Below are 57,671 nucleotides of genomic sequence, written 5' to 3'. Positions count from 1 at the left end.
GCTGGTATCGGGAGGTGGTAGCGGACTGGGGGCGGCCATCACCCGAGAACTGGTCGACAACGGCGTTCGAGTCGTGGTGGTGGGACGCACGCGAGAAACTCTCGACGCTCTCGTCGCGGAGTACCCCCAACAGGTACACGCTGCGGTGTGCGATGTGTCAGACCCCGAATCGGTCGCAGAACTGCGCCGCGATCTAGCAGCCGAGGACGTGTCCATCCTCATCAACAACGCCGGGATTGCCGGGCCCGTCGCCGATCTCGTCGACGTGGACCCTTCTGCCTGGGACGAAGTCTTCGCGGTTAATGTTCGCGGAACGTATCTGATGTGTCGGCAGTTCCTCCCCGCGATGGTTCGCCGAAAGGCAGGTGACGTGGTCAATATCGCATCGGTCTCCGGCAAACGGCCGCTGCCGGGACGCACTCCCTACTGTGCGTCTAAGATGGCCGTTCTCGGGCTAACGGCCACTCTGAGCACCGAGGTCGGGCCATCGGGGGTCAGTGTGAACAGCCTGTCGCCTGGACCGATCGACAGTGCACGCATGCATCGAAATTTCACACTCGAGGCCGAGCGCACCGGCTCCACTTACGCTGAAGCAGAAGCAATTTTCGTGTCGCGGTCCGCCCTGAAACGCATGGTCACCGAACAAGAGGTAGCGGGCGCGGTGGTGGCAATCCTGTCGATGTCGGGCATGTGTGGCGCGGATGTCGACCTATCCGCAGGGATGGTGGCACGATGAGGGACGGCTCGAACCTCAAGCAGCGCTTGCAGGACGGCGACAAGCTACTCGGAGTACTCGTTCGCATGCCCAGCGAAGAGCTCGTCGAGATGGCAGCGGTGGCGGGCATGGACTATGTACTCATCGATTGCGAGCACGGTCCAGCAGACCAGCTCGCACTGCGTGCCCATGTGACGGCCGCCGAAGCTCAGGGAATCGGAACCATAATCAGGGTGGGCCAAGGAGAACCCGCCATGGTCCAGCGCGCGCTCGACCTAGGCGTCGAGGGAATTGTCATGCCGCACATCGACACAGTCTCCGATGCGCGTGAATTCGTGCGACAGACCCACTATCCACCATTCGGCGAGCGCGGATTCGCGACGTACGGGCGCACCGGACGATTCGGACAGAGGTCTCAGGAAGAGCACCTGGCCAGCGCTCTGGACACAGTGTTGACGATTGCCATGATTGAATCGACTCAAGCGTGTGAAAACGCGCACGACATCCTGGCTGTCGATGGGGTCGACGGCGTGCTGTGCGGACCGGCCGACCTCGCCGCATCCTCCGGCTATGTCGATTCGAGCGACGACCGCGTGAAAACGGCCATTGCACAAGCCCATTCGGCGATAGGCCCTGACAAGTTGCGCATGGATATCGTCGGTGACAGCGACAGGGTGCGCGAATCGTTTGAGGCCGGGGCGTCGATGGTAGTTGTCAACCTCACCCACAGCATCATGCATATGCTCCAAGCTCTTCGACGCAGTAAGCGCTGATGGCGCGTCCCGCGTGAACCGGTCCGGTTGGTTCCAGGGTCCTGATTGCCCTGGTGAAGGCGTGAAGAGACGACGAAGGCACCCGGTTGTCGCTGCGCAACATCGTGGACCGCTCGATCCCCCGGAGTAGCTGATCGAAGAGTTGAAGAAGGTCTTCGTGATCTGGGGTGGCCCGCCGATGGTGTTGCGCATCGACAACGGGCCTGAGTTCATCAGCGACGCCGACGCCTTGCAGGAATCTCGCGGCGATGAGCAGACCTCCCGCGGGCGCAAGTCCCGCCATCAGGCTGGTCAGCCCAAGATCACAACCCGACGGCGACAATCGTTCTCGCGCAGCGTAAATCGGAAAGGCGACCTACGAGGGCAAGAGCGCGGCGAAGGCGATCTCGTAGGACTCTTGCATCCACTGAGCTTGACTCGAATCGATGCCCAGATCGTCGATGATCGACGGCGTGATCACGTTGACGATGGTGGCGTAGACCCCGATGAGCGCCACACACAACGCGATAGCGATGAGGCCGAGCCAGCGACGGGTGTTGCCGGAGAGCGTGACATCAACCTTCCGTTGGAAAACCGTTCTATGATCGACCAGGTTTTTCGACCCACTCGGCGAGCGAATCCAGGAGCGCTGGCGAGCTATTCCGCAGCCAACCTGGACCGATTCACGACGATGCTGGCGACGGTCCAGAAGGTGATGCAGGCGATTCATCGGCTGGTTGACGATACGGATGTCCCGCCTCCACAAGCCCCGCACCATAGGCCGCCGTATGCGGCCGTGTAGACAACGCTGACCGCCCACGACGCCAGTTGGCCACCCAGGGAACCTCACCACGTATTCGCACCTGAACGTCGATGGCTCCGAGAACATCCGATCTAGGCATGGATTATCTGAGATACGACGGAATAGACCTGGAGCATCTGATCTAGACCTGGATCTCACACCTCCTCCCTTGACCCGCGTCGAGCCGCGGTTTATTGTCGAACATACAAACTTGTTCGTCATACAAACACGGAGTCAGGGTGCCACCTCGTTCGCCGTCGCCTCGTGCGACGCAGCGCGCAACACGTACCGCCGGTAAGCAGACCCGCCTCGCGCTGATGCGCGCCGCTGACGAGGTCTTCCGCGAGCAGGGCGAGACCGCATCGGTCGCGCAGATCTGCGAGCGGGCGGGGACATTCCCCAACCAGGTCACCTATTACTTCGGCTCCAAGGAGCAACTCTTCGTCGAGGTCGCGTGCGCTGCGGTTCTACGCGCCGGACGCCATGCAGAGGAAGCAGCCGAAACCACCGAAACCGTGCGTGAGTACGCACAGACACTGGTGACCACGCTGCTCGGGCCGGAACTGCGCGGCGTCGAGATGTTCACCACCGCAATGCTCTTGGTGTCACGCCGAGACGATCTGCGTGAGCTCATCACCACAACGCTTCATACCCTGCACGAACGCGGGGAGGAAGCCCTGATGCAGAAGCTCGTGCGCACCGGTTGGCAACTGCGTGCCTCGATCGACGTCGAGGCCAAGGCGTTCTGGTCGGCGATCTTCGGACTCGCCGTCCAGAAGTCGGCCACCGACGACTCACTGGGGCCGTCACTGACCGACTCCGTCACGGTGATCTTCGCGAACCTCGGCATCCCCGACAGCGTGCTCGACGCCAGTCTCCCCACCACAGACACGTCGTGACCGGTCCGACCACCCCGCACACACCACAACGAAGAGGTCACTCGTGGACATACTCGCCGCATTCGACAGTGCAGCAACCAAATTCCCGACCAAGGACGTGCTCATCACAGGTGAAGGAGATTCATTCACCTACGCCGAGCTCGTGGATCAGAGCCGCCGCGCGGCGACTGTTTTCGCCGGTCACGGGCTGACCTCAGGCGATCGCATCGCCCTCATGTGCTACAACACAACGGGTTTCGTCATCGCCATGCTCGGCGCGTGGCGTGTGGGTGCAACGATCGTCCCGATCAATCACAAGCTGGCCCCACCGGAGGTCGCCCACATCATTGCTCATTCGGGATCGTCGCTCCTGGTGGTCGACGGCTCATTGCACGCAGGAACAGAAGGCATCGATGTCGCCGTCATGACCACCGACACCTCGGTGCCCGACGTCCCGCACCTCGAGGACGCGTTGGCGTCGGCCGCTCCCCTGCCCGCCGCGGAGCAAGCGCAGCTGACCGACGACACGGTCGCCGAGATCCTGTACACCTCGGGCACCACCGGACTTCCGAAGGGCTGTGTGCACACGCACCGCACGGTGACGCTCACCGCGATGACCGCCGTGATCGGCTTGTCGATGACGCGCGATGAACGACTCCTGATGAGCGTGCCCATCTGGCACGCATCGCCGCTGAACAACTGGCTTCTCGGCACCCTGTACGTGGGTGGAACCGTCGTGCTGCAGCGTGAGTATCATCCTGTCGAGTTCCTCAAGACTGCTGCTGCACAACGGATCACACTGTGCTTCGGGCCGCCGGTCATCTACACGACCGCACTCAACTCGGTACCCGACTTCGCCGACTACGATCTGTCCTCTGCGCGCGCGTGGCTGTATGGCGGCGGCCCGATCGGCCCCGAGGTCGCACAGCGACTCGCCGCCGGATACCGCAGCGACAACTTCTTCCAGGTGTACGGCATGACCGAGACCGGCCCGGTCGGCTCGGTTCTCTACCCCGACGAACAGGTGAGCAAAGCGGGCTCGATCGGACGAGTCGGCCTCCCAGGCGTCGACGTGCGAGTCGTCACCGCAAACGGCGGACAGGCACGTGCTGACCAGGTCGGCGAGATATGGATTCGCAGCGCGACCACCATGATCGGTTACCTCGACGACCCGGAGGCCACCCGAGCCGCGATCGATGCCGACGGCTGGTACCACACCGGCGACCTCGCGCGCGTCGACGACGACGGCTACCTCTTCATCGTCGACCGCACCAAGGACATGATCATCACCGGTGGCGAGAACGTGTACTCCAAGGAGGTGGAGGACGCGCTGACCGCCCACCCCGCCATCGCCGAAGCGGCAGTCGTCGGACGTCCGCACCCGGAGTGGGGCCAGACCGTGATCGCGCACATCGTCCGCATCGACGGTGCGGACGATGTGCCCGAGGATCTCACGACGTTCTTGGCCGGTCGTCTCGCCCGCTACAAGATCCCGCGCGAATTCCATGTCGCACAGTCGCTTCCGCGCACGCCGACCGGGAAGATCCAGAAGCACCTGATCAACACACCCGAACTGTCGACCACGGCCTGAACGCACACAGCCCCACCTCATCTGAGAAAGGCACCAATCATGACCTCCACAACCCCCACCACACATCCGCAACCGCACCTGACACACACCGTGTTCAACCAGTCCGCCCCGCGCACCGACGTCAACGAGTACGAGCTGAACACCGTGCTCGTCGAGGCCGTCAACCGTCATGACGCCGGCTGGGCCACAGACGAACTCCGCGAGGTCGGCGCGCTGGTGGGTACCGAGCAGTTCCAACACGACGCCACGCTCGCCAACACGATCACTCCGGAACTGCACACCTTCGACCGCTGGGGCAACCGGATCGACGAGGTCGAGTACCACCCCAGCTACCACCGCATCATCTCTGCGGCGGTCGAACACGGCGCGCACACGCGCTGCTGGGCCGATCCTCAGCCGGGGTCACACGTGGCCCGCGCAGCGATCTTCATGCTGTTCGGACAGATCGAACCGGGACACGCCTGCCCGGTGTCGATGACACACGCCGTGATCCCGTCGTTGGAACTGCAGCCGGACGTGGCCGCACAGTGGGTGCCGAAAGCGTTGTCGCGCAGCTACTCCCCCGACCTTTCCGCTGACAAGTCGTCGGCCATCTTCGGCATGTCGATGACGGAGAAGCAGGGTGGCTCCGACGTTCGCGCCAATACCACCGTCGCCCGACCCGTCGGTGCAGGCGGCCCCGGCGCCGAGTACCTCCTCACCGGACACAAGTGGTTCTGCTCGGCCCCCATGTCCGACGCTTTCCTCGTGCTCGCCCAAGCTGAAGGTGCTGGCGGCGAGGGACTCTCATGCTTTCTGCTGCCACGCATCCTGCCCGACGGTACGCGCAATTCGTTCCGCATCCAGCGCCTCAAGAACAAGCTCGGCAACAAATCCAACGCGTCGAGTGAGATCGAACTCGACGGCACCGTCGCACTGATGGTCGGCGAGCCGGGCCGCGGGGTGCGGACGATCATCGAGATGGTGGCACAGACGCGACTCGACTGCGTGCTCGGCAGCACGGCGGGCATGCGCCAGTCGGTTGCCGAAGCAGTGTGGCATGCCCGCCACCGCGCGGCATTCGGCGCCACACTGGCCGATCAGCCCGCCATGAACGCCGTCCTCGCCGACCTCGCCCTCGAGTCCGAAGCCGCGACGGTGACGGCGATCCGTCTGGCCCGCGCCCATGATGAGGACGCGACCGATCAGGAGCGGGCCTTCCGCCGCCTGGCCACCGCGGTCGCCAAGTACTGGATCTGCAAACGCGGCCCCCACCACTCCTACGAGGCGCTGGAGTGCCTCGGCGGAAACGGTTACACCGAGGACTTCCCGCTGGCGATGCGCTACCGCGAGCAACCGGTCATGGCGGTGTGGGAGGGCTCGGGCAACGTCATCGCGCTCGATGTCCTGCGCGCGATGACGCGCGAGCCTGAATCGCTCGCCGCGTTCGATGCCGAGATCAACCTCGCACGTGGTGCCGATCCGGTTCTCGACGCCCACCTCGACCGCGTGCGCACCGAACTCGGCGAGTTGGTCGGACTCGATCCCTCCGCCGCACAACGCCGCGCACGCCGCGTCGTCGAATCCATGGCACTTGCTCTCGAAGCATCACTGCTGGTTCGCTTCTCGCCGACGCCGGTGTCCGAGGCATTCATCGCTGCACGACTCGGCGCTGACCGTGGAGCGGAGTACGGAACGCTACCCGTGGGCGCAGACCTCACTGCGATTCTGCAGCGGCACTGACCCCGACGGCGTCGAGGATGCGGTTGCGCATCCTCGGCGCCGTGTTCGGCAACCACATCGCCATGACAGGGGTCATCGGCGGGTTGTCGAACGAAATGACGCGAATCTGGTCGTCGTAGAGCCAGCCCGGCTGGTTGGTCACGAACGCGACAGCCTGCGGATGGGCGATCACCGAGGTGTGCGGCGGTGTGCCGCGCAGGTTCGAGACGATGATCTCGGGTTCGAACCCTGCGCGTCGGCAGTACGACACGATCATGTTCGTGTAGTCGGGTTCGAGCTCGGAGATGACGATCTGACAGGATGCGACATCCTTCATCGCACACGTCTCATGTGCGGCGAGCGGGTGGCGCGCGTTGACCGCAAGACGCAGTTCGTGACTGGTCGCGATGGCGCCGGCGAGGTCGGGCGGAGCCTCCACCGTGCGGGCGAGTGCGAGATCGATGCTGCCGGCGAGGAGCTCCTCGCGGATGAACTCCGCGGCGACCGGGCGCACCGTGATCGGCATCGACGCGTCCTGTTGGACCGCGCCCTCTATGACCTGGAACACTTCCGACGGCGCGAGACCCTGTGTGTACCCGATCACATACGGATCGGGATTCTGGGCGTCGACCATCCGCACCTCCGACGCGAGGTGCGTGCCGCCTGCGAGCAGCGGAACCGAACCCTCGTACAGTGCCGTCCCGGCTGCCGTCGGCGTCAGTGATCGGCGCGACCGGGAGAACAGCTGCACACCCAGCTGCCGCTCGAGGTCCTTGATCGCCGATGACAGCGCCTGCTGCGAGATGAACAGACGCTCGGCGGCGACGCGCAGTGATGGCGCCTCGATCACTTCGACGAACATTCTGAGACGCCGAAGGTCCAGGTCACGCTCCGATGAACTGGTCATAGCCCCTATTATCAATCAGAAGTTGACAATTATCCGGATATTCTCGATGGATGGTTGTGCAAAACGTGATTACAGTGTGCTCAGCGGTACGAACTTGGAGTCAGCGCCTTCCATTCTCGAAGACGTCAGCTGTGCTCGATCCCGGTCCGCATGTCGCAGCACAGAGGGGGCGCTGCGACATGCGGACCGGTACCGTTTTCTCTTGGTCCCAGAGGTTGCTGGTCGTCCCAGAAGTCTCTCGTGATCACAGAAGCACTCCCGGGTTGAGCAACCCCTGCGGGTCCAGAGCGGCCTTGATCGTTGCAGTCAGCTCCATGACGTCGGCTCCCAGCTGATCAGGCAGCCACGCCTTTTTCAACCGTCCGACGCCATGCTCGCCGGTGATGGTCCCGCCCAGACCGATGGCCAGATCCATCACCTGGCCGAAGGCCGCCTGGGCGCGGCGACTCTCATCGACGTCCGACGGATCGAACACGATAAGCGGGTGGGTGTTGCCGTCACCGGCGTGCGCGATCACCGAGATCATCACCTCGTTCTCCGTGGCGATGGCCGCCACCCCGTCGATCAGATCGGGTAGTGCAGGCAGCGGCACACCGACGTCTTCGAGCAACAACGACCCGAGCCTCCCCACGGCCGGAATCGCCGCCCTCCGCGCAGCGGTGAACGCCTCACCCTCTGCGGGGTCGGAGGTCGCGAACACCTCGGTGGCGCCGTTGTCGGAGAACGCCTTCTCGATCAACTCCACCTCGGCGACGCCCGCGGGACCCGGGGCGTCTGACTGTGCGACCAGCAGCGCGCCCGCCTGTCGGTCGAGTCCCATCTTGAGCATGTCCTCGACGGCGTTGATCGACACCGAATCCATGAATTCGAGCATCGCCGGTCGGATCTGCGCGGTGATCGCGAGCACAGCCTCGCTCGCGTCGTGCACCGAGGCGAAAGAGCCGACGACCGTGCACGCCGAGGCCTGCGGTGGGAGCAGTCTCAACGTGACCTCCGTGATGATGCCCAGCAGACCCTCACTGCCGACGAACAGCTTCGTCAGCGGCAGCCCTGCCGAATCCTTCAACTGCTTGCCGCCGACCCTGATCGCGCGGCCATCGGCGAGCACCACCTCGAGCCCGAGTACGTAGTCGGTGGTGACGCCGTACTTCACGCAACACAGACCGCCGGCGTTGGTGGCCACGTTGCCGCCGATCGAACAGATCTCGAACGACGACGGATCGGGCGGATACCAGAGGCCGTGAGCTGCCGCAGCCGCCTTGACCTCTGAGTTCAGCAGCCCCGGTTGTGAGACGGCCGTGCGGGTCGCGGTGTCGATCGCCAGATTCCGCATCTTCTCGGTGGAGAGCATCAAAGCTCCGTCGACCGCGGTCGACCCTCCCGACAAACTGGTCCCGGCACCACGGGTGATCAGCGGAATCCCGTGCCGTCCGCACCACCGCACCACCTCCTGGACCTCAGCTGTCGCAGTGGGCCTCACCAGCGAAATCGGCGTTCCCGCGTCCGGGTCGTTGGCGCGATCCCGGCGATAGCCTGCGAGGATGTCCGGATCTGTCACGACCATCTGATCGCCGAGCGTGGCGATCAGTTCATCGAGTGGTGCGCTGCTCATGAAGTCCAAGCCTAGGCTCAGGGAGTGTCACCGTTGCCCGACTTCGAGGACTGAGGAATCCGCAGATCGTCGACGACGCGACGCGAGGCCGCTCTCCCGTGGACCATTTCACTCGCACGACATCGCGCGGATACCCTGACGTGGTGTACGAGCCGGGAAGTGACGTAGCCGGTTACACCATCGACGCGCTGGTGGGTAGCGGTAGCAGTGCCGACGTGTACCGCGTCCACCGCGGCGACGACCGGCGGTCCGAGGCGCTGAAGGTGCTGCACTCCGACGAGACCGGCAACACACGGGCTGCCGAACGCTTCGAGCGCGAGTTCACCATCGCGTCGCTGCTCGATCACCCGAACATCGTCACCATGTACACGCGTGGAGAGATCCCGCCCGACTCGCAGGCGATCCGCCGGGCACAGGCACTCGGTCTGCCCGCGGATCGGGTTCCGCCGACCCTGTGGATCGCCATGCAATATGTCGACGGCCCTGCGGCGACGGCACTGATCCCGTCGCCCACGACCGAACCCGAGGTGCCGACCATCGTCAGTGTGGCGCAACAGAGTGCCGCTGCGATCGATTTCGCTCACAGTCGCGAGGTGCTCCATCGCGACGTGAAGCCCGCCAACATCCTGCTGACGTCGACCCGAGCCGATACCGATGCACTGCTCTCCGACTTCGGTATCGCGCAACTCATCGACGACAATCGCCCCCTTGCTCGCAACGGCCGGGTACAGGGGTCCATCGCCTACGCCTCGCCTGAGCTGCTCACGGCAAGACAACTCTCGCCCGCAACCGACGAATACGCCTTCGCCTGCACGCTGACCGAATTGCTCACCGGTGCACCTCCTTTCCCGCGTGCGACGGCATTCGCCATCACCAACGCACACCTGCGCGACGATCCGCCGCTGCTGACCCGTCGTCGACCGTGGCTCCCCTCGGCGCTCAACTCGGTGTTCGCCAAGGCTCTGGCGAAGGATCCCGCCGACCGTTACTCGACATGCGCCGAATTCGCCGACATCGTCGCCCGCAATCTGCGCGATGTCCCGGTTCCGCAACCGACCACTCCGCGACGGCCCTGGCGCAGGTTCTGATATCGGCGGCTCGGCACTCACCCAGGTGAATGTGACCCCCACCACACCGTATGCGGGTGTTAATTCGGACATCCGACCGCCGGTCAGGTTATGCGACAACGCAATTGGCCCCGCAGACAGCCATGTCAACGCCCGGCGGGACAAAGAATCTTTAACATTCGGCGTCATGTTGCCGTATCCCGAAGCACTTATCGTGGCTCGACGTCCACAGTTCTTTACGCGCACGGGGAGCCATGACAGCCGAACCATCGACGCAGTACGACAACTCAGCACTCGCTCACGAGGAGGAGGGCTACCAGAAGGCCCTCAAACCGCGTCAGATCCAGATGATCGCGATCGGCGGGGCGATCGGTACCGGCCTGTTCATGGGTGCGGGCAGTCGCCTCCACGACGCAGGCCCCGGGCTGTTCATCACCTATGCCGTGTGCGGCGTGTTCGTCTTCTTCATCCTCCGCGCGCTCGGCGAACTCGTCCTACACCGACCGTCGTCTGGCTCGTTCGTCTCCTACGCGCGTGAATTCTTCGGCGAGAAGACAGCATTCGTCACCGGTTGGCTCTATTTCTTCAACTGGGCCGCCACCGCGATCGTCGACGTCACCGCGGTCGCTCTCTACGTGCACTACTGGGGAATGTTCGGTGCGATCCCGCAATGGCTGATCGCTCTCATCGCGCTGTGCATCGTCCTGACCATGAACATCATCTCCGTGAAGTTGTTCGGCGAGATGGAGTTCTGGGCTTCGATCATCAAGGTCACCGCACTCGTGACCTTCCTCGTCGTAGGCATCGTGTTCCTCGCCGGACGCTTCGACATCCAGGGAACGTCGACCGGATTCAGCGTCATCTCCGACAACGGTGGATTGTTCCCGACGGGTCTGTTCTCACTGGTGATCGTGACGTCGGGCGTCATCTTCGCTTATGCCGCAGTCGAATTGGTCGGCACAGCTGCCGGCGAGACCGCCGAGCCGGCGAAAGTGATGCCGCGCGCCATCAACTCGGTGATCCTGCGCATCGCTGTGTTCTACGTGGGATCGCTGATCGTCCTCGCTCTCCTGTTGCCCTACACCACCTACAAGGCAGACGAGAGTCCGTTTGTCACCTTCTTCTCGAAGATCGGCGTCCCCGCCGCAGGCGGGATCATGAACCTCGTCGTGCTCACCGCGGCGATGTCGAGCCTCAACGCCGGCCTGTACTCGACCGGTCGCACGCTGCGCTCCATGGCACTGAATGGAACAGCACCGTCGTTCACCGGCAAGATGAACCGAAACGGAGTGCCATTCGGCGGGATCGCGCTGACAGGTGCGCTGACGTTCCTCGGCGTCATCCTCAACCTCTTCGTGCCGTCCGAGGCGTTCAACATCGCACTCGACCTGTCCGCGCTCGGCATCATCTCCACGTGGGGGATGATCGTCGCCTGTCAGATCCAGCTCTACAGGTGGGAGAAGAAGGGCATTCTCACCCGCCCGGCGTTCCGGCTGCCGGGAACCCCGTACACCAGTTACGCGACGCTGCTCTTCCTGGCCGCGGTGGTCGTGCTGATGTGTTACGACAACTACTGGAATCTCATCGCGATCATCGTCGGCATACCCCTGCTCATCGCCGGGTGGTACGGCTGTCGCTCCAAGGTGCTCGCCATCGCGGCACAGCGTCAGGGTTACACCGGTGAGTATCCGGTGATGCCGCAGCCTCCGGTTCCCGAAGGCCCGGAGGACGAGCGGGACTGACCTGCGACGTCCGACGCCTGACGTCGACGACGATTCGCTACGTCGACAATCCGCTACGACGACGATCCGCTACGCCGACGGGTCGTCGTCGATGCTGTACACACGAAGAGCGTTGTCGCGGAACACTCTTCGCGTCAGGTCGTCCCCCCAGGTCGCGAGGACGTCTGCGAGCGCACCGACGAGCATGCCCATCGTCGCGTTGGGGCGGTCCAACGGGTAGTTCGAGCCGAACACGAGCCGCTCCGACCCGAAATGACTGACCATGTGTCCGACGAGCGGTCCGATCATCTGCGCGAGTGTCTCTCTGCTGCCGATGTTGCCGCGCGTGTCGTGTCCGTAGCCGAGAGCCGGCAAGGCCAGGCCGGACAGCTTCATCACGACGTTGGGTTGGGCGGCAAGGCTCACCACACGCTCACGCCACAGCCTCATGTTCGGGCCGATGGGTGCGCGGACCGGGAACACCGCAGCCGCGCGGGCGGACGCGCCCACCGGAGCACCGATATGGTCGACCACGATCGTCGCCTGCGGATACTCACGCGCCAGACTGATCACGTCGTAGAGCTGGTGCGAGTAGACGAACACCTCGAGGACGAGCCCTCGACGCACTGCCTCCCCGTAGCCTCGAAGTGCAGCCGCAGAGGCCACAAGACCTTCGACGGGGGTCGAGTCACGAATGCGTGGATCGGGGTGGCGTGCCGCCAGTACCCGCACAGCGCGCACGAGGGGCGTGATGTCGAGTTGGGCGTCGAGTTGGGTTGCGAAGTTCGGCGAGCGGGGATCGCCGTGCACGATGAGCCCCCCGAGCCTCGGGGCTCCGTTGCGACCGAAGGGAAGCGAGATCGCGTAGCGGGTCTCCGAGAGTTCCTCGTCCTCGACGTCGGGAATCGCGTCGATATCACCGGCATAGGCGCGCCAGTGCGAGTCGGCGAGGATCACGGTGTCGATCCGGGCACCGGCCACGGCGGGCACGTCACTGATGTCTTTGACGTACTGTTCGGTCTCGTATGCTCGGGCGATGACCGACGGTGTCAACACGTACTCACGGTCGGACTGGGACACCAGCAGGGTGAACGCGCGATCGCCGAGCCTCGGCGTGAGTCGTCGCACCCGCGCGAGGCCCTTTGCCCGCCAGGGAGTCTGACGCGGATTCCACTGGAGCATGTGCGCGTCTACGATTCCCGGGACCACGTTTTCCAGGGAGCCCACATATTCAGCGTCCCATATCGCGTCTGCTTTCGGATCGAATAGACGGTTCACATATGCGGATTCTTTTCGAACGACGCACCGCTCGCCTGCTCCTCGAACACCAGAAGCGGGCGAGAGGGCACAATGGAGGGCTGTCGACGGCGCTGCATGAACGGAGGTGAGGATGGGCGGGCACTCTCGGCACGTGCTGCACCACGTGCGCCGGGTGATGGGTCGCGACCCCGACATGTTCACGCGCGGCGTCTTCACACGCCTGTTCGCCCTCGACCCGGACCTGCGCGATCTGTTCCCCGCTCACATGACACACCTGCGCGAGGCGTTCTTCGGAGTCATCGACCATACGCTCGAAGTCATCCCCGCTGATGACGGCCACACTGAACTGGTCGAGATACTCGCCCAACTCGGACGCGATCACCGCAAGTTCGGTGTGCTGCCCGCGCACTATCCCTTGATGTGCAGAGCACTGATCGGAGAATTCCGTGAGCTGCTCGACGGATACTGGGACGACGAGACCGAGCAGACGGTCACCCAGGCGATGATGTTGACGACCGGCGTCATGCGGGGCGCCGCGGAGATGGCATCCGGACCGCCCACCTGGACTGCGCGCGTCGTCGAAAAATATCGGATCACGCGCGACCTGGCCGTCGTGCGACTCATCGGCGACGGTCCGTTGCGGTTTTCCGTCGGACAGTTCCTCGAAGTGGCGATTCCGCAATGGCCACACGAATGGCGACATCTGTCACCTGCCATTCCGCCCAACCCAGACGGCGAGATCGAATTCCACGTGCGCGCCATTCCGGGTGGTGTGGTCAGCTCTGCCATTGTCTCGACCACCCGCGTCGGCGATGTCTGGACGTTGGCCCAGAATCACGGAACTCTGCACATCGCACCCGGCCGCGAGGTTCTCATGGTCGCCGGCGGTACCGGACTCGCGCCATTGCGCGCTCTGCTCATCGAGATGTCGAAGCGGGCCGACTCACCGTCGACCCACATCTTCTACGGCATGCGCTATCCCGGCGAACTCTACGATCTCGCCGTGCTCCAGCGCATAGCGTCGACGAATCCGTGGTTGCGCATCACCGCCGTGTCCCAGGAGACCACCGACCCGTGGTGGTTGAACTCGATCGCGTCGCCAGAAGAGCTCGGGGTCGACCATCGTATCGGAATGCTTCCCGAAGTTGTTGCAGCAGAGCGGGATTGGAGCGACCATCAGGCTCTCGTCGTCGGATCCCCACAGATGGTGACCGCGACTCGTCGCAGACTGATCATCGCCGGTATCCGTGCGAGCATGATCCAATCCGACCCCGTGTACTGAGACGAGTGGACCTCTCAGCCACCGGTCCCCTCTCCACCCTGGCCGCCCTCGCCACCACCGGACTGTTCGGTGACAGTGACTGTGGCGGTGACGGTCGCGGTGTCGGTGACCGTCTGCGTCTCGGTCTGCGTTGCCGCCGGAGCCTCCGTCGTTCTGGTGACGGTCGGCGGGGTGACGGTCGTGGTGCGAACCTCACGCCGCGTCTCGGTTTCGGTTTCGGTGACCGCATCGTCCTGCCGCGTGACGGTCGCGCGCTGCGGAGTATCGGTGACGGTCACCGTGCTCGCCGGCGAGTCCGATGTTGCGCTGTTGTCATCTCCGCTGGCGTGCAGGGCTGTCAGCCCGATCGCGCCGAGTAGGACGGCGACCCCGATGACCGCGCCCAGAGCCCACCATCGCAGTCCGGTTGCATCGCGCCGGGCTCGAATCGGGGCAGCTGTGTGACCGCCGGATACCGATTCGCTTGCGGGCATGACTGTCGTCGCCGCCGGCGTTGCCGCAGCACCCGCGGCAAGTGCCAATGCGGGCATCTCGGCAATGGACACGGGACGCGCGAGCGCATATTCGAGAGCGGGCGCAACACCGGGCAACTCTGCGCCCGCACCCACGCACACGACGGAGCTCAGTCGCGATCCGCCGTCGGCACTCAGGATCAGGCGGGCCAATTCGTCGGCACCCTGTGGGTCGGTGACGGGAATCCCCTGGGTCGTCGAGTTGTCACGCGTGTCGAGCAGCTGGCCGGTGGTATGGTCGACGAGCGCGACGCACACGCCGTCGGCGGGTTGGCCGGGACGGGCCAGGTTCACCACCGCAGTGGCGCCCGCGCCTCCCGGGGACCTCAGGGCGACCGCCACCATCGCCGTCGAGATGTCGTCGACGCTGGTGCTCTGGTACCAGGCGGGTGTCGACGGACCGGGGGTGAACGTCTGGGCGAGATAGTCGCGGGTGCTCGGCCGGGTACAGGAGACGACGAGGTGATCGACCTCGAACGGGACCGACTCGACCAACTCGGTGATCGCGGCGGCCGCTGATTCGGGAAGATGATCAGGCAGGTCGACGAGGTTGCTCGCAGCGATCTCGTCCCCACCTCCGGCGGAGCGGGTGACGACCGAGGCGATCTCGTCGCCGACGACCGACACGCCGAGGACCACTGGTCCGGTACCGGCGCGCGCTGCCGGCGGTGTCCCCGTCGCCTGTGTGCCCGTCGAGGGTGTGCCGGTCGACTGTGTCACCGTTCCCTCCCCACGTTGCTTCGAGGTGCCAGCCTAACGTGTGATCCCCGACGGCCAACGGGCCGTCGGGGATCACACGTCACTCTGAACGTCGTCTGTCCGGTGAAGGTCGCGTCGGCCGGCGTGGGTCAGTCTTTACGCTTGGCGCGTCGCGGTTGCCACACGACGAGAGCACTCGTGCGCGGCACCGGCACCAGCTCACCGCCGCGGCGGGCGGATTGCTCGACCTGATTCTGCAGTTCACCGACTCGCTGTTGCAGTGCGTCGACCTGATTGGTCAGGTCGATGATGCGTTTGATGCCGGCGAGGTTGACGCCCTCCTCCTGTGAGAGGCGTTGGATCTCTCTCAGGAGTTCGACGTCGCGGGTCGAGTACCGCCGACCACCTCCGGTCGTGCGTTGGGGTGTGACGAGCCCGAGACGGTCATAGGTGCGCAGAGTCTGCGCGTGCATCCCGGCCAGTTGGGCCGCCACCGAGATCATGAACGTTGCGCCCGAGTCCTCGAAGTCCCGATCGCTGTAGTCCCGATCGCTGAAATCTCGACTCGCCATGACTCATCGCCCCCATCCTGCACGGGGATCGAAGCCACTGGCCTTCTCGGCCTCGGCGTAGGACTTGAGTGCGTCGGTCGCGGCGTCGTCGAGCTTGCTCGGCACCTCGACCTTCACGGTGACCAAGAGGTCGCCCGCTCCGCCGGAACGCTTCGGTACACCTCGCCCACGGACGCGTAGTGTGCGTCCGTCAGTGGTGTTCGGCGGGATCTTGACTCCCACCGACCCCTCGAGCGTCGGCACGGAAACCGTTGCGCCGAGCACCAATTCGGAAAAGCTGACCGGAAGTTGCACCTTCAGGTCGTTACCGCTGCGGGTGAAGATCTTGTCGGCGGTCACGTGGACGACGACATAGAGGTCGCCCGACGGCGCGCCGCGTCGACCCGCTTCACCCTGGCCCGCCAGTCGAATACGCTGTCCGTCCTCGACGCCTGCCGGGATACGCACGTTGATGGTGCGCGCCCTGACCTTGACGCCTGAGCCGTCGCAGTCGGTGCACGGGTCATCGATGCGTGATCCCGTGCCCTGGCAATCCTGGCAGGGCTCACTGAAGCCGAACGCGCCCTGATTGCGACTCACCAACCCGGACCCGTTACAGGTCGGGCAGACTCGGGGACTGGTCCCGGGCTTTGCGCCGCTTCCGTGGCAGGTCGTGCAGGGTGCCGGGCTCGTCACGCGCAACGGTACGGTCGTGCCGACTGCTGCGTCCTTGAACGACAACGTGGTCTCGGTCTCGAGATCGTTGCCGCGGCGCGGCCGGGTGGCCGTCGAGGCGCGCTGGGACCCGCCGCGGTTGAACAAGCCGTCGAACAGGTCGCCGAAGCCACCGCTCGATTCGCCGCCGCCGCCGAACAGGTCGCCTAGGTCGCCGATGTTGAAGTCGGCGCCGTTGTTCGTCGAGTATCGGGTTCCCCCGCCGGGGAATCCTCCCGGAAAGCCGTTGCCGCCGCCGCGGAACTGACCGCCCGCGAACATGGCACGGGTCTCGTCGTACTCCTTGCGCTTGTCGGCATCGGAGAGCACGCTGTGGGCTTCGGACACCCGCTTGAAGCGTTCTTCGGCTTCCTTGTCGCCGGGGTTGGCGTCAGGGTGCAGCTCGCGAGCGAGCTTGCGGTAAGCCTTCTTGATCTCTTCAGCCGAAGCGTCAGAAGCAACGCCCAGGTCCTTGTAGAAGTCGTGTTCGAGCCATTCTCGTTGTGGAGCCACCAGACGTCACCTCCTTCGTGGTTGTGTGAAGTTGTCTGGTCTTGAATTGTGGAAAAGCTTGGATGTGTGGTGGAGCCGTGCAGCGCCGACGGCGCGCCGCGTCATTTCACGCGACGCGCCATCGGTGCATGTGCAGGTGTTTATTGTGCACCACTCTGATGATTCTGCGGTTCCGCTTGCTGCGCCGGCTCCGGGTCGGTGACCGTGACCATCGCCGTGCGGATCACCTTGTCGCCGAGACGGTATCCGCTGCGGTAGACGGCGCCGAGAACGGGTTCTGCTCCGCTGCCGTCGTTTTGGACGGCCTCGTGCAGTTCCGGGTCGAATACATCGCCCGGTGTGCCGAACTTGGTCAACCCCTCGGCGTCGAGCGTGGCGATCAGCTTGTCGGCCACGCCCTTGAGCGGTCCGCCCTCGAGATCGCCGTGCTCACGAGCACGGTCGAGGTCGTCGAGGACCGGCAACAGCTTGTCGATCAGGATCTGCTTGCCGTAGGCGACGCGTCCCTGCTTCTCTTCTTCGGTCCGCCGCTTGTAGTTGGCGAACTGCGCGCGCTCGCGCTGCAGGGCCGCGGTGAGCTCGGCCACCTCGGCCGAACCCGCGCTCGCCTCTTCCGAACTCGGTGCCTCACCGGCACCGCCGGGGCGCACCTCACCCGTTTCGGGATCGATGCGCCGCCGGTCGGTGACCGTGATCGGCTCGTCGACTTCGACGTCGACCGGGTCGAGCTCGGGCTCCTGTGAGGTCACTTGGTGTCCCCGGAGTTGGGCTCGTCCACGACCTCGGCGTCGACGACGTCGCTGTCGGAGTCAGCGGTGGCACCCTCAGCAGATGCGCCGTTCTGCGACTCCGCAGCCGATGCCGCGTAGATCGCCTGGCCCATCTCCTGGGACTCCGCCGACAGCTTCTCGATCGCGCTCTTGATCGCCGAGATGTCGGTGCCCTTCAGCGCCTCGTTGGCCTCGGAGATCGCAGCATTGACCTTGTCCTTGACCTCACCGGGAACCTTGTCCTCGTTGTCCTTGAGGAACTTCTCGGTGTGGTTGACCAGCGACTCGGCCTGGTTGCGGGTCTCGGCCTCCTCGCGACGCTTGCGGTCTTCCTCTGCGTGGGCCTCGGCGTCCTTGATCATCCGGTCGATCTCGTCCTTGCTCAGGCCCGAGCCCTCCTGAATGCGGATGGAGTTCTCCTTGCCGGTGCCCTTGTCCTTCGCGGTGACGTGCACGATGCCGTTGGCGTCGATGTCGAAGGTCACCTCGATCTGCGGGACACCCTGCGGCGCAGGGGCGATGCCACCGAGCTCGAAGGAGCCGAGCAGCTTGTTGTGCGACGCGATCTCGCGCTCACCCTGGTAGACCTGGATCTGCACCGACGGCTGGTTGTCCTCGGCCGTGGTGTAGGTCTCCGACCGCTTGGTCGGGATCGTGGTGTTGCGCTCGATCAGCTTGTGCATCACGCCGCCCTTGGTCTCGATACCGAGCGACAGCGGGGTGACGTCAAGCAGCAGAACGTCTTTCACCTCACCGCGGAGCACGCCGGCCTGCAGAGCAGCGCCGACCGCGACGACCTCGTCGGGGTTCACGCCCTTATTGGGCTCCTGGCCACCCGTGAGCTCCTTCACCAGATCGGTGACGGCGGGCATACGGGTCGAACCACCAACGAGCACAACGTGATCGATGTCGCCGACGGAAATGCCGGCGTCCTTGATGACCGCCTGGAACGGGGCGCGCGTGCGCTCGAGCAGATCCGAGGTGATCTTCTGGAACTCGCTGCGGCTCAACTGCTCGTCGAGGAACAGCGGGTTCTTGTCGGCGTCGACGGTGATGTAAGGCAGGTTGATCGAGGTGCTCTGCGAGGCAGACAGTTCGATCTTGGCCTTCTCGGCAGCCTCACGCAGACGCTGCATGGCCATCTTGTCCTTGGTCAGGTCGATGCCGGAGCTGCTCTTGAACTTCTCCACGAGCCAGTCGACGATGCGCTGATCCCAGTCATCACCACCGAGGTTGTTGTCGCCCGAGGTCGCACGGACCTCCACGACGCCGTCACCGATCTCGAGCAGCGAGACGTCGAAGGTACCGCCACCAAGGTCGAAGACCAGGATGGTCTGTTCCTTCTCGCCCTTGTCCAAGCCGTACGCCAGAGCGGCGGCGGTGGGCTCGTTGACGATACGCAGAACGTTGAGGCCTGCGATCTGTCCGGCCTCCTTGGTGGCCTGACGCTGCGAGTCGTTGAAGTATGCGGGCACGGTGATGACCGCGTCGGAGACGTCTTCACCCAGGTAGGACTCGGCGTCGCGCTTCAGCTTCATGAGCGTGCGGGCGCTGATCTCCTGCGGGGTGTACTTCTTGTCGTCGATCTCGACATTCCAGTCGGTGTCGCCCATGTGGCGCTTGACCGAGCGGATGGTGCGGTCGACGTTGGTGACGGCCTGGTTCTTGGCAGGCTGCCCGACGAGTACCTCACCGTTGCGCGCGAACGCCACGACCGACGGAGTGGTCCGTGAGCCTTCGGCGTTGGCGATGACAGTCGGTTCGCCGCCCTCGAGCACGGACACCACGGAGTTGGTGGTGCCGAGGTCGATTCCAACAGCACGAGACATCTGTTATTTCCTCCTAGTTTGTGGGTGTGCACCCAAGTTCTTGTCCCCGGGTCGAGCTCGCGGCACGACCTGGGGGTTGGTCGTTGCAAACCTGCGCCTGGAACGTGTGAGACTTCAGTGCGTCCGACTCATGTCCTACTGGTTGAGTCCTACCGCGTCAAGTCTACTTGAGTCTGCCAGACTCAGGTTTCTCGATAGGTGCAACTACACCGGGTGGAGGGTTGTTCCCGATTCGGAGAAAAAAGTTGAGCGAAGTTCGCGCAAGTCTGCGCGCCTCGGCCCGCCGGCGTTCCTACGGAGCCGGCGGGAGGCCGTCGCCGGGGATGCCTTCAGCGGGGTGAACTTCGAAGGTGAACACGCCGGCCTGCACGGCCGGGTCGTCGTTCATGATCGCGGTGACAGCGTCGACGTCGCGGTCGAAGACGGCGATCCCGCTGATCTCGGAATCGTCGCGCACCGGGAGCACCACGGCGATTTCGCCGGCCTTCCGTAGCGCGAAGGTGCGTCGTCCGTGTTCTTTCACCAGGTCCGCCGACTCCGGCGTGCCGTGCTTGGGTCCGGCCTTGAGGATCGCCACGGTGTAGGGCTGCGCGTATTCGATGATGGTCTGCATCTCGGCGTCGGTGATCTCTGGCAACTCGGTCATCTCGGCTCCTTCTCGTCGGTCGACGGACACGAGGCGGCACCGGCACACCTCGGTGCCAGCCTATTCCGCCACACGGCTGAACATGCGTCGCACGACCGTCACGAGTGTGCGCATTGTCTCCCGCCCCGACTTGGACGACGAGGAGCTAAGCGGACTACAGTCCTCTTAGCGATCTACCAACGAAAGGCCCTGCCATGTCACATTCCGATTCACGCTCCGCAGCCCTCGACGCCGGTCTGCTGACCTTGCGCGTCGCAGTCGGTGCAACTCTGTTCGCACACGGTGCGCAGAAGCTGCTCGGCTGGTTCGGCGGCACCGGCATTGAGGGGACGGCAGCAGGCATGGAGCACATGGGCTTCGAGCCCGCCAAGACCTCGGCCGTCGCCGCAGGCGTCAGTGAAGCTGCAGGCGGACTCGTCGCGCTCGGCGCGGGAACGCGCGTCGCTGCCGCGGCCGGCGCTGCGGCCATGCTCGCAGCCACCGACGTCCACCGCCCCAGCGGATTCTTCGCGCAGGAAGGCGGTTTCGAGTTTCCCGCGGTCCTCGGTCTCGCATCCGCGGCACTCGCACTGACCGGACCCGGCCGCTACTCCGTCGACGCCGTCATCAAGCACCCGCTCTCTCGCGACGGCGTGGGTGTCGCCGCACTCATCGCGTCTGCGGCAGGTGCGGCGGGTGTGCTCACGCGTCGCAAGAAGGCTCTGGCGTCGAAGACCGCCTGAGTCGAGCCGTTCGGTCCGGGTGCAGCCCTAGCGCGTGACGCTAGGCAACCTGGACGACGCGGCTGTGCCATCCCGTGGCTCCGTCGGGGATCGGGGCCACCCGCTGGTCGGTTTGCGTCCGACCCTCGGCGTCGGTCGCCCGGCAGTACAGCGTGTGCTGTCCGGGCGTCGCCTGCCAGGTCCAACTCCACTGGCGCCACGTGTCGGTGGAGTACTCGGTCGCGAGAGTCGCGGTGTTCCATTCACCGTCGTCGACCCGGACCTCCACTCTCCTGACACCCCTGTGCTGCGCCCAGGCCGTACCCGCCACGACAACCGGCCCGACCGGATTGGTCGACAATGGCGCCGGCCTGTCGATGCGCGAGGCCGTCTTGATGGGCGCCTTGACGCCCCAGCCGCGTTTGGCCCAATACGATTGCGCGCGGTCGAATCTCGTTATCTCCCAGTCGACCACCCACTTGCACGCGGAGACGAAGCCGTACAGCCCGGGTATCACCTGCCGCACGGGATAACCGTGTTCGAGCGGTAGCGGAGCGCCGTTCATGCCGACGGCGAGCATGGCGTCGCGCCCATCGGTGATCGCATCGAGGGGTGTTCCCGACGTCCAGCCGTCGACGCTCGTCGAGAGCAACATGTCGGCGTCGACGTGCGGCCGCACCATCGCGAGGATGTCGCTCATCGGAAATCCGATCCAGCGGGCATTGCTTGCCAAATTGCCGCCCACCTCATTGGAGACGCAGGTCAGGGTGATGATCCGCTCCTGTGCCGACATCGCCATGAGATCGTTCCAGTCGAGTGTGATCTCGCGGTCGACCATCCCGTGAATTCTGAGTCTCCAGTCTGTGGTGGAGAGCTGCGGCACCTGAAGGGCGGTGTCGATGCGATAGAAGTCTGCATTGTCGGTGAGAAACGGGGTCGCACCCTTCGCCTCGACGCCCGGTGGCACGGCCCGCGCACTCGACGCGGGTCTGGGTAGCACGAGGCGTGCCCGCTCCGCGATCACTCCACCGGCCTCGGCCAGACGTCGCGCGACCACCAGCGACACCGCGGACGCTCCGGCCACCACGGCCGCGGTGACGAGAAATGTTCGCCGTGACCAGCCGGAATCGTCTGATTCACAACCCTTCTCATCGGCGGTGTGCGATCGCCTCTCAACGCGGTTCGTCCCCTGCGCCCCGCGGCAGAGGATGACGAGCAGGACAACCGCCACGACGCCCGCAACGATCGAGGGGATGACATAGCTGACGGTCGCAGTGGGCCGAGTCGCCGCGGCGACGACCCCGAATATCGCGACGAGAACGACGATCATTGCACCCGCAGGGGGCCGCACCACCTGCAGAATCCCCGCCAGGACCGACAGGACCGCGACCGCGAGACCGACGCCGATCATCAACGCCACTTTGTCGTTCGTACCGAATGTGTCTATCGCCCATTCGCGGGCAGCTGCGGGCGAATGATCCACCAGGAATGCCGACACCGCTTGAAATGGTGATGCCAAGCGCGACAGCGGAATAGCGACCAATTCACCGGCCGCCAGGCCACCGATGACCGCAAGTGGGCCGGAAACCACGGCACGAAGCCAGGTTTCGGATCGTTGTCGCATGACGGCACTCCTCATCCGAAGTCGAGCGTGTCGTGCGTCGACTTCTGCAGGGACTTCGTACGAGGTATGCCCGCGGATGGGTCGGGAGTTTTTCTTTTCTTCTCACCCATCCGCGACCACGTCGCCAGCGAATGACCCCCCGAGACTCACAGTTCGGTGAGTTTGTACCTCGATGATTGGATCGATCATGGTAGCCAACAGATTTCAACGCCTGACGCTCGCAGCGGCTGGGGCAGTACTCACCGTCGGTGTCATCGCGGGTTGCTCCGATGACAGCAGTTCGTCGTCCGACACGTCAGCGTCGTCGATGGCGCCGATGTCGTCGTCGGAGATGCCGATGAGCAGCAGCATGGCCGCAGCACCAGCGGGTCTCGTCGGATCGGGATGTGCCGACTACGCCAAGGCAAATCCGTCTGGCAGCGGTTCCGTCGAGGGAATGGCGATGGACCCGGTCGCCACCGCGGCGTCGCACAATCCGATGTTGAAGACACTGACGCAGGCGGTGTCGGGCCAACTGAACCCCCAGGTGAACCTGGTCGACACACTCAACAACGGCCAGTACACCGTTTTCGCACCCACCGACGACGCGTTCGCGAAGCTCGACGCCGCGACGCTCGACAAGCTCAAGACCGACAAGGATCTGCTGACCAAAATCCTTACCTACCATGTCGTTTCGGGACAGATCGCACCCGACAAGATCGACGGCACCCACAAGACCCTCGAGGGCCAGGATGTGAACGTCACCGGATCGGGCAATGACATCAAGGTCAACGATTCCGGCGTCGTCTGCGGTGGCGTCAAGACCGCCAACGCGACGGTCTACATGATCGACACGGTGCTGATGCCGCCGAGCATGTGAGTGCGTCGGTGATCGGTTGCAGGGCAACTCCATCTGGGCTACGCACCGGATCGCGTCGACCACCGGCCGGTGGCGAGGAGTATTCTCGCTGACTGCCGGTGACCGAGCGGCGGGAAGGAGCACGATGGAGCGATCGATCGTCGAATGTTCACGTGGGGCCTACTACTCCACCATCTGGGTACCGCTGGTGTCGTTCAAGGCTCTCCGCTTGGGTAATACCCGCGTGCAGCGGTGCCCGATCCACCACAAGTGGGAGAAGACGTGGCTCGTTGCGCCTGACACGTTGGAACCGGAGGTGCTCGCGAAAGCACGCGCGACCCGCGATTCGCGCATCCCGTAGTCGCTCCGCGACGCAAACGAACCCCGGGAGATTCCTCCCGGGGTTCGTCGTATCGCGGTATCAGGCCGCGACTGTTTCTTTCGCCTCATCGGCGGCAGGCTCGAGGGCCTGCGCGACGACGTCGGCGACGTCGGCCACAGGTGTGACCGTGACGGCGTCGAGAATCTCGGCGGGAACGTCGTCGAGATCGGCGACGTTGCGCGGCGAGATGAACACCTGTGTCAGCCCGTTGCGTTGTGCCGCAAGCAGTTTCTGCTTGAGCCCACCGATCGGGAGCACCCGCCCGTTGAGTGTGACCTCGCCGGTCATGCCGACCTCGGCGCGCACCTTGCGGCCGGTGGCCATCGACACCAGCGCGGTCACCATCGTGATGCCGGCACTCGGACCGTCCTTGGGGACGGCACCCGCGGGCACGTGCACGTGGATGGTGCCCTCGAGGTTGCTCGGATCTATTCCGAGATCACGTGCATGCGCACGGACGTACGACAGCGCGATCTGCGCCGACTCCTTCATGACGTCGCCGAGTTGGCCGGTCAGTTGCAGACCGCCCTTCCCTTCACCGGTATCGGTGCGGTTGGCCTCGATGAACAGCACGTCGCCGCCCATTCCGGTCACCGCGAGTCCCGTGGCAACGCCCGGCACCGCCGTGCGCTCCTCGGACTCCGGGGTGAACCTGGCACGTCCCAGATACTCCTTCAGATCGGACTCTTCGATCGTGACAGGCGTTGTGGCCTTGCCGCTTTCGATGTTGGTCGCGACCTTGCGGAACAGCTTGGCGAGCAGACGCTCGTACTGTCGCACGCCCGGTTCACGGGTGTAATTGGCAGCGATCTCGCGCAGCGCATCCTCGGTCACCGACACCTCGTCGTTGGCCAGTGCCGCACGCTCCTCCTGCCGAGGGAGCAGGAAGTCGCGGGCGATCGCGACCTTGTCGTCTTCGGTGTAGCCGTCGATGGTGACGAGCTCCATGCGGTCGAGCAGCGCCGACGGGATGTTCTCGATGACGTTGGCCGTCGCGAGGAACACCACGTCGGACAGGTCGAGATCGAGGTCGAGGTAGTGATCGCGGAACGTGTGGTTCTGCGCGGGGTCGAGGACCTCGAGCAGAGCCGCCGCGGGATCGCCCCGGAAGTCGGAACCGACCTTGTCGATCTCATCCAGCAGCACAACGGGATTCATCGATCCCGCCTCGCCGATGGCGCGCACGATCCGGCCCGGCAACGCGCCCACGTAGGTACGACGGTGACCGCGGATCTCGGCTTCGTCGCGCACACCGCCAAGGGCGACGCGCACGAACTTACGGCCGAGTGCGCGGGCAACAGACTCACCCAGCGACGTCTTGCCGACGCCGGGAGGACCGGCCAGCACCATGACGGCACCGGAACCGCGTCCGCCGACGACCTGTAGCTTGCGCTCGGCACGGCGGGCTCGCACGGCGAGGTACTCGACGATCCGATCCTTCACGTCGTCGAGACCGTGGTGATCGGCGTCGAGGATCTCGCGAGCACCCTTGATGTCGGTGGAATCCTCGGTCGTCACGTTCCACGGAAGGTCGAGCACGGTGTCCAACCATGTCCTGATCCAACCGGTTTCGGGCGACTGGTCGCTGGCGCGTTCCAGCTTGCCGACCTCACGCAGAGCCGCCTCGCGGACCTTTTCGGGAAGATCGGCCGTTTCGACGCGACCACGGTAGTCGTCGGCGCCGTCGGGCTCGTCCTCACCGAGTTCCTTACGAATCGCGGCCAACTGCTGGCGGAGCAGGAATTCCTTCTGCTGCTTCTCCATGCCGTTGCGGACGTCGTCGGCGATCTTGTCGGAGACCTCGGTCTCGGCGATGTGCTCGCTGGTCCAGTCGATCAGCAGTTGCAGCCGCCGGCCGACGTCGGGTGTCTCGAGCAGTTGACGCTTCTGTACGTCGTCGAGCCACGACGAGTAGCCCGAGGTGTCGGCCAGATCCGACGGATCGGTCATCTTGTTGACCGCGTCGATGATCTGCCACGCCTCGCGACGCTGCAGCATGGCCAGGACGAGCTTCTTGTACTCGGCAGCCAACGCCTTGGTCTCGGCGCTCGGCTCGGCGTCGGAGACCTCGGTGACCTCCACCCACAGCGCATTGCCGTGGCCGGTGGTGCCGGTTCCGATGTGTGCGCGCTTCTCACCTTTGACCACGGCGGCCTGGGTGCCGCCGGGCATGCGACCGACCTGCACGATCGACGCAAGAACCCCGTAGGTGGGGTACCGGTCGTCCAAGCGCGGGGCGACCAGCAGTTTTCCGGACTCACTGGCCCGGGCCGCGTCCACCGTCGCCTGAGCGGCGTCGTCGAGGGGCACGGGCACAACCATGCCGGGCAGGACGACCAGGTCAGGAACGAAGAGGACGGGCACTGAATACGTGTCAGACATGTAACCTCCAAAGTTCAGTCTGACCGACTCAACCCTGGTGGCTGGATGTTTGTTCCCGGGCAGATTTCGCCTGAGGCGGAATTGGGATCGCCGATGTGTCGCCGAACGCCCACTTGGCCCCTCTGGATCGAGGAGGCGGCACCTCCACGAGGCTGAAACGGGACGCAAGTACCGACACAGCCACCATCGACGGCGTCGCACGTATCGGACGTTTGGTGACGTCGGCCGCGCTCATTCTGTTCCTGGCATTCAGCTCACTCGCGCAGGTCCCCGTTACCGATGTCAGTATCCCCCGATCGGTGGACCTCATGATCAACCGCCACACCACCCGACCGGCGGAAGGTCATCGCCCCTGGTGAGCGGCAAAGTCATTGGTGTCAGAAATAGCCCGCCCAGCCCCGACAGGGACCGGACGACACTTGGAGGAGACACGATGACCATCTCGAAGAACGTCAAGACCCGCACCCTCGCCGCCATCGCCGGGCTCGGCATCGCCGGAGCACTCGCCGCGGGCGGAGCCGGCCTCGCCAACGCAGGCACGCTGCCGGTGACCCACCCTGGCGAGCCCTCCGTCGCCATGACGCTCACCAACCACACCGACAAGACCGAATGGCTCGCCTCGGCAACCCCCGGTGGCGGCAACTGGGTCCAGGCACCCGCGCGCTCGCTGGCGCCCGGAGCGTCGGAGACGATCGTGAGCGTCGCGCCCAACAGCAGTTACGAGAGCGTGTTCGTCAACTACCGGGTCGGCGCCTTCGGTCCGACTGCGACATACAACCTCGAGAACGTCCGAGGCAACGTCAACACCGACATGACGGGCACCTCCGGCGGAGGCCACTACTTCATCAACCAACCCGACATCGCCACCGGCTACCCCAACGTCAACGTGAGCTACGACCTCTGGTGATCCTCGCGGCGAAACCGTGATCCAGATGGAGGCACGATGAACAGCACGCCTGGTCAACGACGAATCCCTGGCGTCGTTGACCAGGCGGCCTCACGTGAATGGTTGTTGATCGCGGCCCTGACCTCAGCCATGTACTGCTCGTGCTCGACTCGAGCATCGTCGGTGTGAAGCTCCAGAGCATGACGCACGGTCTATACCTCGTCGTCGGGCGGAGTCGTGATCGCCAGCGTCCACGGATTCATCTGTACAGCAGCACCGCGGCTCCGCAGACCACCGTTCAGAACGGGGGTGGCCCGACGTCGTCGACGAGGGGCTGGCCGTTGTCGTGGGTGAGTCGGCGTTGTCGGTTGCGGTGGCGTTCGGCGCGGCGGCGGGCGTGTTTGTTCGCCGCGCGTGTTCGGTGGCGCGGGTTGGCCTCGGGTGGCTTGATTCGACGCGGTGGTGGGTCGCCGGTGGTTGGTGGGGTGAACCGGAGTCGGCGTAGTCCGGGGAAGGTGTCTTCGAACGTTTCGGCGTCGCCGGGGATGACGAAGCCTTCCGGGGTGATGTATTCGGTGACCAGCCGGCCGGTCGCGGGATCGCGGTATTGGTCATCGACCCAGTTGCCGAACGTTTTCTGGATGTGCCCGTATCGGCATTTGGTGTTGAGATTCTCGTAGCTGGTGTGTCCACCAGCCTCGGGGCTTTGGTGGTCGTATTCGGTGACGTGATCGTTGTCGGCGGTCCATGCCGAATGTGCGCAGCCGGGGTCGACGCAGTAGCCGTCGCGACAGCGCACCGCCTCATCCAAGGCAGTGGACGGGCGGTACGGGTCGGTACCGTGCGCGGGCAGGGTGTAGGTGCCGTCGGCGTTCTCGGGAGTGTTTGTCGGTACCACCCGGCGGGTCACCGTGTCCGGGCGGGCGGCGATGTCACGGACGTGTTCGGCGGAGATGATGCCGTAGCCGTCCATGAACCCGACCGACACAGCCTCGGATGACTGGCCGGTCCGGTGACCGTCTTTGCGCGCATAACGCAACCCGGGCCAGCGGCCACCGGCAGCATTGCCGGACACGTCATCGCCGAACACGTCACCGTCGCTCATGCCGTCGTCGTCGCTGCCGTGAACGACGCCACCAGACGACGAATCCGCCTCGCCGTCAACGGCATCCGCTGCTCTACCACCGGTTTCTGCGGTGCCGTCAGCGGTTCCCGCGATGCCGTCGGCGAAAGCGGCGGTGCCCTCGACGCGATTCCCTGTGCCGTCAGCGGAAGCGGCGGTGCTGTCGACGAGATCTGCGGTGCCGTCAGCGAAATCGGCGGTGCTATCGGCGCGATTCCCGATGCCGTCAGCGGAAGCGGCGGTGCCCTCGAAGCGATTCCCTGTCCCGTCAGCGCAACTCTTGGTGCTGTCAGCGTGCTTAGCGGTGCTATCGGCGTGCTTAGCGGTGCTGTCGGCGCGATTCTGGGCGCTGTCGGCGGGTGGGGTGAGGGCGGATTCGTTGCACACGACGTGGATGACGAACCGCGGATCGGCAGGCGGTACGGTGCCCGGTTCGGGAATCGTCGCGGTGCACTCGATGCTGCCGCAACCGCATTCGAATCGTGAACCAGAGAGCAGCGCAAACATCGCATCCGAGGCGCGCTGCTGACGAGTCCGACCATCACCGCCGCACACCGCCTCGGCGAGGCGTCGTACCGCTGCGACCGCTACCCGCACGTTCTCCGCTGACATCACGGCGGTGATCTCCCCGACCCCGTCACCACAGTTGTCGGTGAACACACCCCGCTTGTCCAGAGCACGTTCACGGCGTTCACACACCGCATCCGGATCCTGGCGGAACACGATCCGATCCACCATGTCCCGCAGGCGGGGACGTTTCCACGACCCCCGCCGGGTCCGTAGCGTGGTCGCGATCTGTTCGTCGACAGCGGCCACCACCTCGGGCGGGGTGCCCGGCCCACGCACCAGGTCGGTACGTGAGATCACCAGTCCCGCTTGCTCGACCGACACGATCCCCTCGCGCAGACAGCCGAACACCTGCGGCAGATCATCACGCAGCACGATCGCCTCGTCGATCAGGCGTTCCGCCTGCGAACGTGACACCGCGAAGACTCCTGAGATCCGTGCCGCAGCATCCGCGAAACCATCCACGATCAACCCATCCGATGCAGCACGCGCAGCGACCAGTCGGTCATAGAGCACGCCGATCGATTGATACCGCGCCCACGCCACGAATGCCTCACCGCACCGCAATCGGGTCAAACCTTCTAGGACGTCAACCGTGTCCGAACCCTCGGGAGCGGCGGGATCGACACCCCCCAACAACCCGAGCGGCACGCCCGTTGCCCAATCCGACTGAACAGCATCGGACGTCGAATCGAATCGTCCCGAATCATCACCTCCCGCAGCCGAATCGGCTCCTGGGCCAACTGACTCGATCGACATCCCGCACCTCCTCCCGAGAACCGGATCGAACGTATGAGCCCATACTACGACCGGCCACCGACAAGAAATCCGACTGCGGAATCGGGGCACAGAATCAACGCTTGAAACCGACATCAGCGAACCGCTGGCCGGCGAGTGTGCGGCGTGGATGTGTGTCGATTTTCAGTATGTGTGCTGTAGCAACCACATTCATCGATTGGAGCCACATGTGCAGCTGCACCGAGGGGAATCACCACTCGGCGGGACCGTCCCCCTAGCGCGGCAGAGCTTTCGCGCGCTTGGCCGTCTGACGCAGCACCGTGACGAAGACGAGGTGAAAGCCCGCCGCGAATGCGGGCTCGACCACACGCAGAATCCGATTATTCAGCTCGAACGCCGACGTCCAGACCACCCTGGTTCCGCCCGCCACTTCCGTGAACTCGACGCGGCCCAACGTGTGCTCGAGCGCAGGACGCGAACGACGAATGGCGTACTCCATCAGGTGTGGTCGCTCGAAGGCGGTGACCTCTTCGCGCAGCGTGATGACGCCGCCATTGACCACGCGGACAGCGCCGAGTCCGTTCTTCTCCGTCACACCGGGTACGTCGACCCGTGCCGAGAGAACCACGGGTAGATCTGCCAGCCGCTCGTGGTCGACGAAGGCGTCGAATACGTCGCTGATCGGCGCGCCGATCATCTTGTCCACAACTATCGTTTGCATTGTGCTTCTTTCGTGTGCCGGACTCAGGGTAGCGCCTCACCCGGCAGCACCGGACGACTGTGAGGGCTCGACTCCCCTCGGAGTCCGGGCGACACTACGGTCGGCGACAATCGCCGCGACGCAAGGCGACGACGCCGCGATCGCCCGGCTGCATCCCGACATCGCCACACTGTTCAGTACCGCGGATTGCGCCGAAGGGATGGCATCGTTCGTCGAACGACGAGATGCGCAGTTCACCGGACACTGATCTCCCCCGCCCTGGCGCTCAGGTGATCGCCGCGATAGTCCTGTCCGACATCCGCGGCGAGACGAAGTCGACGAGCGGCAGCAGATAGCGCACCACCGCGGGTGACACCTCTTCGGGTTGGTGGGTGATGGCGCGCAGTAGCCAACGAGCCGCCTCATCGACGTCGAGAGCTCCGACGTCGTCGTATTCTGCTGTCGGAGCGATCATCTCGGTCCGTACGAGCGGGAAGTAGACGTTGGTCGCGCAGACGCCGTCGGGTCGCTCGGCATTGAGACTGCGTCCGAAGATCGCGAGCGCACTCTTCGACGCCGCGTACGCGGAGAAACGGGGAAATGTGTTGGCGTGCAACGCCCAGGTGCACACGTTCACGAACTGACCGCCGCCGCGCTCGATCATCCCGGGTAGTAGACCCAGCGAGAGTTGCACTGCAGCGAGATAGTTGAGGCGCATGGTGCGTTGGTAGTCGTGGAACCGATCTGTCGAGCTGACGATCGTGCGTCGGATCGAGTGGCCCGCGTTGTTGACCAGCACGTCGATCCGCTCACCCGCCAGTTCGTCGATGAGCGCCACAACAGCCACCTCGTCCGACAGATCACAGACGCGATAGTCGCAGCCGACTTCGTCAGCCAGCGACTCCAATGCCTGCTCGTTTCGTGCCACGCCGATCACGCGCGCTCCCCGCGCCGCGAGCTGCCGCGCGGCTTCTCGACCGATCCCCGCAGACGCACCCGTGATTCCGACGGTCAGATCGGCCACACTCCTGCCCTGCCCGCTCAGCGCGGCGTCAACAACTCCAGGGACGAAGCTGCGACGCTGCACAAGCTCCTGCACCCTCCGCTGGATGGACAACGATTCCTCCCTCGATGGACGGTTTTATGGCCGACTACGCGTTGCGCGTGCTCAGCGCCTGACGTCAGGACCCGACCCGCGTCGCGGGGTCCTGACATGCGGCGTTCAATGCGGGGGTCACCTGCGGTCGGAAGCCCGTGCCCGATCGGATGGTGAACGCAGCCACCACCCCGCCCAGTGCACAACACACCGCGGAGATCAGCATCGCCGTCGTGAATCCGGACCCGAGTGGCTGACCGGGCCCCGCGCTGATGCCCGCCACCGCCGGAAGTACCGCGACGGCCAGCAGCCCAGCGATCCGCGACACCGCGTTGTTGACGCCGGACGCCGCACCCGCATGCGCGTCGTCGACGGCGGCGAGAGCCGCGGCGGTCAGCGGGGCAACGGTGATGGTCATCCCTATCCCGAACAGCAGAACCGCGGGTAGCACAGCCCCGAGATAGCTCGCGCCGGGCACGATCCGCGCCATGAGCGCCAGCCCGACGGCCGCGACGATCGGACCGACGGTCATCGGGATGCGAGGTCCGGTCTTCTGCGCGATCCGTCCCGACAGCGAGGACCCGAACAGCATCACGACGGTGCTCGGCACCATGGCCGCGCCGGCTTCGAGCGCCGAGTATCCCAGACTCTGCTGCAGTTGCAGCGCAACAAGGAAGAGGGCCCCGCCGAGCGCCGCGTACACGAGCAGGGTGGTGGCGTTGGCCCCGGTGAACTGCGTCGACCTAAACATCGAGAGCTCGAGAAGGGGTGCGGGCGTGCGGAGTACGATCGCCACGAAGACCACGAGAAGCACGACTCCCGCGATGCCGACGGCAATGATCCACGGCTCCCAGCCACGTGAGGGCCCCTCGATGAGCGCGACGATCACGCCCGCGAGTCCCAACGTGATCGTCACCGCCCCCGGAATGTCGGGACGAGTGCCCTTTACCGGCTCCCTCGATTCGTCAACGTGCCGCAACGTGATCGCGACCGCGACGAGCGCGATCGGCACGCTCAGGAAGAACACCCACCGCCACGACGCGGCGTCGACAAGCCAGCCCCCGACGAACGGCCCCAGCGCGCTCGTCGCACCCGACATACCGGCCCACAGTCCGACTGCCTGCCCTCGTTCCTCTTCCCGGATACCCGCGTTGACCAGAGCCAGACTGCCGGGCACCAGCGCGGCCGCCGCGACGCCCTGCACCAGACGCGCCACGACGAGCCACTCGATCGTCGGGGCGAGACCGCAGGCGATCGATGCGACCGCGAAGACGATCAACCCGCCGACGAAGATCGCCCTGCGACCGTATCTGTCCCCCGCGACACCGCCGGTGAGAAGCAGCGCGCTCAGGGTGAGCATGTAGCCGTCGACCACCCACTGCTGCCCGGCGAGTCCGGTGTCGAGGTCGCGCGAGATGGTCGGCAGCGCAACATTGACGACGGTGCCGTCGAGAAAGGCGACACCCGACCCGAGCACGGCCGAGGCGATCAGCCACCGTCCCTTCGCCGACGACGAACTGACGCCGACCGGGCCGTCATCGGGTGCTTCGGAAGTCATCTGGTTGCCGGTTCTCACGCTTCGCGATGCGCGGTGATCGCGTCTGCCGCTGCCCGCAGATCGACCCGGATGGCCGGGGGCACCACGATCGCGAGTGGCACGAAGACCGGGGCAAGCACGAGTGGGAGTGTGAACACGGCCCGCGCACCAACGGTCGTCGAGCCGTCGGAAGCCCGCTCGACCGTCAGGACCAGCGCGGCGTCGACGAATCTCCACTGGCCGATCTCGACCCACCGCTGCGGCCGGTCGCTCCCGACGACCTCCATCCGTGGCCGCACACCGGGGACCACAGTCACATCTGTCCACGACGTTCCGACGTCACCGGGGTGATCGCCCAGCGGCATCACATCGGTGATCGCGCGCAGACTCGCCTGCCACTGCGGCCGATTGCGTGGGTCGGCGAGATAGTCGAAGGCCTCGTCCGGCGTGGCGTCGAACGAGACGGTGACATCGGCGACGGCGCGTCGAACGGTCGACGGAATACGCGGGAGGGCCACAACGTCGAGGCTAGCGCGCGAGGCACCGGCGGGAGACCGCCACGACATCACCCGTCATAGGAATCGAACGCCTTCATGTTCGACCAGTCGGGCCAGGTGAGCTCCCACAGCCGCAGAATTCGACCGCCGCGGAACTGCGCGATCAGCATGACCTCGATCTCTGTGGGGTCTTCGCCCGGGCGGCTGGTGGTGATCCACACCCGCCCGGCAAGACGATCACCGTTCTCCACCCAGGCGTCGTCGTCGTAGCGCACCGAGTAGGAAATGCCGGTGGGATAGACGCGCTCGTGGCCCGCACGAAAGGCGGCAAAATCCTGCACCTGTCCGTTGGTGTAGAGCATGAAGTCGGGGTCGTAGTACTCCTCGACCTTGGAGATGTCCTTCGCCTCGACCATCGAACTGAACATCTCACGCATCAACTGCTGCAACATGATTCGGTCTGCCCCAGTCCCGGTACCTACAGCGGCAACTCGGGCCAGTCCGCCGGACCGGAACTTCCTGCCGGATACTCGTCGATCGGCACCTTGTCGGCACGCCACGCATCGACGATGGGGTCGACGATGCGCCAGCACTCTTCGGCCGCGTCGCCACGGACGGCCAGTGTGGAATCACCCTTGATGATGCCCGACAGCACCTCAGCGTAGGCGCGCATCGAGGCGTTGCCGAAGTCGGCGTCGAGGTCGACCGTCTTGAGCGAGAACGGATGTGACCCGCGATGGACGTTGAGCTTCACCGACATCGCATCGTGCCCGAAAGTGAAGCGCAGGACGTTCCTCTCGACCTCGCCCTCGAACTGCTCGGGGATGTGCCGCAGCGGACGGAAGGTCATGACGATCTCTTTCGCCTCCGGCTCGAGCGCTTTGCCCGAACGCAACGTGAACGGCACTCCCTGCCACCTCATCGTGCGGACCTCGAAGGTGGCCTCGGCCAGGGTCTCGGTGTTGTTGGCTGGATCGACGCCGTCTTCGTCAACGTAATCGGGCAACGATTTACCGCCTGCCTCGCCCGCGGTGTAGCGCGCCCGTCGCGACGCCGTCACCGGGTCGTCGTCCCACAGGTGCACCGAACGCAGTGCCGCGCCGATCGCATCGCGCAGGTCCCGCTCGCCCAGCGTCGCAGGCGGCTCCATCGCGACAACCGCAAGGAGCTGCAGCAGATGACTCTGCATCATGTCCTGCATCGCGCCCACGCCGTCGTAATAGCCCGCGCGGCCCTCGAGTCCGAGACTCTCGTCGTAGCGGATCACCACCGACTCGATGTGCGTACCCGACCAGACCGGCTCGAAGACGCGGTTGGCCAGTCGCACGCCGAGCAGGTCGAGGAGCACGGACTGACCGAGGAAGTGGTCGACGCGATAGATCTGGTTCTCGGGGACCAGGTCGAGAAGCAGTTTGTTGAGTTCACGGGCGCTCTCCTCGTCGCTACCGAATGGCTTCTCGGGCGCGAGGGTGGTGCCGGGCGGAAGGTCGACGTCGCGGAGCGCCTCACATGCCTTGCGTGTCACCGACGGCGGCACCGCGAAATACAGCACCGGCCTGCCCTGCGCCTCGCCGAGGATTCTGCGCAGGTCGTCGGACACCGTCGGATCGCCCTGGCGGTAGACCGTCTCGTTCGCAAGACGATCAGCCGCGTCGGACTGCTCGTCGGCGAATGCCTCGCGCACCTTGTCACGCCACTGATCGTCGGTGAGATCGTGTCGGCCGACGCCGACCAGACGCACGTCGAGATCCGGTTCGAGTCCGAGTAGTTGGCCGAGTGCGGGTAGCAGCAGACGCTTGGTGAGATCGCCTGTCGCACCGAAGATGATCAGAGTGGTCAGTTGCGAGTCACTGTTCGACGTCCCGGTCACGTGCTCCTCCTCGACGGTGGTTCTCTTGCAGTGCCCGATACGTGGAGATTCACCGGGCAGGCTGCGATCACAGGCAGAATCGAGATCATGGCCGCCTACATCGAAGACTACGCACTCGTCGGGGACTGCCGCACCGGTGCGCTGATCTCCTGCACGGGAGACGTCGACTGGTTGTGTGTACCGCGCTTCGACAGCGCATCGATCTTCGGCAGTCTGCTGGGGGCTCCCGACCACGGGTCGTGGCATCTCGCGCCCACCGATCTCGACGCCCGGGTGACCCGCCGCTACGACGGGGAGACGCTGATCCTGGTGACACGCTGGGAGACGGCAGACGGCGTCGTCGAGGTGCACGAGTTCATGCCGATCGACGGCGGACGTGTCGACCTCGTCCGTCGGATCGTCGGGATCAGCGGCAGCGTCGAGATGGAGACGGAACTGCGCATGCGGTTCGACTATGCCCGGGTGGTCCCGTGGGTGTTGCAACACGGCGACGAGCACAATCCTGCACTGCGGGCGGTCGCAGGGCCCGATGCCGTGATCGTCCGCGGTATCGCCCTGGAGGCCACCGACCACGTCCACCGCGCGACGACGACCGTGCGCGAGGGCGACACCGTCGACCTGGTGCTCACCTGGTACGACTCGTATCGCGAAGAACCCGAGCCGCTCGACGTCGACGTCGCACTGCGCGAAACCCACGACTGGTGGACCGAATGGGCAGGGCGCATCGATCACACCGGGTCGCGCGACGCCACGATCGTGCGATCGCTGATCACGTTGCGCGCATTGAGTAATCTCGACACGGGTGGGATCGTGGCTGCAGCAACCACCTCGCTTCCGGAATCCATTGGCGGATCACGCAATTGGGACTATCGATACGTCTGGCTGCGCGATGCGGCATTGACTCTCGACGTTCTCGTCTGCCACGGATTCGTGCGTGTCGCCGAACATTGGCGCATGTGGTTGCTACGCGCCATCGCAGGGGATCCGAAACAGCTGCAGATCATGTACGGCATCGCAGGCGAGCGCGAACTCCCGGAACTCGAGATGCCCCAGTTCCCCGGCTACGAGGGTTCGAGACCCGTGCGTGTCGGCAACGGTGCGGTCGACCAGTTCCAGGCCGACACGATCGGCGAGGTGCTCGTCGCGCTCGACGCGGCGCGCGCCGCGGGTCTACCGGAGAACAAGATCTCGTGGTCGCTGCAGCGTGAGTTGCTCAAGCGTGCCGAGGAGCACATCGACGAGCCGGACAACGGCATCTGGGAGATACGGGGACCGTTGCGCAAGTTCACTCATTCGCGGGCGATGGTGTGGGCAGCATTCGACCGCGGTGTGCGTGCCGTCGAGGACCACGGCCTGAAGGGTCCGGCCAACCACTGGAAAGCGTTGCGCGACAAGGTGCGTGCCGAGATAGAGGAGACCATGGTCGATGAGGAGACCGGCCGCTTCGTGCAGTATCCGGGAACCACCGAGGTCGACGCCTCGCTACTGCAATTGCCGCAGGTCGGGTTCTGCGACTTCGACGATCCGCGGATGCTTGCCACGGTCGAGGCCATCGAGAACACCCTCATGCATGGCGGTCTGGTGTTGCGCTACCGGACGTCGTCACACGTGGACGGCCTGGACGGAACCGAACATCCCTTCATGGCGTGCACGTTCTGGCTCGCCGAGCAGTACGCGCGCAGCGGGCGTCGTGCGGACGCGGAAAAGGTGATGGCCCAGGGGCTGGCGACGGCCAGTGACGTCGGGCTGTTCTCCGAAGAGTACGACGTCGACGCCCGCCGACAGGTGGGCAACATGCCGCAGGCGCTGTCGCACCTGGCATACGTCCGAGCCGCTGACGCCCTGGCGGACTATCCGGACAACTGAAGCCGCTATCCGGCCGATCAGCGATGGGAGCCGACGGGAGAGTTCACGAACCACACGATCTCCTCGCGCATCGACCTGCTGCGCCAACCGTCGTCGGTGCGCGTGAGTTCGTGGTGGTAGTAGCCGCCGCACGAACTCTGTTCGCCGAGTCCGGGAATCTGCATGGGATTGAAGAACTGGGCGCGCACCGAGGCCGTGTCGCCGCGGATCTCCGCGTCGATGTTCATCACGTAGTGCATTGTCATCTCCAGCGACGACAATCCACGCTCGAGCCAGTCCACGACGTCGTCGACGCCTCCGGTGATGCCGAAAGGCGATGACGTGTAGTCGATCTCGGCGTCGTCGGTGAACACCGATCGGTACAGCGTCCAATCCCTGGCGTCGACAGCGGTCGAATAGCGCGTGAGCAGTTGCCTTATCTCGAGTGTGTCTCCGATGGTCTGTGTGTCCATCTCACCCCTCCCTGGTCGTGGTCTCGATCCTCACCGCATCCGGGTAGAACGCGACGTGCCCGGCGATGTCGGCGACGGCGGGATACGGCTCGTCGTAGTACCAGACCTTGTCGGCGAGCTCCGATCCGTCCGACGCAGCGATCCCGTGATAGCTCGCCTCACCCTTGTAGGGGCAGTACGTGTGGTGCCCGCTGTGCGTGAGGAACTCTGCGCCGAGATCGTCACGCGGGACGTAGTAGACGGGCGGATACGACGCCTCGCGCAGCACGAGCGCCGCATCGGTCTCGGCGATCACCTGGTTTCCGACGCTGACCCGCACGTGCTCGGACGCCGGTTCGACGGTGATGGGATGCTCGGCATTCGGAAGCAGTACCTGACGTTCACTCACTGGTCCTCCTCGGGTGGTGCCCTGGGCACACGCTCACTCGGTCTCCGGCCCGCCTCGCAACGGCGGACCGTCGAATGTCTCCATCGTGACGAACTCGTCGACCGGTTGTCGACGAAGTTTGGTGAGTTGTTTGACCGGTTTGCCAATGGGCAGCACCGCGGCAACCGCGTACGTCGGCGGCAGGCCGAGGAGTTCGCGTACGTCGGGTTCTCGTGCCGTGGCCATCGTCGTGACGGTTCCTCCGTATCCGCGGGCGCGTGCCTGGAGGAGGATGTTCCACACCAACGGGTAGATCGAGGCACCGCTGATCACGCCGATCCGGTCGAGATCTTGGTCGGTTGCAGCGACCACCGCGAGATCGACCGAGACCACCAGGACAATCGGGGCGTGGACGAGGGGCGAGACGAAGGCGTCGACACCGTCGACGGCGGCGAGATCGGCCTCGCTCACCGAGGGCGGATTCACCGGATTCCACGGACTTTCCCCTGCGGCCTTCTGCGCGAGGTAGCGTCGCGCTGCTGGCTTGCTGAGTTCGGCCAGTCGGCGCTTGGTTTCGTCGTCGCGCACCACGACGACGTGCGCACCCTGGCGGTTTCCGCCGCTGGGAGCGAACCGCGCGTCATCGAGGATGTCGAAGAGCACGTCGTCGGGGAGCGGGTCGTCGGTGTAGCGCCGCGCAGCGAACGTCGTGCGCATCGCGTCACTGAGGTCCATGCCCTCACTATGCCAACGTTCGCCCGGCGAGACATCCGTCCCGGCCGATCCGGTGCACTCGCCGACGTCCGGCGCTCCCCGGTGATTGAATGGCCCTCACGCGCGGTGACCCGACCGGCGGGTGCCAGGTGTGACAGGGGTGATGATGAGTCGACGGCCTGACCTTGTCCGACTCGAACCGATCGACTCCTGGGGTGGGCTGCACTCGGTTCGCCTGCTCGTCTACACAACTCCCGGGCCGGACGGATACTCGGTGAAGGCAACGGGTTTGGTGTGTCTACCGGATGCAGACGTACCCGCCGACGGCTGGCGGGTGGTCGCGTGGACCCATGGGACCTCCGGGTTGTCGGAGCACTGCGGGCTCACCGGCTCTCCCGACCTGGAGGCGGGCACGGGCGAGGCGATCGGTCGGCTCAACGCCGCCGGCTACGCCGTCGTCGCACCGGACTACCTGGGCCTCGGTCCGGGCACGCAGGGCCCTCATCCCTATCTGCACACCGACACCGAGTCGACCGCGACCATCGACGCCGTCCGCGCCGCACGCGTCGGTGTCCGCGAATTGTCGCAGCACTGGGCGGTGGCCGGACAATCGCAGGGCGGGCACGCTGCGCTGGCGACCGGACACCGCGCCTCGACATACGCACCAGAACTGATCTTTCACGGCACCGCGGCGCTGGCGCCCGCGTCGAACATCGAACACGTCTTCGCGATGGCGCGGCCTGGCATGCCGTCGATTCCCGGTTTCCCGGTGGGTAGCCTGCTCGCCGTGTTGGCCGGGATGACGGCGACTCCACAGCGCGTCGACGTGCGCTCGTATCTGACCCCGACCGGTCGACGACTCTCCGATGCGATCACGGCGGTGTGCAGCGCCGCCTGGCCTGAACTCGCCGCCGGGGTGGCGGCGGGTTCCGTGGTGTCGAAACCACTGGGTGACAACGAGTTCCGACGTGCCCTCACGGAGTACATGGCGGTACCGACCGGGGGCTACGGCGCACCGATGCTGATCGTGCACGGCTGGAGAGACTCTCGCGTGCCGCTGCCACTCACGCTGCGTTTACTCCGCGGGTTCCGGCGCGCAGGAACGCGCTACGAGTTCCACCCCGTCAACGCCGGCCACGACGACGTCCGCGACGGCGCAGGTCTGATGTACCTGTTGGCTTTTCTGCACAGAGTCATGCCGGCGCAGGGCTGACGCACGCGCACAGTCGGCGGGATAGAGCGCCCACTCGGCACCACCAAGCGCCCACTCGACGAGATACGGCGCACAGTCGGCGGGAATTCCCGTCGGCTGTGCGCCGTATTCAGCCCACTGGGCGCCGTATACAGCCCACTGGGCGCCTCGTTCGGCAGAGGGGGGCGTCAGACCTTCTGCTGCATCGACGTCCGGGCAGGGTTGCCCTGGTCTTCGGCCTTCGGATCGGACTCGTCGGCCTTCTCCGTGACACCCTTCTTGATCTTCGCGCCGAGATCGGAGTCGACGCGGCTCCAGTACTCGAAGGCGCGCGCCAGCACCGGCTCGGTCACACCGTTGAGCAGGTGACCGACGACGTTGTCCACCAACCGATCCCGTGCGGCGTCGTCGAGTACTTCGCGGACCATGGTGCCCGCCTGACCCCAGTCGTCGTCCTCGGGATGGTCGACGTAGGCGCTGCGGATGATGTCACCGTCGGCGGCCCACTGGGGCTCATCCTGGCCGGAGAACGTTGCGGCCGGACCACCCTTGGAGTTCGGTGCGTACACCGGGTCGGTCACCGGATTGATCCGCATCGCACCGTCTTTGGAGTAGCTGTGCACGTCGTTACGCGGTGCGTTGACCGGAATCTGCTTGTAGTTCGCACCGAGTCGGGCGCGATGGGCGTCCGCGTAGGCGAACACGCGACCGAGCAACATGCGGTCGGGACTGAATCCGATTCCGGGCACGACATTGTTCGGCTCGAATGCCGCCTGCTCGATCTGAGCATGATTGTCGGTCGGGTTGGTGTGCAGCGTCATCTTGCCGACGTCGTGCAGCGGATAGTCGCTGTGCGGCCAGACCTTGGTCAGGTCGAAGGGATTGAAGCGATACGAGACGGCGTCGTCGTAGGGCATCAACTGCACCTTGAGCGTCCAGCTCGGTCGGCCTCCACCGGCGATGTTCTCGAAGAGGTCGCGAGTGTGGAAATCGGTGTCGGCAGAAGCCATCTGATCGGCCTCGTCCTGCGTGAAGAACTCGACGCCCTGATCGGAGATGAAGTGGTACTTCACCCAGTGCTTCACGCCCTCGGCGTTGACCCACAGATAGGTGTGTGAGCTGTAGCCGTTCATGTGGCGCCAGGTCTTCGGGATTCCGCGATCGCCCATGAGCCAGGTGACCTGATGGGCAGACTCCGGAGAGAGCGTCCAGAAGTCCCACTGCATGTCGTGATCGCGGAGGTTGTTGTCGGCGCGACGCTTCTGCGACCGGATGAAGTGCTGGAACTTCAGCGGATCCTTCACGAAGAAGACCGGCGTGTTGTTGCCGACCATGTCGTAAATGCCTTCTGACGTATAGAACTTCAGCGCGAAGCCACGCGGATCGCGCCACGTGTCGGGGCTTCCTCGCTCACCGGCGACCGTCGAGAATCTCGCTACCATCTCCGTCTTCACGCCGGGCTGGAAGAGCGCCGCCGACGTGTACGCGGACACGTCTTCGGTGGTCTCGAAGGTGCCGAACGCACCACTTCCCTTGGCGTGGGGCTGCCGCTCGGGAATTCGTTCGCGGTTGAACTGCGCCATCTGCTCGATCAGGTAGTGATCGTGCAGGACGATGGGACCACCCGCACCGACGGTGAGCGAATGCTCGTCGCTTCCGGCAGGTGCACCGGAGTCCCGCGTCGTATAGAAATCGTTCTTGTCGGACATATCGCCTCCAACGGCTGTGATCGGCGAGTGGCTGTCAAATGGCGCCGGGCTGTTTCAACGCCGTGCTTTCGACACTAGACGTCCGATCGTCGCGGCGCAGAAACTTGACCTCACCAGCCGGTTGCCCCCGGACGACTCGCGTCGACGTCGCTCAGCCCGTGTGCTCCGGCAGATCGAACACCACGCCGGTCGTCTTCTCGGCGACCTCCCACAGCGCGCGTGCGAGACCGAGGTCGTCGGTCTCCTCCGGCGGCGCGACGAGAACCGGTGCGCCCGACAATCCCAGAAACCCACCCGGGCCGATGTATTGACCGCCGAGCAACCCCGGGTCGGTCGCCGCACGGACCGACGACAGTGCACCCTCCGCCGGGTCCATGATGAAGGTGCCTCGCAACAGTCGCAGGCTCGGCGCGGTGAACAGCCAACTGAGCACACCCTGATCGCGCATCACCGAACTGTGGGTCGCGCCCGGATGCGCGAGCACCGAGGACGGGGCACCTGCGCCGAGCAATGCGAGCCGGCGCTGCAAAGCAACCGCGAAAACGGCCTGCGCCAGTTTGGACCGCGAGTACGCCGCGGCAGGGCTGTAGCCCCTGTCCATGGCGAGATCGTGGGGGTCGAGTCTGCCGACCTTGGACAGTTTCGAACACACCGACACGATGCGAGCGCTGTCGCCGGCACGCAACAGATCGAGAAGCTGACCTGTGAGTGCGAAGTGCCCGAGGAAGTTGGTGGCGAAATCCATCTCGATGCCGCCGGACGTGAGTTCCCGAGTCCCCCTCATCACGCCGGCGTTGTTGACCAGGATGTCGATCACCCGATAGCGCTCGAGGAACTCGTCGCTCGCGCGTCGGACCGAAGCAGGGTCGCTCAGGTCCACCTGCACGATGTCGACCGAACCCGCTGGGCGCACATCGGCGAGAATCCTGTCGCGCGCGGTATGCGCCGCGTCGAGGTTGCGGCACGCGAGCACGACATCGGCCCCGAGGTACGCGAAGTGGGTCGCGGTCGCCAGCCCGACCCCGGAGTTGGCTCCGGTGACCACTGCCCTGCGTCCGGACAGATCGGGCGCATCGGACAATGTCCACCCTGGCTGCGCCATCCCCGGCTCCTCCCTTCGTCGGATATTCGTACGATCTCACACGATCAGATCAGGAATGGGCGTCTATGTGCAGGCACAATGGATACGCGAATTTCTCGCACCCGCTGCACTGCAGCTCGACCCCGACGCCGAGGACATTGCCATAGTGGCCAGCTTCCGGGCTCGGACCCTGCCGGTCCGAGTCCTCGCTCTCGCCGTGCTCACCGCCGTGTGCGCGGTGACGGGTGCATGCGCAACGCCCGCCGCGCCGCACAGCACTCCGAGTACCTCGGCGAGTGCGGCCACGGGGGCCGTGCCCGCGACGGCGCGGGTGTCGGCCGCGGTACCCAAGGGTGCGGCTGCCAAGGACATGGACAACCAGTCGCCCGCGTCGGGCATCACGCTGCACCGGTACTTCTATGCCGTGCCGACCGGGCGGGCCGATCCACGACAGAACTGGATGGACCTCTACCTTCCGCCGCGGCTCGGAAAGGTACCGCTGGTCGTGCTCATCCACGGCGGTGCCTGGCAGGCGAAGATCGGCGCCGGGACGTTCGCCACCTTTGCGCGACGACTGGCCGAGCGCGGCCTCGGCGTGGTCAACGTCGAGTACCGGCGCGTCGGCAACGGCGGCGGATGGCCGACGACGTTTGTCGACGTCGCTGCCGCGATGGACGCGATCCCCGACCTCGCGAAGGCCTATCCTCAGCTCGAACTGCGCAACGCCGTCGTCGTCGGACATTCCGCCGGCGCGCAGCTCGCGGTCTGGGCCAGCACCCGACACGAACTCCGCAGCGACGAGGTCGGCGCCTCCCCCGTCTTCCGCCCGACGACGGTCGTCTCGCTGGCGGGACCGCTCGACATGCGGCGCGCAGTCGAGATGGGCGACACCCGGATCGTGCGTGTACTCGGCGGCACCCCGGACGAGGTTCCCGATCGCTACGCGTCGGTCGATCCGATACAGAACCTCGATCCGCAGACGCCGGTGATCGCTATCGCCGGCACCTCGGATCGGGTGGTGCCGCATGTCTTGTCGCAGGATTACGTCGCGGCGGACGCGAAAGCGGGCGGCCGGGCGCAGGCGATCATCATGCCCGGACAGACACACTCGTCGCTCGTCGATCCCAAGTCGAAGGCGTTCGCGCAGATACTCGAGCTGATCACACGCATCACCAACGACATCCACGCGAACGGCTCATGACGAGCGGATCCCGCTCACGTCCCGGCCGCTCGCGGACCGGTGTCGGCCACCGCATCGATACCGACGTCATCGAGTAAAATGTTCTTCTGCCCGAGCCCGTGGCATGCAGTGTTCTTCGACGTATGTAGGGGTCAAAGTGCTTGACGAATCCCGTCAGAATGCAGGGGCCGACGACGCCCAGCACGTGGGTAGTTTCCGCTTCTTCTTCGAGAGCGAGACATGGGAGTGGTCGGACGAGGTCGCACGGTTGCACGGCTACCGGCCCGGTGAGGTCACCCCGACCACCGCACTGCTCGCCACGCACAAGCACCCCGACGATCGCGACGCGTTCGAGACGATGGTGCACGACATGCTCATCCACCGCACACCGTTCTCGAGCAGGCATCGGATCGTCGACAAGGCGGGACGAACGCGACATGTCACTGTCGTGGCCCAGCCCATGCTCGACAGCGACGGGCTTGCCATCGGCACCGAGGGGTTCTACCTCGACATGACCGAGATGCACACCGAAGCCCTACGCGAGGTAGACCGCCACATCGACCAGTTCCGGAAGACGCAGTCCGTGATCGAGCAGGCCAAGGGGATGATCATGCTCGTCTACAGCGTGAGCGACGACCGCGCGTTCGAGGTTCTCCGGTGGAGGTCGCAGACGTCGAACACCAAACTTCACGTGATCTGCTCGAACATCGTCACCGCGAGTAGCGGAGTGACGATGTCCGGTCCGACCCGACAACAATTCGATCAGCTCCTACTCAGTTCACACCTACCGCTCGACGAGGTGGCCGATACCAACTGAGCTCGGATCGACCATGTTTCGAAGCCGTTCGGTGTGGGCATGCTGCGGGGAAGGACCCGACACCGAAACGGAGAACTGATGCGAGCAGCGACCTGGCAGGGCCGACGAGACGTGCGTGTCGAAAACGTGCCCGACCCCGTCATCGAAGAACCGACCGATGCGATCATCAGGGTGACGTCGACCAACATCTGCGGTTCGGACCTGCACCTCTATGAAGTGCTCGGGGCATTCATGAATCCCGGCGACATCCTCGGCCACGAGCCGATGGGGATCGTCGAAGAAGTGGGCACCGCCGCGGGTGACCTCGCCGTCGGAGACCGCGTGGTCATCCCGTTCCAGATTTCGTGCGGAACCTGCCACATGTGCTCGGACGAGCTGTACACACAGTGCGAGACCACGCAGGTACGCGCACAGTACATGGGAGCAGCACTCTTCGGGTATTCGGAGCTCTACGGCTCGGTGCCCGGCGGGCAAGCCGAGTACCTCCGGGTACCCCAGGCCCAGTTCACACACATCAAGGTGCCCGACGACGCCCCAGATTCGCGCTACGTCTACCTCTCGGACGTACTTCCGACGGCCTGGCAGGCAGTGGAGTACGCGGACATCCCGTCCGGCGGGTCGGTGACCGTCCTCGGCCTCGGCCCGATCGGTGACATGGCGGCGCGCATCGCTGCCCACCGCGGAGCGCGCGTCATCGGCGTCGACCTCGTGCCCGAGCGGCTCGCCAGGCTCGAGCAGCGTGGCATCGAGACCATCGATCTGCGGGCGGTCGACGATATCGGCGACGAGATCCGCGACCGTACCGACGGCAGAGGGACCGACGCGGTCATCGACGCGGTCGGTATGGAGGCGCACGGCTCACCCGCGGCCCGATTCCTTCAGCGAGCTGTGGGGTTGCTCCCCGACGCCGCCGCCAAGCCCGTCATGGAGCACGCGGGAGTCGACCGGCTCGCTGCCCTGTACTCGGGAATCGACATCGTTCGCCGCGGCGGAACGCTGTCACTGATCGGCGTGTACGGCGGTAGCGCCGACCCGCTACCCATGCTGACGATGTTCGACAAGCAGATCCAGCTGCGGATGGGCCAGGCGAACGTGAAGAAGTGGGTGGGCGACATCATGCCCCTCCTCGGCGACGACGACCCCCTCGGTGTCGATTCCTTTGCGACACATGAGCTTCCTCTCGACGACGCCGCACATGCCTACGACATCTTCCAACGCAAGGCTCAGGGCGCGGTCAAGATCGTGCTGAAGCCGTGAGGTGACAGCCGACCTCGCGGCTCCCCGCCGTTCTCTGCACCATCGCAGCGTCCGTCAGTTGTCGGTCTCGGAGAGTGATGCGCGCAGCGCCTCGAGAGCCTTCGCCAGCAGCCGGGAGACATGCATCTGGGAGATTCCGATCTCCGCGGCGATCTCGCTCTGCGACATCGACCTGAAGAATCGCAACGACAGGATGCGGCGCTCCCGCTCCGACAGGCGCTCCAGCGCCGGCCGAAGGGTCACGGACTCGTCGACGCGCGTCAGTTCGGGATCGTCGTGGCCGAGTCGATCGGCGAGCGACGACGTCTGTCCGGATTCCGCGTCGATGGACACCGAGGTGTAGGTCGACCGCGCCAACAACCCATCGACGACGTCGGATACGGGCAAGTCGAGGAACTCGGCCAGTTCACTCGGACGAGGTGAGCGACCGAGCCGCTGCACCAGATCGTCGGCGGCTCTCGTGATGTCGAGTGAGGCATCCTTGGCCCGCCGCGGCACTCTCATCGACCACATCACGTCACGGAAGTGCCGTTTCACCTCTCCCATCATCGTGGGCACCGCGAAAGCCAGAAAACTTGTCCCCAGCGCGGGATCGAAACGGTCGACGGCGTTGAGGAGTCCCAGCCTCGCAACCTGCAGTAGGTCGTCGAAGTTCTCTCCACGATCGGCGAATCGGCGAGCGATGTTCTCGGCGAGAGGCAGACACCGCGAGACGACCTCGTCGCGGATGACCGCGCGCCGGACCGGGTCACGGTGCGCCCGCATCTCACCGAGCATGTCGACGACATCGGAGTAGTCGTCCGGGTGATCACCCGACTCGACGGTCGGAGCAGGAGTCAACGAAATCTCTTCTCGATTGTCCGTCTCGATCGCCGGATTCTGGTGTGCCCGTTTTTCGCACTTTCCTTGAAGAGCTGCACTCTGCACCGTACCGTCGAAGGAAGCGGTTCAGCCAACAGCTGCAGAGCGGGTATGCACCCGCACCCCATGCAACCGAATGGACGGACACGCGCGTATGAGCTCGCACGACATCCAGCTCTCCCCACCGCCGACCCGATCGCGCGTGGTCACAGTGACGCCGACGCCCGAGATCATTCCGAGATGTCCTGCAACTGTTGCCCTGCAACAGTTTTCCGGTTCCATCGATGCCCGGAACATTGCCGATGCCGCCGCCGCACTCGATGCCGTTCTCGCGCAGGTCCCGGGGTCGGCGATCATCGACATGACCACCGTGGACTTCGTGAACGTCTCTGGTGTTGCACTACTCGCCCGCTTCTGCGAGGACGCGAAACGCGCGGGAATCGTCGTCACGTGCGCCGTGAACAGGTGCGTATCCCGCGCCGTCGCGCTATGCGCTTCTGCGATCCCCACCGATCAGTTGTCGTGCGCGGCACTCCTCGAAGCGCTCGACGTCGACGCCGCTGTCAGGTAGGGCGCACATCAGACCACGGTCATTCGACAGTGCCGCGCTTGGCGATTCGCACCCGCATACTCCGCCCGGCCCGTCCGTCGGGTCTGGCATGCCGACCACCGACCAGCAGCTGTCGAGCAGCGCCGTCGGAGGAGGCGGAGGCATTGTCGTCGGAGGCGACGGAGGCATTGTCGTCGGAGGCGACGGAGGCATTGTCGTCGGATACACTCACCGACCGCGCGTCGGTGAGTGTCTCGAGTACCCGCCACCCGAATCCAGTTGTGTCGACGTCGAATCGCGGGTCGACCGTGGCTTCGAAGTCGCACACGAAATCCGCTTCGTCGACGCACAGGGCGACGTCGAGGCGCGGTGCCCGATCGGACGCGCCTGCCATGAGCTGCGAGCAGACCTCGTCGACGGCGAGCTTCACGTCGACGACGTCGTCGAACACCCAGTCCGCGGCGAACAGCGCGTGCTCGACCACGGAGCGGATGATCGGCAGACTGTCCGGTATCGCAGGTACCGACACCGTGATCCTGCCGTCGAGCGCGCCGACGCTGTCGTCGATCGTCGCTCGTTCGTCGGCGATTCCGTGATCCCCCACGGTCGTCCTCTCGTCTCGTTGTCCTGCCGCCCGGTGCCGTCCCGGCGCGCCCTGTCTCGGTTCGCCTCCTGCCGACCGGCGCGGTGGCGCCACCGTCACAGAGCGGCGTACCCACCCTCACCGCACATCAAACACCGGTCACGATGTTTGGTTTCCCGCCGCTCGGGTATTCCGATCATTGTCACTCGATCCTGCAGAAAAGGTAGAGACGTATGAAGCCCGGTACCCCGGCGATTTCCACACCCATCACGGCGATTCCGACCCCGACGGTCGATGCCTCCCTCACAGATCGGCTGACGGACAACCGCGATCTCACCGATGTGTATCGGCCACAAGAAGACACATGGCTGCTGATCGAGCAGTTGTGTCTCGGCGGTTTCGCGTCCGGTGCGCGCGTGGCGGATCTGTGTACCGGTAGCGGGGTGATCGCTTATGAGTGCGCGGCACTCGGCGCACAGTCGGTCCTCGCGATCGACAGTTGTCCGACCGCCGTCGAGGCTGCGCGCGAACGCTGTGACAAGGCCCCGTGTGCGGTGACGGTGGAACACGGCGATGTCTCGACGCTGGTCGGACGCGGCCGTTTCGACCTCGTCACGTGCAATCCCCCGTATGTGCCCGCTCTACCGCTCGCCAGCGCCGACGTCCTGGACCCAGAGATGGCGCCCCGACATTCGTGGGAGGCGGGAACCGACGGCCGCAGGGTGTTGAACACGCTGTGCGCGATCACCCCTCACCTACTGGCTCCCGGCGGAACGTTGTTGGTGGTCCAGTCGGAGTTCGCGAACATCGACACCACGGTGGAGTCGCTGCGTTTCAGCGGGTTGAACGTCGAGATCGTCGCGACCAAGTCCATTCCGTTCGGACCCGTGCTGCGACGGCAGAGCGCGTGGCTCGAGGCGCGCGCCCTGCTCGAACCGGGACGTCGAACGGAGAAGCTCGCTGTCATCGCCGCACACCGCGCGGAGTCGACCGACGGTGCGCGGCGATGAGTGAGCGGTCGATGAATGCGCGACGTGACGCCGTGCCCGTGCGGGTGAGTCGCGGCGGCCCCGTGATGATCCCCGGGCCCGTCGACATCGAGCTCCCGGACGGCACCCACGTGCAGTCAGACCGGTTCCTCGTCGCGGTGTGCGCCTGTGGCCGGAGCCGGACCTACCCCCTGTGCGACACCAGTCATCGGCGACGTCGAGCGTCGCCCTCGACATAGCCGAAGCCGAGCGCCGCGGTTCAGCGTAGGTTGCCGCCATCGGCCCAGAGCTGCTTCAGCCCGGCGTCGAAGGCATCTTCGACCAGCAGGAACCCACGGATACCGAGAACCACATCCCGTTCGAGTTCTGGCTCCGCTGCGACGAGATCGCCGACGACGTCCGTGCGCAGGACCTGCTCGTGCACGGCGTCGGCCTCCACATGTTCTGAGTAGAAGTATTGGCACTCTGCGGGTGCGTCGAGGCTCCTCAGCCCCGCGAGTAGTCGCGCCGAACCCGGTGACGACGTGATCTCGGTTGCCGCCAGGTGCCCGACGGCGGCGGCTCTCAGCGCACGGTGCAGCCCGAACATCGACATGAGATTGACCGGTGCGATGGCCCAGCCCGGCGCTCGATCCAGGTAGTGCAGATGATCGGTGCACAGTCCGGCGGCGCCCATCAGGTCAGCGAACAATTCTTGGTGCACAGCCTCGCCGCGACCCCCACCGAACTCGTCGAACTCCACGGCGACGAAGGCTGCCTTCGCCGTACCGCGCAGCCGCGGTATGGCCCACGCGTGGGGGTCGGCCTCTTTCAGGTGGTAGATCGAGCGCATCGCGAAGAGATCCAGGAACTTGTCCCACTCGGGCTCATCGCGGAGTAGGTAGGAGACGCCGTCGCCCTCGGGCGGAGTGACGCTGAGCGCGTCCATCTCGTCATTCGCGGTCAGACCACCGAGTTCGCCGACGTCTCGCCGGACGGCACCGAGGAACAACTGCTCGAGCCGGCGGCGGAACGCCAACACCGACACGTCCCATTCCCGGTCGTCGTCGACGCCGTCGAAACCCGAGTAGTGCAGCTCGTACGCGACGTAGAGCGCCAACTGCAGGTCGTCACCGTACGGATCGGGATCCGTGATCTCCTGCACGGACGCCGGCATCTCGGTGCCCTCGGCGAGTGCGCTGATGAGTTGTTCCGACAGCGGGCCACGCGGGCGCGGCAGTCGCGCCCGCGTGGAGGTCCTACTCCGGGCATCGAACCCACGGACTGGGGCATCGAAACCTCGGACATGCTGCGCGGTATCGGTCACGTCGTCCTCCTGGCACTGGACAGCGGCGTTCTGCCCTCCTTACCAGGCATACCCCGCGGCCGGGAAGATCAAACATCGTCAGCGCTCAGGCGGGTACCGCCCTGGAGCCGAAGCTTCCGACGGGCTCGAACCTCCCCAGCACGTCATCGGCCGATTCACCGGACACCGCGGTGATGAAACCGAGGACGTCGTCACGGTCGCCGAGGGTCAGGAGCGGGTTGGGATCGGAGAGCAGCCCGAAGAGCGCCGACGCGACGTCGGTGTTGACGGCCGCGGCCGGGAACGCCAACTCGAGATGGGTCGCGTAGTCGGGATCGCCGAGATAGAGCCGGGTCACCTCCACCGACGCGTGTCCTCTCCTCTCCCAATGCTTCTCGAACTCATCGGTCAACCATTGCGCCGTGAACTCGGCCGACGGATCGTCGTCGATCCGCGCCTTGGCGGCCCGCACCAACTCGGCGACCTGGATCAGTGAGTTCTGTGCGCCCTGGCCTGCGACGGGGTCGACGGCGATCGCGGTGTCGCCGACCGCCGCGACGACGTGCCCGCTGCGTGTCGTCCCGACGGGCTTGCGGACGGTCGGGGTGACACCGCCCGTCAACCACGAGTACGGATCGGCGTCGATGACCTGCAGTTCGTGAATCGCAGGCGCGTCGGCGGGGAACCATTCGTCGAAGATGTCGATGATCGCCTGCCGCGCCGACACGGAGTCGGTGACGGTGTCGATCAGGGGTGCCCACGCGCCGTCGGGCTTGGCGAAGACGATGAACGACCATGTCGCACCTGCGTCCTTGTGCAGGAAGGGACCGACGAAGATCTCGCCGTTGTCGCTGTCGAGGTTGAACAGCGACTGGCGTCCGCCGTCGGCCGCGCGATAGGCGAAGGTGTCAGGTCCGTGGTCGAGTCCGGTCAGCGTGACCTGTAGGAGTCGACGCTGCGGCTCGCGGTAGCGGGTGCGCTCGTCATCGATCGGGAAGAACGACGCCAGCCCGCCCTTGCCCGTGGCCACCAGGGTGAGGTCGCTCGCCGCCGCGATCTCGTCGAGGCGGTCGGGGCCGACGGCTTCGACCTCGAAGCGTCCGCCGCGTTCGAGGAACCGACCCAGCCTGTCGTCGGCGCGCAGTCGCAGGTCGACCGCCTGTGCGACATAACCGTAGTCGGGGTTGAACTCGAGGACGTCGACACGCTCGGCGCCCTCGCCCGACGACAGTCGGACGCTGATGCCGGTGGTGTTACCCACCTCGTAGAGGTCGTCGATGATCTGCGCGTCCCAGTCTCGCGAACTGCCGAACAAGACCCCGACGCCCGTCGGTGGGACCTTGTCGCGCAACGATTCCCGGTCGCGGTCGCTGTAGAGCGTGACGTCGAACCCGGCGTCGAGGAAGCCGAGTGCCGCACTCGTCCCGGTTACGCCGGCGCCGACGACCACGACGGACGGCCGGTCGTGGGGTCCGCGGTTCTCTTCTGCCATGTGTGCTCCTTGTCGTGAGGGCGGTAAGTCGGGTGAGCACAGCGTGCGCGATGCGGTGTGGTGAAAGAAGATTTAGAAGCACGAAGGCGCAAACCTCCCGCGCCGGAGGGGTCCACGGGGTGGGCGGTTTGTCGCAGTACCATCGCTGCCTGTGAGTTCCACGCTGTCCGACACCGGGATCGCTCCCGGCACCCCGAACGAGGACGCCGCGACCGGCAACACCTCGGGGTATCGGCTCGACCTCGACGGTCTGCGTGGCATTGCGATCGCGCTCGTCGCGATCTTCCATGTGTGGTTCGGCCGGGTGTCCGGCGGCGTCGACGTGTTCCTCACGCTGTCGGGCTACTTCTTCATCGCGTCGTTGCTCAAGCACGTCATCGCAACGAATTCGTCGTCGGTGCCGTGGCGCCGTGCGGTCGACCCGTGGCCGCGGTTCTGGCGGCTGGCACGCCGTCTGCTGCCCGCACTGCTCGTCGTGCTGGTCGTCGTCACCGCGCTGATCGCGCTGATCATGCCCAGAACCCGTTGGGGCCCTTTGGGTTCGGAGATACAGGCGAGTGCACTGTATTACCAGAACTGGCATCTCGCGTTCGACTCGCAGGACTATGCGGCAGCCGATTCGGCGAACAGTCCGCTGCAGCACCTGTGGTCGATGTCGATGCAGGGACAGTTCTTCGTTCTCACGCTCGTCTGCATGCTCGCGCTCGGGGGCGTCCTGAAGTTGCTCGCCCGGCGCTTCGCGGTGTTCGGTGAGGCCAGGGTCATCCGCGGCATCGTCGGACTCGCGCTGCTCGCGGTCGCCGTCGTGTCGTTCGTCTGGGCCGTGTACCGCCACGACGTCAATCAACCCTTCAACTACTACGACACGGTCGCGCGCCTGTGGGAGCCGCTGGCGGGCGGGCTGCTGGCGGTCGTGATCCCGCAGCGACTGACGCGCCGCGCCCCCGGGCGCCCGCGACTGTCGATGCCCGGCTGGCTTCGCGACGTCGTCGGCGTGGCGGCACTCGCCCTCATCGTGACCTGCGGCTGGTGGATCAGCGGAGTGTCGGAGTACCCGGGCGTCTGGGCGTGGGTACCCGTCGGCGCGACGCTCGCACTGATCTGGACCGGTTCACCCGCCGCCCGGGAGGCGACGTCGAACGACGAGGGTGTCGTCAGCCGCGGGCTCGCGCACCCGAGGCTGGTGTGGCTCGGTTCGGTGGCCTACGCGCTCTACCTGTGGCATTGGCCGCTGCTCATCTTCTACCTCGCGTGGCGCTACCAGGACGACGTGAGCTGGTTCGAGGGCACTGCGATCCTGGCGGTGTCGTTGCTGCTCGCGTGGCTGACGACCCGATACATAGAAGCTCCCCTGCGGTCCGGGCGGGCTGCGGGATTCGGTCGCGCCTACCGCGTCACACTCACGACGGTGATCGTGATCGCGACGATCATCGCGGGCACCACCGCCGTCGTCTGGCAGCGCAACGCCGCCAACGCCACGGTCAACACCGACAACCTCGACCCCAGGCTGTACCCGGGTGCGCGCGCCTACCTCGACGGAGCACCGACGCCCCACGTCGATCCGCAGCCGAGTCCGGAGGTCGTCGACAAGGACTGGCCGATCACCTCCTACGACTCGATGATCAGCGGCTGGAAGGACCCGTCGATCAAGGTCGGCGTCTACGGCGACGCCTCGGCAACACGCACGGTCGCACTGGTCGGCGGATCGCATGCCGAGCAGTGGATCACCGCACTCGACGCCGTCGGCAAGCAGCGCGGATTCCGGGTGACCACCTACCTCAAGGTCGGTTGCGCGCTGACCACCTCGCACGTGTTCACCTGGTTCGGCCAGAAGTACTACCAGTGCAACGACTGGTCGCGACGCGTGATGGACCGCCTCGCCGTCGACAAGCCCGACGTCGTGTTCACCAACAGCACCCGACCGGTGGAGAACGGTCCCGGCGACACGGTCCCGACCGACTACACCGACATCTTCACGCAGTTCCGCGAGCGCGGGCAGCGGGTCGTCGCCGTGCGTGACAACCCCTGGGCACACGGAAAGCTCAAGCCACCCGAGTGCCTGGCGCAGGGTAAGAAGCCGCAGGTGTGCGGGGTCGAGCGCGACGTGGCCATGGCGCAGACCGATCCGGCCCAGGCGATCGCAGCGCAGTATCCCAACATGTCGTTCCTGGACTACACCGATGCCATGTGCAGCCCGACCTACTGCCCCGCGGTCGTCGGAAACGTCCTGGTGTGGCACGACTACCACCACCTGTCGGCGACGTTCGTCCGCAGTTTCATCCCCGCGGTCGACGCCGACCTACACCGGGCCCTGCAGTGGTGGTGAGCCGACCGAGCACGCATGCTTCCTGACAAGCGGTGAGACCCCCTGACAGCGTCGTCTCAGGGCACGTCCAGACTTCGCTGATAAGCTCATCACCGATAACGGACGGATCACGGCACGCGATATCGAGATGCTGCCGCTCCGCCGGTGAGTTCGGGCACAGCCGCTCAGAGCACACAACACCGGCCGTCGACCCGCTCCGCAACAACAGCTATCAGTCCACAACAGCGGTCAGGGGCGATTGTCGAGTATGACGACGTTGGTTTCGCGTGCGAACGAGTCGACGGCCGATGCCGCCGCATCGACGCCGCGTCCCGCCCGTCGCCCCTACCTGCATCATGTCGACCTGATCCGCACGGTGACGTTCTCGCTCGTCATTTTCGTGCACTGCCTCACGCAGACGACCGACGAGTACACCAGCATGCCGGTGAACACCACATCGCTACTGCTGCACTTCACGCGCAACACCTTCTTCGCGCTGACCGGGTTCGTGTTGATGTACCAGAACTTCGACAAGCCCGACTTCAGTGCGCTCTCCTTCTGGCAGCGCCGTATCAAGCTGGTGATCTACCCGTACGTGATCTGGTCCGCGATCTACTGGGTGGTCAACATGTGGCTCGCGGACAAGCTCACCGAGATCCCGACGAGCCTGGGCAACTTCTTCTACCAGCTCAGTTGGGGCCTGTCCGGCTTCCAGATGTATTTCCTGTTCGTCATGCTGCAGGTCTATCTGATCTTCCCGCTCGTGGTGTGGTTGGTCCGTGCCACCTCGGGGCATCACGGCCTGCTGCTCGGCGCGAGCCTCGCAGCACAGTTCGCGATCGTCTCGACCATCACGCACTGGAATCCGCCCGCGTCGGTCGCGGCGCACTGGTGGCACAACTACGCCACGTTCGTCCCCTACCAGTTCTTCATCCTCTACGGCGCGGTCGCCGCGGTGCACCGCAAGCGCATCGGGGAATGGCTGTCGGGCAAGGGCTGGTGGTTGTTCACGGCGTTGCTGGTCACCGCCGCCATCGCGGTCGGCTCGTACATCGGTGGCGTGTGGTTCGCGGGAAAGCCCGTGCATGACAACAATTCCGCCTTCTACCCTGCACTGGTTCCGTTCCTGATCGTCGCGATGACCTGTCTGTACGCGGCAGCTCTGCATTGGGCCGAGAACCGTCGCGAGTACACGCCCCGATTCGCGCGGGCGGTGAAGTACGCGTCCAACCGCTCGTTCCCGGTGTTCCTGGTCCATGTGCTGGTACTGACACTGATCATGTATCCGCAACGCAACGGAACGTCGTGGGTGCGGGATGCTATCGGACAGCCATGGGCGACGTTGTTCGTCTACGTGGCGACGTTGGCCGGTTCGCTGCTGCTGGTCGAGATCCTGCGCCGACTTCCCGGCTCTCTGTACCTGACGGGCAGGCCGCGGATTCCGCTTCCCACCGTCCGCGTACCCGCCGCCTTGATCCCCGCCGGCCGGAGGCGCAGCCGTGCGGCTGACCGCGCAGATTCCGACGATGCTGCTTCCGATCAGATCCCGGTCACGAGCGACACCAACGCCCGCGGTCGCGCGAGCAGCGCCTCGCGCAGGTGATTGCGCACCACTGTCACGAACGAACAGTCGCATGCCGCCTCGACGCCCACCGCGTCGACACCCCGAGCTCTGCACAACGCGATCGCGCGACCGAGATGGAAATCCTGGGTGACGATGACCACCGGCGTCGACGGCGGTTCGGACGTCCCCGACCCGATCACCCCGGGAAGCCGCCGACAACTGCGCTCGGTGTCGTAGCCGGCGGGGTCGTCGACGATCACCGTCGACGGCACACCGCGCGCCTGCAGATAGGTGCGCATGACGGTCGGCTCGTCTCCGGCATCCGCGTCGCCGTTACCCGACACCACAATGCGCGTGACCTTGCCGGTTCGATATGCCTCGAGTGCCGTGTCGAGGCGGCCACGCACATAAGAGCCCGGCTCACCGTCGGACACCAGTGAACCGAGGACGAGAAGCGTCGAGTGTCCAGGAATGCTCCGCGCGTCGACGATCCTGCCGTGCGACGCCGCATACACCCAGGTAGCGGCGATGGTCGCCACGAGCTCGCCGAGCACGAGCAGCACCAGCACGGACCTCCCGACAATCGTCCTCGTCCTCACCGGTCACACCGTAGTGACCGTCGATGCGTCTAACCCGTGTGTGGTCCACGGGGCGCGGTGGATACTGGTGTGATCCCGAGCGGTCCGACGCGTAGTGTGACCGTCATCACCGAACAGCAACAGGGGGCCTCATGCCATATATGCCCGTCACCGAATCGATGTTCCTGTTCGCCGAGACGCGAGAACAACCGATGCATGTCGGCGGACTGCAGTTGTTCGTGCCACCAGAGGGGACCTCGGCGAGTGAACTCGCCGAGGAGATGGTCGACCGATTCACCAGTGCCACCGACGTGCACCCGCGATTCCGCCAACGCCCCGCGTCGCCTGCATCGCTGTTCGGGCTGGTCGCCTGGACCCACGACGACGAGATCGACTTCGACTACCACGTTCGACGCACCGTGCTTCCCCGCCCGGGTCGCGTTCGTGAACTCCTGCGTTATGTGTCGTTGCAGCATTCGGCACTACTCGACCGCAACCGGCCCATGTGGGAGGCGCACATCGTCGAGGGTCTCGCCGACGGCCGGGTGGCGCTCTACACCAAGATCCACCACTCGCTCGTCGACGGCGTGTCCGCACTGCGTCTGCTCGAACGCACCCTGACGGCCGACCCGGACGACCGCACGGGTACGGCACCGTGGGATCCCCACTTGTTCCGATCCTCGCGGACACGCACCGAGAGTTCCGACGCCGCATCCGGCGGTGGCTTCTCCATCCCGGGCGTCTCCACGTTGACGGGCGCGCTCGGCGGCGCCTTCGACGTGACGCGTCAGGTGATGGGCGTGGGCCCGGCAGCCGCGCGCATCGCGTGGACAGCGCTGACCGACCCCGACATCGCCGTTCCCTTCCAACCAGCACCCAAGACGATTCTCGACGTCCCGGTCGGCGCGGCACGACGTTTCGCAGCGCAGCAATGGGAGACCAGCAGACTGCGGGAGGTCTCAGGCGGACTCGGCATCACTCTCAACGACGTCATCGTCGCGATGTGCTCGGGCGCCCTGCGGTCGTACCTCATCGATCGTGACGAACTCCCCGACGCCCCACTCGTCGCGGCCCTTCCGGTGTCACTGCACTCCGACAACTCCAACTACGGCAACCAGATCACGATGATTCTCGCGAATCTCGCGACAAACCAACCGGATCCGGAGCGTCGGCTGGCGACACTGGTGAAGTCGACGCGCGAATCCAAACGCGTCATCCGTGGCCTGTCGCCACTGCAGTCGCTGGCGTACGGCGCCGCGGCCATCGCGCCGCTCGCGCTGGCGACCGTTCCCGGGTTCGTCCGCTACACGCCCCCACAGTTCAACCTGATCATCAGCAACGTGCCCGGACCGAGCGAGCATCTGTA

The 57,671-nt window shown here is 65.3% G+C and carries 53 protein-coding genes (1 of these 53 running past the window's edge); 24 read left to right on the top strand and 29 right to left on the bottom strand.

What is annotated here, in order from left to right; translation table 11 throughout:
• Positions 1-736 carry the 3' portion of an SDR family NAD(P)-dependent oxidoreductase gene (locus GOOTI_RS10815; protein WP_007238623.1) on the top strand. It extends 26 nt beyond the left edge of the window, so only the last 736 of its 762 coding nucleotides appear in the window; its start codon lies beyond the left edge, outside the window; the stop codon is at positions 734-736.
• Positions 733-1,488, top strand: coding sequence for an HpcH/HpaI aldolase family protein (locus GOOTI_RS10810; RefSeq protein ID WP_007238622.1), 756 nt, complete (start codon positions 733-735; stop codon positions 1,486-1,488). The genes GOOTI_RS10815 and GOOTI_RS10810 overlap by 4 nt, the downstream gene beginning before the upstream one ends.
• Before the next feature lie 355 nt (positions 1,489-1,843).
• Here GOOTI_RS10810 and GOOTI_RS10805 read toward each other — a convergent pair whose 3' ends face one another.
• Positions 1,844-2,197, bottom strand: coding sequence for an MFS transporter (locus GOOTI_RS10805; RefSeq protein WP_138985255.1), 354 nt, complete (start codon positions 2,195-2,197; stop codon positions 1,844-1,846).
• A gap of 389 nt (positions 2,198-2,586) precedes the next feature.
• On the opposite strand from GOOTI_RS10805, the gene GOOTI_RS10800 reads away from it, so the two are divergent.
• From GOOTI_RS10800 to GOOTI_RS10790, 3 genes are read left to right on the top strand one after another with little or no spacing between them, the layout of a single operon-like run.
• Positions 2,587-3,168, top strand: a complete 582-nt coding sequence (locus tag GOOTI_RS10800; RefSeq protein ID WP_051997942.1) for a TetR/AcrR family transcriptional regulator — start codon at positions 2,587-2,589, stop codon at positions 3,166-3,168.
• 43 nt (positions 3,169-3,211) lie between these two features.
• Positions 3,212-4,738, top strand: a complete 1,527-nt coding sequence (locus tag GOOTI_RS10795; RefSeq protein ID WP_007238619.1) for a class I adenylate-forming enzyme family protein — start codon at positions 3,212-3,214, stop codon at positions 4,736-4,738.
• Positions 4,739-4,777: 39 nt separating this feature from the next.
• Entirely contained in the window at positions 4,778-6,460 is a 1,683-nt protein-coding gene (locus GOOTI_RS10790; protein WP_007238618.1) for an acyl-CoA dehydrogenase family protein, read from the top strand.
• Here GOOTI_RS10790 and GOOTI_RS10785 read toward each other — a convergent pair.
• A complete protein-coding gene (locus GOOTI_RS10785; protein WP_039993923.1) occupies positions 6,435-7,346 on the bottom strand; it encodes a LysR family transcriptional regulator in 912 nt (303 codons plus the stop codon). The genes GOOTI_RS10790 and GOOTI_RS10785 overlap by 26 nt on opposite strands.
• 244 nt (positions 7,347-7,590) lie before the next feature.
• Positions 7,591-8,958 carry an FAD-binding oxidoreductase gene (locus GOOTI_RS10780; protein ID WP_007238616.1) on the bottom strand — a complete coding sequence of 456 codons (1,368 nt, stop codon included), beginning with the start codon at positions 8,956-8,958 and terminating at the stop codon, positions 7,591-7,593.
• A 143-nt stretch (positions 8,959-9,101) separates the two neighbouring features.
• Between GOOTI_RS10780 and GOOTI_RS10775 the strand changes: the two genes are divergently transcribed.
• Entirely contained in the window at positions 9,102-10,046 is a 945-nt protein-coding gene (locus GOOTI_RS10775; RefSeq protein WP_039993931.1) for a serine/threonine-protein kinase, read from the top strand.
• Between the two features lie 233 nt (positions 10,047-10,279).
• Positions 10,280-11,767 (top strand): amino acid permease, encoded by a 1,488-nt coding sequence (locus tag GOOTI_RS10770; RefSeq protein WP_007238614.1) that lies wholly within the window; start codon positions 10,280-10,282, stop codon positions 11,765-11,767.
• Positions 11,768-11,836: 69 nt separating this feature from the next.
• On the opposite strand, the gene GOOTI_RS10765 is transcribed toward GOOTI_RS10770, so the two are convergent.
• Positions 11,837-12,973, bottom strand: coding sequence for an amidohydrolase family protein (locus GOOTI_RS10765; RefSeq protein ID WP_039993921.1), 1,137 nt, complete (start codon positions 12,971-12,973; stop codon positions 11,837-11,839).
• A 163-nt stretch (positions 12,974-13,136) separates the two neighbouring features.
• Here GOOTI_RS10765 and GOOTI_RS10760 point away from each other — a divergent pair, with 163 nt between their 5' ends.
• Positions 13,137-14,288, top strand: coding sequence for an FAD-binding oxidoreductase (locus tag GOOTI_RS10760; RefSeq protein WP_007238612.1), 1,152 nt, complete (start codon positions 13,137-13,139; stop codon positions 14,286-14,288).
• A gap of 14 nt (positions 14,289-14,302) precedes the next feature.
• Here GOOTI_RS10760 and GOOTI_RS10755 read toward each other — a convergent pair whose 3' ends face one another.
• The 6 genes from GOOTI_RS10755 to GOOTI_RS10730 all read right to left on the bottom strand — a co-directional run bounded on the left by GOOTI_RS10755 (position 14,303) and on the right by GOOTI_RS10730 (position 20,522).
• The gene (locus tag GOOTI_RS10755; RefSeq protein WP_007238611.1) at positions 14,303-15,520 is read right to left on the bottom strand and encodes a DUF7159 family protein; all 1,218 of its coding nucleotides are present in this window, start codon (positions 15,518-15,520) and stop codon (positions 14,303-14,305) included.
• A gap of 128 nt (positions 15,521-15,648) precedes the next feature.
• Positions 15,649-16,071: a heat shock protein transcriptional repressor HspR gene (locus tag GOOTI_RS10750; protein WP_007238610.1), complete on the bottom strand. Its 423-nt coding sequence runs from the start codon at positions 16,069-16,071 to the stop codon at positions 15,649-15,651.
• Positions 16,072-16,074: 3 nt separating this feature from the next.
• A complete protein-coding gene (gene dnaJ / locus GOOTI_RS10745) occupies positions 16,075-17,277 on the bottom strand; it encodes a molecular chaperone DnaJ (protein ID WP_007238609.1) in 1,203 nt (400 codons plus the stop codon).
• A 140-nt stretch (positions 17,278-17,417) separates the two neighbouring features.
• Positions 17,418-18,026, bottom strand: a complete 609-nt coding sequence (grpE, locus tag GOOTI_RS10740; protein ID WP_007238608.1) for a nucleotide exchange factor GrpE — start codon at positions 18,024-18,026, stop codon at positions 17,418-17,420.
• Positions 18,023-19,876 (bottom strand): molecular chaperone DnaK, encoded by a 1,854-nt coding sequence (gene dnaK / locus GOOTI_RS10735; protein WP_007238607.1) that lies wholly within the window; start codon positions 19,874-19,876, stop codon positions 18,023-18,025. The genes grpE and dnaK overlap by 4 nt, the downstream gene beginning before the upstream one ends.
• Positions 19,877-20,168: 292 nt before the next feature.
• Entirely contained in the window at positions 20,169-20,522 is a 354-nt protein-coding gene (locus GOOTI_RS10730; protein ID WP_007238606.1) for a YciI family protein, read from the bottom strand.
• A 194-nt stretch (positions 20,523-20,716) separates the two neighbouring features.
• On the opposite strand from GOOTI_RS10730, the gene GOOTI_RS10725 reads away from it, so the two are divergent.
• Positions 20,717-21,244, top strand: a complete 528-nt coding sequence (locus tag GOOTI_RS10725; RefSeq protein ID WP_007238605.1) for a DoxX family protein — start codon at positions 20,717-20,719, stop codon at positions 21,242-21,244.
• 40 nt (positions 21,245-21,284) lie between these two features.
• Here the strand turns inward: GOOTI_RS10725 and GOOTI_RS10720 are convergent, their stop codons facing one another.
• Positions 21,285-22,847: a molybdopterin-dependent oxidoreductase gene (locus GOOTI_RS10720; protein WP_007238604.1), complete on the bottom strand. Its 1,563-nt coding sequence runs from the start codon at positions 22,845-22,847 to the stop codon at positions 21,285-21,287.
• 172 nt (positions 22,848-23,019) lie between these two features.
• On the opposite strand from GOOTI_RS10720, the gene GOOTI_RS10715 reads away from it, so the two are divergent.
• Both GOOTI_RS10715 and GOOTI_RS10710 read left to right on the top strand, forming a co-directional pair.
• Positions 23,020-23,706 carry a fasciclin domain-containing protein gene (locus GOOTI_RS10715; protein WP_007238603.1) on the top strand — a complete coding sequence of 229 codons (687 nt, stop codon included), beginning with the start codon at positions 23,020-23,022 and terminating at the stop codon, positions 23,704-23,706.
• A 124-nt stretch (positions 23,707-23,830) separates the two neighbouring features.
• Entirely contained in the window at positions 23,831-24,046 is a 216-nt protein-coding gene (locus tag GOOTI_RS10710) for a hypothetical protein (RefSeq protein WP_007238602.1), read from the top strand.
• A gap of 60 nt (positions 24,047-24,106) precedes the next feature.
• Here the strand turns inward: GOOTI_RS10710 and lon are convergent, their stop codons facing one another.
• Positions 24,107-26,449 carry an endopeptidase La gene (gene lon, locus GOOTI_RS10705; RefSeq protein ID WP_007238601.1) on the bottom strand — a complete coding sequence of 781 codons (2,343 nt, stop codon included), beginning with the start codon at positions 26,447-26,449 and terminating at the stop codon, positions 24,107-24,109.
• Between the two features lie 433 nt (positions 26,450-26,882).
• Between lon and GOOTI_RS10695 the strand changes: the two genes are divergently transcribed.
• A complete protein-coding gene (locus GOOTI_RS10695) occupies positions 26,883-27,356 on the top strand; it encodes a hypothetical protein (RefSeq protein WP_007238600.1) in 474 nt (157 codons plus the stop codon).
• A 277-nt stretch (positions 27,357-27,633) separates the two neighbouring features.
• On the opposite strand, the gene GOOTI_RS10690 is transcribed toward GOOTI_RS10695, so the two are convergent.
• Positions 27,634-29,784, bottom strand: a complete 2,151-nt coding sequence (locus GOOTI_RS10690) for a DUF222 domain-containing protein (protein ID WP_007238599.1) — start codon at positions 29,782-29,784, stop codon at positions 27,634-27,636.
• A 253-nt stretch (positions 29,785-30,037) separates the two neighbouring features.
• Complete coding sequence (locus GOOTI_RS10685; RefSeq protein WP_007238598.1) at positions 30,038-30,484, bottom strand: SRPBCC family protein; 447 nt, start codon at positions 30,482-30,484, stop codon at positions 30,038-30,040.
• Between the two features lies 1 nt (position 30,485).
• Here GOOTI_RS10685 and GOOTI_RS10680 point away from each other — a divergent pair, with 1 nt between their 5' ends.
• A complete protein-coding gene (locus GOOTI_RS10680) occupies positions 30,486-30,731 on the top strand; it encodes a Clp protease/crotonase-like domain-containing protein (protein WP_039993918.1) in 246 nt (81 codons plus the stop codon).
• A gap of 18 nt (positions 30,732-30,749) precedes the next feature.
• On the opposite strand, the gene GOOTI_RS10675 is transcribed toward GOOTI_RS10680, so the two are convergent.
• The 5 genes from GOOTI_RS10675 to GOOTI_RS10655 form a co-directional block, all read right to left on the bottom strand.
• Complete coding sequence (locus GOOTI_RS10675; RefSeq protein WP_039993917.1) at positions 30,750-31,580, bottom strand: SDR family NAD(P)-dependent oxidoreductase; 831 nt, start codon at positions 31,578-31,580, stop codon at positions 30,750-30,752.
• A gap of 64 nt (positions 31,581-31,644) precedes the next feature.
• Positions 31,645-33,117, bottom strand: a complete 1,473-nt coding sequence (locus GOOTI_RS10670; RefSeq protein ID WP_007238596.1) for an MFS transporter — start codon at positions 33,115-33,117, stop codon at positions 31,645-31,647.
• Positions 33,118-33,131: 14 nt separating this feature from the next.
• Entirely contained in the window at positions 33,132-33,662 is a 531-nt protein-coding gene (locus GOOTI_RS10665; RefSeq protein ID WP_007238595.1) for an SRPBCC family protein, read from the bottom strand.
• Positions 33,662-34,045 (bottom strand): nuclear transport factor 2 family protein, encoded by a 384-nt coding sequence (locus GOOTI_RS10660; protein ID WP_039993916.1) that lies wholly within the window; start codon positions 34,043-34,045, stop codon positions 33,662-33,664. Before GOOTI_RS10660 ends, GOOTI_RS10665 begins: the two co-directional genes overlap by 1 nt.
• Positions 34,046-34,071: 26 nt before the next feature.
• Positions 34,072-35,463 (bottom strand): glucose-6-phosphate dehydrogenase, encoded by a 1,392-nt coding sequence (locus GOOTI_RS10655; RefSeq protein WP_007238593.1) that lies wholly within the window; start codon positions 35,461-35,463, stop codon positions 34,072-34,074.
• Positions 35,464-35,550: 87 nt separating this feature from the next.
• Between GOOTI_RS10655 and GOOTI_RS10650 the strand changes: the two genes are divergently transcribed.
• Positions 35,551-37,329, top strand: a complete 1,779-nt coding sequence (locus tag GOOTI_RS10650; RefSeq protein WP_007238592.1) for a glycoside hydrolase family 15 protein — start codon at positions 35,551-35,553, stop codon at positions 37,327-37,329.
• 17 nt (positions 37,330-37,346) lie between these two features.
• Here GOOTI_RS10650 and GOOTI_RS10645 read toward each other — a convergent pair whose 3' ends face one another.
• From GOOTI_RS10645 to GOOTI_RS10635, 3 genes are read right to left on the bottom strand one after another with little or no spacing between them, the layout of a single operon-like run.
• Positions 37,347-37,781 carry a nuclear transport factor 2 family protein gene (locus GOOTI_RS10645; RefSeq protein ID WP_007238591.1) on the bottom strand — a complete coding sequence of 145 codons (435 nt, stop codon included), beginning with the start codon at positions 37,779-37,781 and terminating at the stop codon, positions 37,347-37,349.
• 1 nt (position 37,782) lies between these two features.
• Positions 37,783-38,169, bottom strand: coding sequence for a DUF427 domain-containing protein (locus GOOTI_RS10640; protein ID WP_007238590.1), 387 nt, complete (start codon positions 38,167-38,169; stop codon positions 37,783-37,785).
• A gap of 33 nt (positions 38,170-38,202) precedes the next feature.
• Positions 38,203-38,883, bottom strand: a complete 681-nt coding sequence (locus GOOTI_RS10635; RefSeq protein ID WP_007238589.1) for a nitroreductase family protein — start codon at positions 38,881-38,883, stop codon at positions 38,203-38,205.
• A gap of 130 nt (positions 38,884-39,013) precedes the next feature.
• Between GOOTI_RS10635 and GOOTI_RS10630 the strand changes: the two genes are divergently transcribed.
• Positions 39,014-40,075 (top strand): alpha/beta fold hydrolase, encoded by a 1,062-nt coding sequence (locus tag GOOTI_RS10630; protein ID WP_233425474.1) that lies wholly within the window; start codon positions 39,014-39,016, stop codon positions 40,073-40,075.
• 167 nt (positions 40,076-40,242) lie between these two features.
• Here the strand turns inward: GOOTI_RS10630 and GOOTI_RS10625 are convergent, their stop codons facing one another.
• Together GOOTI_RS10625 and GOOTI_RS10620 are read right to left on the bottom strand one after the other, a co-directional pair.
• Entirely contained in the window at positions 40,243-41,763 is a 1,521-nt protein-coding gene (locus tag GOOTI_RS10625) for a catalase (protein ID WP_007238587.1), read from the bottom strand.
• A gap of 151 nt (positions 41,764-41,914) precedes the next feature.
• Positions 41,915-42,865 carry an oxidoreductase gene (locus GOOTI_RS10620; RefSeq protein ID WP_007238586.1) on the bottom strand — a complete coding sequence of 317 codons (951 nt, stop codon included), beginning with the start codon at positions 42,863-42,865 and terminating at the stop codon, positions 41,915-41,917.
• Between the two features lie 55 nt (positions 42,866-42,920).
• On the opposite strand from GOOTI_RS10620, the gene GOOTI_RS10615 reads away from it, so the two are divergent.
• The 3 genes from GOOTI_RS10615 to GOOTI_RS10605 all read left to right on the top strand — a co-directional run bounded on the left by GOOTI_RS10615 (position 42,921) and on the right by GOOTI_RS10605 (position 46,098).
• Positions 42,921-44,045, top strand: a complete 1,125-nt coding sequence (locus GOOTI_RS10615) for an alpha/beta hydrolase family protein (RefSeq protein ID WP_007238585.1) — start codon at positions 42,921-42,923, stop codon at positions 44,043-44,045.
• Between the two features lie 136 nt (positions 44,046-44,181).
• On the top strand, positions 44,182-44,841 hold the full coding sequence (locus tag GOOTI_RS10610; protein WP_007238584.1) for a PAS and ANTAR domain-containing protein: 660 nt from the start codon (positions 44,182-44,184) through the stop codon (positions 44,839-44,841).
• Between the two features lie 78 nt (positions 44,842-44,919).
• Entirely contained in the window at positions 44,920-46,098 is a 1,179-nt protein-coding gene (locus GOOTI_RS10605; RefSeq protein WP_007238583.1) for a zinc-dependent alcohol dehydrogenase, read from the top strand.
• A gap of 54 nt (positions 46,099-46,152) precedes the next feature.
• Here the strand turns inward: GOOTI_RS10605 and GOOTI_RS10600 are convergent, their stop codons facing one another.
• Entirely contained in the window at positions 46,153-46,938 is a 786-nt protein-coding gene (locus GOOTI_RS10600) for a SigB/SigF/SigG family RNA polymerase sigma factor (RefSeq protein ID WP_007238582.1), read from the bottom strand.
• A 175-nt stretch (positions 46,939-47,113) separates the two neighbouring features.
• Here GOOTI_RS10600 and GOOTI_RS10595 point away from each other — a divergent pair, with 175 nt between their 5' ends.
• Entirely contained in the window at positions 47,114-47,530 is a 417-nt protein-coding gene (locus tag GOOTI_RS10595; protein ID WP_039993915.1) for an STAS domain-containing protein, read from the top strand.
• A 19-nt stretch (positions 47,531-47,549) separates the two neighbouring features.
• Here GOOTI_RS10595 and GOOTI_RS26140 read toward each other — a convergent pair whose 3' ends face one another.
• Positions 47,550-48,113, bottom strand: coding sequence for a hypothetical protein (locus GOOTI_RS26140; protein WP_007238580.1), 564 nt, complete (start codon positions 48,111-48,113; stop codon positions 47,550-47,552).
• 212 nt (positions 48,114-48,325) lie between these two features.
• On the opposite strand from GOOTI_RS26140, the gene GOOTI_RS10585 reads away from it, so the two are divergent.
• Both GOOTI_RS10585 and GOOTI_RS10580 read left to right on the top strand, forming a co-directional pair.
• Positions 48,326-49,102, top strand: coding sequence for a methyltransferase (locus GOOTI_RS10585; RefSeq protein ID WP_007238579.1), 777 nt, complete (start codon positions 48,326-48,328; stop codon positions 49,100-49,102).
• A gap of 11 nt (positions 49,103-49,113) precedes the next feature.
• On the top strand, positions 49,114-49,320 hold the full coding sequence (locus GOOTI_RS10580) for a CDGSH iron-sulfur domain-containing protein (protein ID WP_373279021.1): 207 nt from the start codon (positions 49,114-49,116) through the stop codon (positions 49,318-49,320).
• A 20-nt stretch (positions 49,321-49,340) separates the two neighbouring features.
• Here GOOTI_RS10580 and GOOTI_RS10575 read toward each other — a convergent pair whose 3' ends face one another.
• Together GOOTI_RS10575 and GOOTI_RS10570 are read right to left on the bottom strand one after the other, a co-directional pair.
• Positions 49,341-50,387, bottom strand: a complete 1,047-nt coding sequence (locus tag GOOTI_RS10575) for an iron-containing redox enzyme family protein (RefSeq protein ID WP_007238578.1) — start codon at positions 50,385-50,387, stop codon at positions 49,341-49,343.
• A gap of 85 nt (positions 50,388-50,472) precedes the next feature.
• A complete protein-coding gene (locus GOOTI_RS10570) occupies positions 50,473-51,858 on the bottom strand; it encodes a styrene monooxygenase/indole monooxygenase family protein (protein WP_007238577.1) in 1,386 nt (461 codons plus the stop codon).
• A 151-nt stretch (positions 51,859-52,009) separates the two neighbouring features.
• Between GOOTI_RS10570 and GOOTI_RS10565 the strand changes: the two genes are divergently transcribed.
• Together GOOTI_RS10565 and GOOTI_RS10560 are read left to right on the top strand one after the other, a co-directional pair.
• Entirely contained in the window at positions 52,010-54,184 is a 2,175-nt protein-coding gene (locus tag GOOTI_RS10565; RefSeq protein ID WP_007238576.1) for an acyltransferase family protein, read from the top strand.
• Between the two features lie 247 nt (positions 54,185-54,431).
• On the top strand, positions 54,432-55,766 hold the full coding sequence (locus GOOTI_RS10560) for an acyltransferase (protein WP_007238575.1): 1,335 nt from the start codon (positions 54,432-54,434) through the stop codon (positions 55,764-55,766).
• On the opposite strand, the gene GOOTI_RS10555 is transcribed toward GOOTI_RS10560, so the two are convergent.
• Positions 55,703-56,296: a SanA/YdcF family protein gene (locus tag GOOTI_RS10555; RefSeq protein WP_007238574.1), complete on the bottom strand. Its 594-nt coding sequence runs from the start codon at positions 56,294-56,296 to the stop codon at positions 55,703-55,705. The genes GOOTI_RS10560 and GOOTI_RS10555 overlap by 64 nt on opposite strands.
• Before the next feature lie 161 nt (positions 56,297-56,457).
• On the opposite strand from GOOTI_RS10555, the gene GOOTI_RS10550 reads away from it, so the two are divergent.
• Positions 56,458-57,671: wax ester/triacylglycerol synthase family O-acyltransferase (locus GOOTI_RS10550; RefSeq protein WP_007238573.1), on the top strand; the 1,214-nt coding region annotated here is incomplete at its 3' end.

This window comes from Gordonia otitidis NBRC 100426 (assembly GCF_000248075.1).
GTDB lineage: Bacteria > Actinomycetota > Actinomycetes > Mycobacteriales > Mycobacteriaceae > Gordonia > Gordonia otitidis.
Note: the sequence above shows the minus strand (reverse complement) of the source record. Positions and strands in the feature narration are given on the sequence as shown.

Bases quoted from the DNA above. Each gene is read 5' to 3' on its own strand.
- GOOTI_RS10810 (WP_007238622.1), top strand. From the start codon at position 733: ATGAGGGACGGCTCGAACCTCAAGCAGCGCTTGCAGGACGGCGACAAG.
- GOOTI_RS10805 (WP_138985255.1), bottom strand. From the start codon at position 2,197: ATGAATCGCCTGCATCACCTTCTGGACCGTCGCCAGCATCGTCGTGAA.
- GOOTI_RS10800 (WP_051997942.1), top strand. From the start codon at position 2,587: ATGCGCGCCGCTGACGAGGTCTTCCGCGAGCAGGGCGAGACCGCATCG.
- GOOTI_RS10790 (WP_007238618.1), top strand. From the start codon at position 4,778: ATGACCTCCACAACCCCCACCACACATCCGCAACCGCACCTGACACAC.
- GOOTI_RS10785 (WP_039993923.1), bottom strand. From the start codon at position 7,346: ATGACCAGTTCATCGGAGCGTGACCTGGACCTTCGGCGTCTCAGAATG.
- GOOTI_RS10780 (WP_007238616.1), bottom strand. From the start codon at position 8,958: ATGAGCAGCGCACCACTCGATGAACTGATCGCCACGCTCGGCGATCAG.
- GOOTI_RS10770 (WP_007238614.1), top strand. From the start codon at position 10,280: ATGACAGCCGAACCATCGACGCAGTACGACAACTCAGCACTCGCTCAC.
- GOOTI_RS10760 (WP_007238612.1), top strand. From the start codon at position 13,137: ATGGGCGGGCACTCTCGGCACGTGCTGCACCACGTGCGCCGGGTGATG.
- GOOTI_RS10750 (WP_007238610.1), bottom strand. From the start codon at position 16,071: ATGGCGAGTCGAGATTTCAGCGATCGGGACTACAGCGATCGGGACTTC.
- dnaK (WP_007238607.1), bottom strand. From the start codon at position 19,876: ATGTCTCGTGCTGTTGGAATCGACCTCGGCACCACCAACTCCGTGGTG.
- GOOTI_RS10730 (WP_007238606.1), bottom strand. From the start codon at position 20,522: ATGACCGAGTTGCCAGAGATCACCGACGCCGAGATGCAGACCATCATC.
- GOOTI_RS10725 (WP_007238605.1), top strand. From the start codon at position 20,717: ATGTCACATTCCGATTCACGCTCCGCAGCCCTCGACGCCGGTCTGCTG.
- GOOTI_RS10720 (WP_007238604.1), bottom strand. From the start codon at position 22,847: ATGCGACAACGATCCGAAACCTGGCTTCGTGCCGTGGTTTCCGGCCCA.
- GOOTI_RS10715 (WP_007238603.1), top strand. From the start codon at position 23,020: ATGATTGGATCGATCATGGTAGCCAACAGATTTCAACGCCTGACGCTC.
- GOOTI_RS10710 (WP_007238602.1), top strand. From the start codon at position 23,831: ATGGAGCGATCGATCGTCGAATGTTCACGTGGGGCCTACTACTCCACC.
- lon (WP_007238601.1), bottom strand. From the start codon at position 26,449: ATGTCTGACACGTATTCAGTGCCCGTCCTCTTCGTTCCTGACCTGGTC.
- GOOTI_RS10695 (WP_007238600.1), top strand. From the start codon at position 26,883: ATGACCATCTCGAAGAACGTCAAGACCCGCACCCTCGCCGCCATCGCC.
- GOOTI_RS10690 (WP_007238599.1), bottom strand. From the start codon at position 29,784: ATGTCGATCGAGTCAGTTGGCCCAGGAGCCGATTCGGCTGCGGGAGGT.
- GOOTI_RS10685 (WP_007238598.1), bottom strand. From the start codon at position 30,484: ATGCAAACGATAGTTGTGGACAAGATGATCGGCGCGCCGATCAGCGAC.
- GOOTI_RS10670 (WP_007238596.1), bottom strand. From the start codon at position 33,117: ATGACTTCCGAAGCACCCGATGACGGCCCGGTCGGCGTCAGTTCGTCG.
- GOOTI_RS10665 (WP_007238595.1), bottom strand. From the start codon at position 33,662: ATGTCGTGGCGGTCTCCCGCCGGTGCCTCGCGCGCTAGCCTCGACGTT.
- GOOTI_RS10660 (WP_039993916.1), bottom strand. From the start codon at position 34,045: ATGTTGCAGCAGTTGATGCGTGAGATGTTCAGTTCGATGGTCGAGGCG.
- GOOTI_RS10650 (WP_007238592.1), top strand. From the start codon at position 35,551: ATGGCCGCCTACATCGAAGACTACGCACTCGTCGGGGACTGCCGCACC.
- GOOTI_RS10645 (WP_007238591.1), bottom strand. From the start codon at position 37,781: ATGGACACACAGACCATCGGAGACACACTCGAGATAAGGCAACTGCTC.
- GOOTI_RS10635 (WP_007238589.1), bottom strand. From the start codon at position 38,883: ATGGACCTCAGTGACGCGATGCGCACGACGTTCGCTGCGCGGCGCTAC.
- GOOTI_RS10625 (WP_007238587.1), bottom strand. From the start codon at position 41,763: ATGTCCGACAAGAACGATTTCTATACGACGCGGGACTCCGGTGCACCT.
- GOOTI_RS10620 (WP_007238586.1), bottom strand. From the start codon at position 42,865: ATGGCGCAGCCAGGGTGGACATTGTCCGATGCGCCCGATCTGTCCGGA.
- GOOTI_RS10615 (WP_007238585.1), top strand. From the start codon at position 42,921: ATGGGCGTCTATGTGCAGGCACAATGGATACGCGAATTTCTCGCACCC.
- GOOTI_RS10605 (WP_007238583.1), top strand. From the start codon at position 44,920: ATGCGAGCAGCGACCTGGCAGGGCCGACGAGACGTGCGTGTCGAAAAC.
- GOOTI_RS10595 (WP_039993915.1), top strand. From the start codon at position 47,114: ATGAGCTCGCACGACATCCAGCTCTCCCCACCGCCGACCCGATCGCGC.
- GOOTI_RS10585 (WP_007238579.1), top strand. From the start codon at position 48,326: ATGAAGCCCGGTACCCCGGCGATTTCCACACCCATCACGGCGATTCCG.
- GOOTI_RS10580 (WP_373279021.1), top strand. From the start codon at position 49,114: ATGAATGCGCGACGTGACGCCGTGCCCGTGCGGGTGAGTCGCGGCGGC.
- GOOTI_RS10570 (WP_007238577.1), bottom strand. From the start codon at position 51,858: ATGGCAGAAGAGAACCGCGGACCCCACGACCGGCCGTCCGTCGTGGTC.
- GOOTI_RS10560 (WP_007238575.1), top strand. From the start codon at position 54,432: ATGACGACGTTGGTTTCGCGTGCGAACGAGTCGACGGCCGATGCCGCC.